This window comes from Micromonospora sp. NPDC005087 (assembly GCF_042872965.1).
Classification (GTDB): Bacteria; Actinomycetota; Actinomycetes; order Mycobacteriales; family Micromonosporaceae; genus Micromonospora.
Map to the genome: position 1 here is coordinate 1 of NZ_JBIALB010000019.1, position 57,233 is coordinate 57,233.

Genomic DNA, 57,233 nt, shown 5'->3' on the forward strand with positions numbered 1-57,233 from the left:
GACGAAGTCGACCTTCATCGCGACGGACGGTCCAGCTCCGCCGCGAAGAAACTCGCCGCGGACTTCAGGATCTGGTTGGCCCGCCGCAGCTCACGATTCTCCCGTTCCAACGCGGCGAGGCGTTCGGCGTCGCTGCTGGTGGTGCCCGGCTGGTCACCGGCGTCGGTCTCGGCCTTCTTCACCCACGTACGCAACGCCTCCGGATGAATCCCGAGCTGACCGGCGATCCGCCGGATCGCTCCGACCGCCGACGCCGGATCCCGGCGGGCCTCGACCGCCAACCGGGTCGCACGCTCACGCAGCTCGTCGGGGTACTTCTTCGGTGCGGGCATCGCTGGTGTTCCTCCCAGGTTTCGATGTCTCCATCAAACCCGGTGCGGGACAGTGGTCCGGCGTCGACCCCACCACCGCTGACGTCGACCGGCTCTGGCAGGCCTTCCTGCGCCGCTTAGACATCGAGCACACATTTCGCCTGTTCAAGCAGACTCTCGGCTGGACCTGCCCGAAAATCCGCACCCCACAGGTAGCCGACCTCTGGACCTGGTTGAGCCTCGCCGCCTACCCCCAACTCCGCTTGGCCCGCGCCGCGGCCGCCGACCTGCGCCGCCCCTGGGAAAAACCAGCACCACCGCAGCGCCTGTCACCCGCCCGCGTCCGCCGAGGGTTTCGACACCTCCGCGCGAAATCCACGAGGCTGTCGCACAGCTCTCGATCTTCGACTGTCAAGAGGTCGTCTGCCTGGCATCGTGGCGGAAGATCTTGTTCAGGTTGTGCACCGCGCCGAGGAGTTTGATCTCGGTGTCGACGGCGGCGGTGCCGCGTTGTTGGTGCACGCGGCGTCCGAACCGCTGGAACAGCTGGGCGAAGCCTGGTTCGACGATGGCGCCGCGGCGGGCGTAGAGCTGCCTGCCTTCGGCGGATGCCAGTCGGGCGGCCATTTCGCGGTGGCCGGCGGGGACGTTGTGCCCGGGTGGCGTCGCGTGGGTCTGCTTGTACTCCTTGGTGATCGACACCAGTAGCGGGAGATCGGCCAGGGCTGCGAAGTTCGCGGTGCTGGCATAGCCGCTGTCGGCCAGCCACGCCGCGACGTCGCCGGTCAGCCCAGCGGCTGCGCAGTTGTGTTGAACACGTCTGATGACCGGGACGAGTGCGGTGGTGTCGGCAGGGTTGTCCTGCAGCTCGATCGCGAGGAGTACCTGGTTGCGTGCGCAGGCGATCTGGACCTTATAGCCCTGCATGTATCCGCCGTGCTTGCCGAGCATGAGCCGCGACGCCGGATCGGTGAGCGAGGCCCTGGCCGCCGCGGACGGGATCGGTCGCGGGTAGCGCGCACGGTGCAACGCGGCCTGCGCCCGGGCGAGGCGGGCCTGCTGAGCAACGACCTTGGTCTTGGCCTCGATACTGGCCGGCGGGCGCCCGATAGCGCGCCGCCGGCCCACGGCCTGATCCTGCAGGGTCCGGTGGGCGTAGTCGGCCAGCCGCTGCTGCTGGCCGGCCGTGACCTCGGCCAGGCGCGCCTGGGCTTTGGTCACCATCCGCTGCGCGGCCTCCACCTTGATCCGGATCTCGCCCGCCGAGGGCAGCGAACGCTCGAACAGCTTGTCCCGGGCCACCCGGGCCCGTGCCACCCGATCGCTGAGCTGCGACAGCCGCCGCAGACAGCTACCTGCGGCCGTGAGCCGACGGCGCTCGTCGGCAACCGCTTCGTCCGTGTCCTCCGCCAGCCGGTCCAGTCGCGCCTCGCCGCCGGCGATGACGGTCTCCAAGGCGTCCAGGCTGCGGTTGGCTGAGCGTGCGGCGGCCGCGTGCATCGGTGAGCCGTCCACCGCCACCGCGGACAGGTCCACCAGCCCGCGCCGGACGCACAGCGCCAGGACCTGCACGAACAGCGCCTTCAGGACCTCGCGGTGACGACGCAGGAACCGCGCGACGGTGGCATGATCAACCTGTTGGTTGCCTGTGATGACCCGGCAGCCCACATCATCGAGGCAAGCGGCCTCGATCTTGCGCGTCGAGCGCACGCCCTTGCAGTAGCAGTACAGCACCAAGCTCAGCAGCACCTGCGGCGGATACGCCGCCGCGCCCTGGCCATCAGCACGATAGCCCCGCACGAACCCGGACAGGTCGAGCTCACCGACGACCTTCAGGACCTGCCAGCACAGATGCTGCGGCGGCAGCCACCCACGCACGTCATGCCTGATCGGCGCGGAGTCGTCCGGGCTGCAGGAGATGAAGTTGTATCCCACAGCACGACATAATCATCCAATATGGACGGCCACCAGCAAGAACTCTTGACAGCTGAAGATCGAAAGCTGTGCGACAGCCTCCCACCTGCCCCGCCAGCGCACCGAAACCCTCCCGGCCAGGACCTGGACGGCCACCCGGCCGCCGCAACACCCAGCCCACCCCACGTCACGACGTCCACATCGCGACCACGAAGAAATCCAACAAACCGGACACCAAGAAGACGAAGACCCCGAATCCCCGTCCACGTCGAACAGGTTAAAGATCAAGTTAGAGCGACCGGCAGTAGGCACCGATTCGACAGACAACTGGCCGGGGGTAGCAAACAGTCACGGGATCCATCGATCATGGAGTTCTCTACGCTCAGTGATCGACAGGAGTCCCGTGCCTGCCCTGCCATCATCGCTGTTGAACCCCGTCTGGGTCGAGTTCGCCGCGCTACTTCCACAGCGGCCGGAGTTTGACCCGGCCCATCCGCTGGGCTGCCACCGCCGCCGTATCCCCGACCGCGTCGTGTTCGAGCACGTCCTCGACGCCCTGGTCCACGGCTCAGGCTACGAACGAATCGCCAACCTCGGATGCTCGGACCGCACCATCCGCCGCCGGGTCAAGGACTGGGCAGCGGCCGGGATCGGCGAGAAGGTCCACGCCCTGGCCCTGGCCGCCTACGACCAGATAATCGGTCTGTCGTTGCAGGACCAGGCCGTGGACGGCGCGATCACCAAGGCGCCCTGCGGCGGCGAACGGGCCGGCCGATCCCCGGTCGACCGAGGCAAAGGCGGCTTCAAGCGCTCCACGCAGGTCGAGGGCGATGGCATACCCCTGGGTGTGGTGTCCGCGCCGGCCAACCGGCACGACAGCCCACTGCTGCGCCCCACCGTCAAAGCCGCAGCCGCGCAGGTCGGGCCCATGCCCGAAGGCGCGACGATGCACCTGCACCGCGCCTACGACAACAACCCGACCCGCGAACTGCTCGACGAGCTGGAACTGCACGGCGAGATCGCCCGCAAGGGCGTGCCCGCCCCGATCCAGGTCGGCAAACGTTGGGTGGTGGAGCGCACGAACTCGTGGATGAACGGCTACGGCAAGATCCGCCGCTGCACCGACCGCGACGCCAAGATCGTGGACTTCTACCTGTACCTGGCCGCCGCCCTCGTCACCGTACGTCAACTCATCCGCCGCGCCCGAACCCTCTACCGGTGGGACACCCGCCCCACCACCCGACGCCTCAAGTAGCACCTACTGCCGGTCGCTCTTAGGGCTCCCGTCGCGCGTGGATCTCCTCGGTCAGCGCCGGGAGCACGGTGTGCAGGTCGCCGACGATGCCGAAGTCGACCAGCTCGAAGATCGGGGCCTCCTCGTCCTTGTTGACGGCCACGATCGTCTTCGAGGTCTGCATGCCGGCGCGGTGCTGGATCGCACCGGAGATGCCGTTGGCGACGTAGAGCTGCGGCGAGACGGTCTTGCCGGTCTGGCCCACCTGGAAGCTGTGCGGCATCCAGCCGGAGTCGACCGCGGCGCGCGAGGCGCCGACCGCCGCGCCGAGGGCGTCGGCGAGGTTCTCGATCGGCTCGAAGTTGCCTCCGGTGCCGCGACCGCCGGACACCACGATCGCGGCCTCGGTGAGCTCGGGGCGACCGGTCGCCTGACGCGGCTGGCTGGCCGCGATCTGTGCCGTCTTCGCGCCGTCGGAGATCGTCGCGCCGAACTCCTCGACGGCACCCGCGCCGGCGGCCTCCTCCAGCGAGGCGGCGTTCGGCTTGACCGTGATGATCGGCGTGCCCTGGGTGACCTTCGAGGTCACCGTATAGTTGCCGGCGAAGACCGACTGGGTGGTCACCGGTGCCCCGCCGTCACCCGCCTGCACGTCGACGGCGTCGGTGATAAGGCCGGACTGGAGCTTGATCGCGAGCCGGCCGGCGATCTCCTTGCCCTCGTAGGAGGAGGAGATCAGCACCGCAGCGGGCGAGGTCTTCTCGGCGAGCTGCTGGAGCACCTCGGCCTTGGGTGCCACGAGGTAGCCCTTGAGCGGGGCGTCGTCGACGGCGTACACCTTCTCGGCGCCGTACTTCTTGACCGCCTCGGTGGCGGCGCCGGCCTGGTCGGCCGGGCCGATGAAGACCGCGGACGGCTCGCCGAGGCGGCGAGCGATGGCGAGCAGCTCGTAGGTCGGCTTGCGGACCGCACCGTCGAGATGGTCGATGAGAACCAGAACTTCGGACATCAGCGTGACTACCCCTCGCTCCTCAGATGAACTTCTTCGACGCAAGGAAGTCGGCCAGCGCCTTGGCGCCCGAGCCGTCCTCGTCCTTGACGATCTCGCCGGCGGTGCGCGGCGGGCGGGCGGCGGTCTCCTCGACCGCGGTCCACGCGGCCGCCAGTCCTACCTGGCCGGCGTCCACGCCGAGGTCGCCGAGCGACCAGGTGTCCAGCGGCTTCTTCTTGGCGGCCATGACGCCCTTGAACGACGGGTAGCGCGCCTCGCCGGACCGGTCGGTGACCGAGAGGACCAGCGGCATCGTGCCACGGATGACCTCGGTCGCGGTGTCGCTGTCCCGCTTGATCTGGACCTGGTCACCCTGCGTCTCGACGACCGAGGCGAAGGTGACCTGCGGCAGCCCGAGCCGCTCGGCCAGCATCGCCGGCACCACGCTCATCGCGCCGTCGGTGGAGGCCATGCCGCACACCACCAGGTCGACCTTCTGCTCCGCGCCGGCCCTCTCCACGGCCTTCGCAAGCACCAGCGAGGTGGCCACCGCGTCCGAACCGGCGATCGCCTCGTCGAGCACGTGGACACCCTGGTCAGCGCCCATCTGCAGGGCCTTGCGGACCGCGTCTACCGCCTTCTCCGGGCCGATCGTCACCGCAGTCACGGTCACGTCCTCGGGGTTCTCGGCCTTCTCCTTGATCTGGAGCGCCTGCTCGACCGCGTACTCGTCGAGCTCCGAGAGGAGCCCGTCGACCCCGACCCGGTCGACGGTGTTGTCCTCCTCGAACCTCCGGTCGGCCGTCGCGTCCGGGACGTACTTAACACAGACAAGAATATTCATGGCGCTCCTCGTTGTAGTGCCCAGCCAGGGTTGTCCGCCTGACGATGGATGCGGCCTTGGCGAGCACTGGGCGGGGCCGGTGGTGGTTGTGCTCGTGGACCACAGGCGAGCTAGATCGCCATCGACCACGGCTCCGGTCAGGTTGCCGGGGACACAGTCAGGGCGAGCAGCCCCGAGACGTCGCCCAGCAGGCCCTTCTTGTCTGGCAGCAGGGCGAGTTCCTCGGCCGCTCCGTCGCGAACTAGGCCACGCACGTTGTCGGCGAACTTCCGCTTGAGCTCGTCGTTCGACAGCGGCCGCGCGGGGCCTCCACGGGTGGTCAGGACCTCCTCGCGAAGAGTCTCGCCCGACTTGGTCGTCACGACGAGGGTGGCCGGGAACTGCATCGGAAAGATGCTGTCGCACAGCGGGTCGCCCACCACGGTGATGCGTGCCATCAGCTCGCGGCGCGCATCGTCCTGGACCAGCTCGTCGCTGAAGTCCTCGAGCGACAGACCGAGACCGTGCCCGCCGAAGAGGGCCGCGGCCACGGTGTATGGGCCGCTGAACTGGCCCTGGTAGCCGGTGAGGGGCTTCCGTTTGACGTCGATGGGCTCCCCGATCGTGCGGGCGCAGTGACTGGCCGTCCCGAGCACGATGGACTCGACGTCCTCCGGCTTCAGGCCAGCCTCGCGGAGGCGGATCGCGGCGTCGACGCCCGCGTGGGTGAAGTGGTTGGCGGGGTAAGGCTTGAAGAAGATGCTCGGGACCTCCCAGTTCTGCCCCAGCCCGACGAGCACCTCGTCGATGTCGAACCGCCCCTTGAGGAACGCCTCGAAGAACCCGAACTTCCCTTCGAAGACCGTCGGGGGGCCGGTCAGCCCGGCGGAGGCGAGCTCGGCCGCGACGACGCCGCCGTGCGCGGCCCAACCGCAATGGGTCCGCTTGACGGTGCCACCGGTCCGATTGCCCTCCAGGATGCCGCTGGCGAAGCTAGCCGAGATGCTCATCGCGTGGCCGATGCCGCTGGCGTCCAGACCCAGCAAGGAGCCAGCGGCCGCGGCGGCGCCGACGCACCCGCAGATCGACGTCGCGTGCTGGCCGTACTCGAAGAAGATCGAGCTCTTGCCCGCCCGGTCGTAGCCGCCCATGCCCAAGCGGACGGCGACCTCGAGGCCCGCCGCCACCGCCGCGACGACCGCCTCGTCCGAGGCTCCGACTGACTCGGCGACCGCGAGCGCCGCGGGAACGACGCTCGCGCTCGGGTGGAGGACCGACGGCAGGTGGGTGTCGTCGTAGTCGAGTGAATGCGCGAGGACGCCGTTGGCGAAGGCGGCCTGCGAGGCCGGCACCTTCTGCGACCGACCGATGACCGTCGCGCCCGCGGCCCCGCCCACCTTCACCGTGTAGTCCAGGACCGCTTTGCTTGTGTCGAGCCGCTGCGCGGCAATGCTGACACCCAGAGTGTCGAGGATCCGCCGACGAACACTCACATCGACTTCCTCCGGCACGCCCTCGTCGCGGGCGTCCGCGACGAACTGGGCCAGCTGTGCGAGCACGGGTGCGCTCTGGGTCGACGTGTCACTCACTTCGGTTCTCCCTCATAGATCGGTTGGCAAGTTCGACGATGCGGGCGGCGTACGCGACGATCGCGGGGTCGACGAAACGGCCCTCGACGACGCCCACTCCCCCTCCGTCCCGGGAGGCCGCCAGGATGGCCTCGGCCTCCTCCAGTTCGGCCGGGGTCGGCTGGAACGCTGTGTGGATGATCGGCAGCTGTGAGGGGTGGATCGCCGACTTGCCCCCGAAGCCGAGCTTCTTGACCTGTTCCGTGTGCTCTCGCAGGCCGGCCAGGTCGTCGAGACGCGTGAACGCCCCGTCGACCGGTCGTCCGATCCCGGCGGCCCTGCTTTCGATCACCAGGGTCGACCGGGCCATCAGGGTCGGCATGAACGAGGTCACCTCGGGCAGACCGATGTCGGCCGCGAAGTCGGCCTCGCCGAAGACGAGCGCCTCTGTCCGCGCGGAGGCGCGAGCGATGGTGCCCGCGTTCACGAGGCCGAAGGCCGACTCGATCGTCGGGTAGAACCGGACCGAGCCCGCGGCGAGGCCGCGGTCCCGCTCGAGCCTCCCCACCAGCTCGGACGCGGCCGCGATGGCGTCGGCCGACTCCGCCTTGGGCAGCCGCAGCGCCTCCAGCCCCGGCCTCACCACAGCGTCGAGGTCAGCGGTGCAGTAGCCGTCGCCCTCCCGGTTGACCCGGACGTGTACGGGCGTCCCCTTGGGCCGGTGCTCTGCGACGACCCGCGAGACGGCGCTGCGGGCCGCGTCCTTCTCGGTGGCCGGCACGGAGTCCTCGAGGTCGAGGACGACGGCGTCGGCACCGGCCGCGAGGGCCTTGATCATGACGCGCTCTCTCGATCCAGGAGCGAACAGGTAGCTCTGGTGAGCGAGCGGACGACGGTCGGTGTCGTGCTCGAGCACGCTCACGCCTGCCTCGCAGTCCCGGCCGCGATTTCCATCAGCTCCCGCATGTCCTCCAGCTCGTCAACGTGCGAGGCAAGCTCGAAGAGCTTGGCCGAGGCGGCGTCGCCGAGTGCGGGCGTCACGCACATGTCGAACTTGTCGCGGCGCTCCGACTCAGTGAGCGGCACGCCCGGCATGCCGCTCAGCTTGTCCACCCGCTCGCTGAGGACGGTCCCGTCGGTGAGCCGCACGTCGACGACGACGTGCAGGTAGAGGAACTCCTTGGAGATCTCCGGCTCGTACTCGATGCGAACGCGGGGCAGCAGGTCGACGACGTCGGCGGCAAAGCGGCGGTCGTTGGTGAACGAGTCGATGCCCACCTGTCCGTCGAGCAGCCCGAGCGTGGTTGTGTACTGGACCGAGAACTTGCCGTCCAGTCCGGTGTCCGGCTGGGGGCGGTCGACGTAGTCGAGCTCAGGGAAGTGCACTACGACCTCCGCGATCTGGCTGATCTGGAAGTCGGGGCGCTGCAGCAGCCGCTCGCGCAGCCTCAGGGCGGCGGTGATCGGCCGATGGGTGAAGTAGTTGCTGGGGAAGCGCTTGAAGCCGACGCCCGGCTCCACCATGCGCAGCGGGTCGGCGAAGCCCTCGACCAGCAGCTCGGGGGTCTGGTCGTTGGGCATCAGCGTGTCGAAGTAGCCCTCGGGCCCGAAGATGTCCCTGGCAGCGGTCCACCCCATCTGCGCCAGCAGCGCGCACTCGACGCCGTTGCGCGCGGCGTGGCCGGAGTGGCTCGACTTGGTCATGGTGCCCGTGTTGACGCTGAAGCTGCCGACCCGTGAACCGGCCGTACCGAAGGCCATCAGAGCCTGGTCGTCGTCGAGCCCGAGGAGCTTGACGCCCGCGGCGACGGCGCCCATGAGCCCGGTCGTGCCGGGCTTGTGGAAACCGTGACCGGTCTTCAGCCCGAGGCTCGCCATACGGAGCCGGCCCTGGACTTCGAAGGCGGCGACGAGCGCCGTCAGGCAGTCCTGGCCGTTGAAGCCGTAATGCTCGGCGAGCGCCAGGATGGCCGGCAGCGTCGGCGACGTGGGGTGGTTCATCGGATACCACGTGTTGTCGAAGTCGAGCGCGTGCATGAGGGTGCCGTTCACGAACGCGGCGTCGGTCATCGAGGTCCTCATGCCGGCGCCGATCACCGTCGCCTGCTCCGCGCCACCGATCTCACGCACGTAGCGCAGCGCGACATCCCCCACGCCGAGCGGCTCTCGCAGTCCGGCGAGAGCGACGCCGATGCCGTCGGCGAAGACCGCGCGTGCCGTCTGCTTCGCCTCCTCCGGGATGGTGTCGTAGGTCAGCGCACGCAGGTGTCCGACCAGCCGCTGGGTCAGGGTGGGAGCTCCGATCCTCTGGTTCATCAGGCACCTACCGCCTGCGTCGCGTCCAGCGCCGCGACGGCGGACGCAGCGGCGCGACGCCCGTATACGGCGCCTCGCATGAGGCCGGCACCGCCCGGATAGTTGTGGTAGAAGAAGCCACCGGTGATCTCGCCTGTGGCGTACAGGCCCGGCATCGGCCGGCCCTCGTTGTCGAGCACGCGCGCTTCGGTGTCCGTCAAGATCCCTCCGTAGGTGAACGTGATGCCGGTCGTGACCGGGTAAGCGACGAATGGCGGGGCGTCCAGGGCGAGCGCCCAATTGCTCTTGGGGGGCGTCACGCCGGTCGTCGTCGCCAGTCCGTCCTCGATGTTGGGATCGAATCTGCTCGCATCGGCCGGCACGCCGGCGTTGAAGTCGTCCACCGTGGCGCACATTGCGACCGGATCGATCCCCAGCTTCGCCGCCAGCTCCTCGACGGTGTCGGCCACGACCGGGACCTGGGTGCTGTACCGGGGCTGCAGGTGTTGCAGGGTCTTCTGGTCGAAGATCTGGACCGCCCACGCCTGGCGTTGGGCGCGGATCGCGGCGCCGGTCTTGGCGTAGGTGTAGAGGTAGTACGCCTCTCCCTCGTCGACGAACCGGCGGCCGTCCTTGTTGATCAAGAGGCCGTACGGGTAGGAGTGGCGTCCGGTCGCATCGGTGATGGCGAGGTCCCCCACGTCGGGCGCGTCGGCGGCCACGGGAGTGGCGTGACATCCGCCCCAGTGGCCCGCCGCCTGCGCGCCGGCGCGAAGTGCGGCCTCGAGCATGGTGCCCTTGTTGAAGCGGGTGCCGCGCACCTTCACCAGGTCCCAGCCGGTACCGAGGTAGCGCAGCCGCATCTCGGGGTTGGCCTCGAAGCCGCCGGAGGCGAGGATCACCTGCCCGTGGAGCTCGACAAACTCGTCGCGACGCCTGACCACCACACCACGCACGCTCGAGCCCTCGGTGATGAGGGCGTGGGCTGGCGCGTCGTACCAGACCTCGAGGCCCCTTGCCTCCACCGTGCGGAACAGGTCGTCGACGAGGCCCTTGCCCTCGTGGACGGTGCGGACCGCCCCACCCGGAGGAAGGACATACGGGTTGCTCTCCGAGACGGTCGACTGCTTGACGAACTTGCGGGTGGCGAGCTCCCAGTGGACGCCTTGGTCACGCATCCACGTCATGGTGTCGTAGGACTCGTCCACCAGAACCTCGATGAGGTCGGGTGAGGCGCGCCCACCCGAGACCTCAAGGAGGTCACCGAGGTAGTCCTTCTTCGTGTACGGCTGGACCGAGGAAATCGGCACAAGTTCCTTCGACGACTCGGCGAGGATCGCGTCGATCTCGTCCATCCCGTTGTGAACAAACCGGAAGGTCGCGCCCGCAAAGCGGCTGTTGCCCCCGCGCTCCTCGTAGTTCGCCGACTCGAGGACGATCACATTGGCTCCGAGGTCGTGGGCTGCGAGTGCCGCGACGAGCGCGGCGTTCCCAGCACCGACGACGATGACCTGATGGGCGTTACTGGACAATGTTGAACCTTTCCGCGGGCCGCAGGACCCGCGTCCGTTCACTTTTGGATGAGCTGCGGGATCCCGCCCAGGACGCCTTCCGGAATGACGATGTCTCCGCTCCATCCCACGAGGTTGAGGGCGACGAACACGCCGGCCGTGTAGAGCGCGACCGTCCGCCAGCGCATGTGGGCGAAGTGACGCCCGAAGACGGGGATCATGACTAGGACGGCGACGAACAGGCCGAGCATCCAGACCAGTGCCACGAAGACGGCCATCCAGATGAAGACCTGAAGGGTCTGGAGGAGGTACGAGTTGCTGTCCGGAGTCGCCCGCTCGGCGGTCGACGGGGCGTCGCCCGTCGGCTGCGGGGCCGCACCCGGTCCGTCCGGAGTGGAGGCGTCCGTCGACGGCTGCGCACGCGGCGCTGCCGGGGCCTGCGGGGCGGTGACAGGGGCCGCGACAGGCGCGGACATCTGCGCGGGGATCACGCGGGGTGCGGGAGCGCCAGGCGCTGGCTGTGCGGGATCTAGTCTGTGATGTGCGGCTCTGCGGTACTCCCTGATGGCGGCAATGAGAATTGGAACTGCACAGACGATGCCGATCGCGCTCACAAGCCGGGGAGCGAGCGCCGCTGCAGGGGTGAAGCCAAAGGACATGATGAACGCCCCTGTGACGACCACAAACGCGAAGATCGCGAACCCAAGGGCCCAGCCCGGGCCCCTGAGCATGTCGCCGGCGTCCGGCGCCTCCTTCATCGCCACTGCGGTGGCCTCGGGAAGATCGTCGCCGCCGCGACCCCGCTGACCGTTCTTCCGCTGCTTGCGGATCCAGCGGACCAAGCCGAGGATGATTGGGTAGGCCAGCACGGCCAGCATGACTAGCACCAGCGGCCGCTGAATCCACTCCGATGTCGAGTAGAGGTTTCTCGTCAGGAAGTAGTAGCGCTCGAGCGGAATGCTGAGGACCAGGCCGATCAGCATGGGGGCGCGGGGGAAGTCCAGCTCCTTCATGACGAAGCCGAGCACGCCGAAGATCAGGACAAGGGCCAGGTGATGCGGATCCAGGGCAGTCTGGAACGCGCCGAGGAAGATCACCACGAGAAGCGCCGGAGCGAGCCGGACGAGCGGAACCGTCGTCAAGCGAGAGAGCGCGCCCGCAAGGGGGAAGCAGAGTAGCGAGGCGATGACGCTGGCGATGGCGAAGGACCAGACGATGACGTACACACTGTCGAGGTGCTCCTCGACCATCGCGGGACCCGGCTGGATCCCATAGAAGAGCAGGGCACCGAGCAGCAGTGCTGACGGGGTACCACCGGGGATGCCGAACAGCAGCGTGGGGATCATGTCACCGGACTCCACGGAGTTCGCCGCGCTCTCGGGAGCGATGACGCCACGAGGGTCGCCCTTGCCGAACTTCGACTTATCCCGCGCTGTCGCACGGGCCTGCCCGTAGGCGAGGAATGAGCCGGCGGTAGCGCCCACGCCGGGGAGAACGCCCGCCCAGATGCCAACCAGGGCACCGCGGAGCACGTGGGACCAGTGGTGGAAGAAGTCCCCGACTCCGGCCCGGCGGCTGCCGGTGAGCCTGTGCGTCTCGGCGATCGGGGCATCCCTTGTGACCAGCGCCGCGATCTCGGCGAGGCCGAAGATGCCGAGCGCGATGACGGACAGGTCGACGCCGTCGATGAGGAAGAGCTGTCCGAACGTGTACCGATAGACCGGCTCGGCCGGCGCAGACCCAATGAACCCGACCAGGAGGCCGAGACAGGCCGCGAGCAGGCCCTTGAGCATGTTGCCCTTGGAGATCAGCGCGGCGAGGCTGACGCCGAGCACGCACAGCATAAAAATCTCGGGGGAGCTGAAGCTCAGGATGAGCGGTCTGGCGATCGGGATGGACAGCGTCAAGCCGAGCGCGCCAAGGAGGCCACCGGCCATAGAGGACAGGAATGCGAGCGTGAGCGCTTGTGACGCTTTACCCCGCTTTGTCATTTCGTGTCCGTCGATCATTAGCACGGCCGACGCCGCCGAGCCCGGGATGCCGAGCAGGATGGATGCGATGGCATCGGAGTGATGCACCGACGCCACGGCGCCGATCAGCAGGGGCAGGCCGTGCTCGGGGGGCAGGTCGAGCACGAAGACGTAAGGGATGAGTAGCGCGACGGCGGCGGTGCCACCTAGGCCGGGTATCAAGCCGACCACCAGTCCGGCCACGACCCCCAACATCAGGTACACGATGGTGGTGATCGTGGCGAAACTGCCGAGCGCTGTGAGGGCTGCGTCCAGCATGAATGTTCTTCCGTTTGTCGCGAGGGCGTGTCTCGGGGCGGAACCAGCTTGTGCCGGGCATGGGACGAAGCCCGGCACAAGCCTTGGGTGTGGATCCGATCAGTCCAGCTGCGTGTCGTACTTCTCTGCGAGCAGATTCGAGACGAACTTGCCGGCCTCATCCGTCACGGTGAAGGATCGTTGGATGACGTCTCGATTCGTGTCGCCGGCGACCAGCGGGTAGTCGCCGGCTTCCTCGTGGAGCTTTTTCATGAACTCCTCGTCGTTCTGAAGCTGCTTCACCGCGTCGGTATAGGCGTCCAGGATGGAGTCCGGAGTGCCCGGTGTCGCCCAGAGAGTCTTTTGATACGTGTAGCCAGCGACGGCGAATACCTTGTACGCGTCCCAGGCAGGGCCGGAGGGTGCCGAACCCTTGATCTGCTCGTACACCTCCGCGACCGTCGGAAGGTCCGGGAAGTTTGGGTCGCGGACGATTTCACCCTTTTCGTCAATGACGCCATAGGTCGCGAGCGGGACGACCTCACCCTTGTCCACGAGTGGCTGCACGGTGGAGATGTATGCGGACGTGGTCTGGCGGTCGACGTCCAGTTCGCCCCGCTGGAATGCAAGGCTAATCGGACCACGGCCCTCAAATCCGAACGTGGCGTCGACGTGGATGCCAAGCATCTCGAACGCGACGAGCGCACCGAGGTCGGCTCCAGTCTGGTTGATCGCGCCGTACTTCGCCGGAGTCGATCGGCCGATCATGTCCTGGATCGACTTGATCCCGCTCGCCTTGCTCGCATAGATCACGCTGCCGGTGCCCATGGCGACCACGGGACGCAACTTGGCGAAGTCGTACTCGACACCCTTTTGGTGAAGGAGATAGGGGTTGTAGGACGAACTCGTGCCCACCAAGATGCGGGAGCCATCGTCCTTAGCTCTGTTGTAGAACTCGTTGTTGGCGGGGATTCCCTTACCGGAGGGCAGGTTCTCCACCCGGATGCTCGGGCTGCCGGGCAGAACCTTCTCGAGCTTCGGCGCAAGGATGCGCGCCCAGGTGTCGGTGCCGCCGCCGGCCTCAAACGGCACAACGAAGGTGATGCGGCTCGGGAACTCCTCGGCCGCCCCGCCGCTCCCCGAGCCGCAGGCAGCGACCGTGAGCAGTGCCGTCGCGACGAGGGCGGCGATGCCTGCCTTCTGGGCCCGCGAGCGGCGTTGTACGCGTGACTGTCGCACGTTATCGACCTCTCTCCTTCGGAACGGTTGCTCGGGTCGTCGGCCCGTCGGTCCTCGTGGCTCCCGACCGGTCCACGCGTCCCCCGTCCGGCGTTCGGTTGGCATGCACCCCCCAATGGCACGGGAGGCTATTGTTTCTTGTAGAGAAACGGCCCTGGTCTCCGGCCGTTCCGCTTAGCGGATCGGTCTGACCTGACCAGCGGCTCCGAAACCGGAGTATGGCACTTCAGAGCGCCACTGCCTAGGGGTTGAGAGACGGTTGCCGCAAAAAACTGTTCCTTCTAGCGAAACGCTTGGCGAGGCGCCCGGCGCCAGGAGCGCTCCTTCCGTTCCTGCAAGCGCACGCGGTACCGAGTCAGCCGATCGAGTCGCCGACGTCCTCCTGTTGTTCGCGCGCTCCGAGAAGCCGGTCGGCGTCTCGCGAGTGGCCCGTGAGCTGTCCCTGAGCAAGGCGGTCGTGCATCGGATCCTCCAGTCGCTGACCTCGCGGTCGCTGCTGCGCGCGCTCCCCGGTGGAACCGCCTACACGCTCGGGCCGGCCGCGATCAGCCTCAGCATCCGCGCCTGGAGCCAGCTCGATGTGCGCACCCTGGCCTCGCCGGTGCTGCATCGGCTCCGCGACGCGACTCGCGAGACCACGACGGTGTCCGTGCTCGTCGGCCACCACCGCATCTACCTCGACCAGCTGGAGAGCCCGCAGGAGGTGAAGATGACCGTCGAGATCGGTCCGCACTACCCGCTCCACAGCGGTGCCTCCAGCCGGGCGATCCTGGCCTTCCTCCCGCAGTCCTACATCGACGAGACGGTGCGTCAGCTGCGGATCGCCAAGCCCGAGGTCGATCCCGACGACTTCGTGGCTCGCCTCGCCGAGGTGCGGGAGCAGGGCTACGCCGTATCCACGAACGAGCGAGGCACCGGGACGTCGTCCATCGCGGCGCCATTCTTCGACGCGCAGCGAAATCCCGTGGGGTCCGTGAGCGCGTCGGGACCGATGTTCCGGTTCACCGAACAGCAGATCGCCGCTCACACGCCGCACGTCCTCGCCGCCGCGCGGGAGCTGACGGGGCTGATGCTGGCGAAGTTCTGAGCCACGGCGGCGCGTGGCGTCCTGCCGTCACAGTGACCACCGCGACAGTTGATATGTGCGGGCTCATACGGCATTCGGGCATGGGCGGCGTCACCTCACAAGGACCAATCGGAGGAGACGCATTGACGACCGCCCTTGCGCGCATCCAGAACGCCATCGCCGCCGCCGAACGGGCCGCTCAGAGCGTGTTTGAGAGGGCGTTGATCAGGTCTAGGTGAAGGTGCGGCGGGCTTGACGGCGGGCCGGATGACCGCGGGTGATCCGGCGGGTCATGCCGGTGATGGCGGCCCAGCGGATGATGGCTTCGGAGACCTCGGGGTGGCGTTCGTAGTCACGGGCCAGGCGTCGGCAGGCGGTGAGCCAGGCCAGGGTTCGTTCCACGACCCAACGGCGGGAGATCACGCTGAACCCGCGCTGGTCGGCGGGCTTGCGGACGATCTCCAGCGTCGTGCGGAGGATGTCGCGGGCCCAGTCGACGAGCCGTCCGGCGAAGCCCTGGTCGGCGAAGACGTGCCGGATCGGGGTGGCCATGTAGGCGCTGAGCAGGGCGGTCTTGGCGCCGTCGCGGTCCTGCCAACTCGCGGCCAACACTGTCACGGTGAGCAGCAGGCCGGCGGTGTCGGTGACGATGAACCGCTTCCGTCCGTTGATCTTCTTCCCGGCGTCGTAGCCGCGGCTGTCCCGGCCGACGGTGTCGGCGCCCTTCACCGACTGCGAGTCGATGATCCCCGCCGACGGTTCGGGGTCACGGCCCTGCTGTACCCGGGCCTTGATCCGCAACGCGGCCAGGAGTTTCTCGGTAACACCGGCATCTTCCCACCGGTTGAAGTACCAGTACACCGTCTGCCACGGCGGCAGATCCGCAGGCAAATACCGCCATGGGCACCCCGACCGGACGACGTACAAGATCGCGTTGACGATCTCCCGCCGAGGGTGCTTCTCCCTCCGGCCGTCCGTGTTCGGCTCTGGGAGCAGAGGCTCGATCAAAGCCCACTGGGCGTCGGTCAGGTCCGAGGGGTAACCACGACGAGCAGACACCGCGCCACCCTGCCCGACCCGAGCGTCGATGTCATGCCGCCACGCCGTCCACATCAGACCATCTCAAACACGCTCTCAGATCGGGCTCGCCGTCGAGGACGGCCAACTGAGCGTGGACCAGGCCAGGTCCTCGCGACCCTGAACACGGTCGACGTCGACGCGGCCGACCTCGCTCCGCGGAAGAACCACGCCGCGGCCCCGGTCGCGCCGACGCCCGTCGGACGTCCGACGGACGGCCTGATCCGGCGTGCCTCACCCGCGCGTTCCTCTGGGCGGATCGATGGTGAAGGTGTACCCCGAGGCGTTGCCTGCGCCCTCCGCCGGTGACTGCCGGCTCATGGTGCGCTTTCGCAGGCCATGTGATTGACGGCACCCGAATTCTCCTGTTAACTCGGTGCCACAACCTGTTCCGCTGAACGGACTATCTGGAGTGGCGAGTGGGCACGAGCGACGTCAGCGACCGCATCGCGCAGTTCATCTGCGGCGCGCCTCCCCGGGAGATCGACCCCGCATCGGTGGAGTCCGCGCAGCGACTGCTCGTCGATGCCGTCGGCGTCGCGCTCGCCGGCATCCGCGACGCAGAGTTCGCAGCCATCGACGCGTTCGTCGCCGAACTCGGGACCGCAGACGTGCCGGCTCCCCTCGGCCACCGGGTCAGCCCGGGCGCTGCGGCGCTCGCCTACGGCGCGGCGATCCACCTGCTCGACTACGACGACATCCTGCCGGAGATGGGTCACTCCGCCTCCGTCCTCGTCTCGGCGGCACTTGCCATGGGCCACCACTGCCAGTCGTCAGGTGCCGAGGTCCTCGACGCCATCGCCGTCGGCGCGGAGGTGGGCGCCCGGCTCGGGCTCGGCATGAACCCGCGGTTCTACAACTCGGGCTGGCACCCGACGGCAGTCCTGGGCGCGGTCGGTGCCGCGGCTACGGCCGCGCGGCTCGCCCGTCTCGACCCGGCGCAGACGGCCAACGCACTCGGCCTCGCCGCGACGAACGCGAGCGGCATGAAAGCGACCATGGGCTCGACCGGCAAGTGCCTGCAGGTGGGGGTCGCGGCACGGACGGGAGTGGACATGGTCCTCCTCGCTTCGGCCGGCGGCACCGGCAACAGGGCGATGTTCGAGCCGCAGTACGGCGGGTTCGTCACGCTGTTCGCGCCCGAGAACACGCTCCCCGAAGCCTTCGGGGACATCGGCGAGCGCTCGGAGTTCGTGCGTCAAGGTGTGCGGCTGAAGTTCCTCCCATGCTGTGGGAGCATCCATTCCCCCGTCTTCGCGACCCTCGACGCGGTGAGGGGCAACGGCATCGACCCACACGACATCGAGGCGATCATCACCGAGGTGGATCCCCAACGCCTGCCGCACACTGACCGCCCCGAGGTCGACGAGCCCCTGCAGGGCAAGTTCAGCATGCAGTACTGCCAGGCGACGGCGGCCGCGACAGGTGCGCTGACACTCGAGGACTTCTCACCGCAGGCCATCCGCGAGCCGCTGCGTCGGGATCTGATGAAGAAGGTCGAGCTCCGCCCGACCGAGATGCCAGCGGGCGCAGGTCCGTCCACGGGATCCCGGGCGGCCCGGGTGACCGTGCGCGTGCGCGGCGGCCGCGAGTTCACGTCGTACGTGGCCGCTCCGATCGGCGCGCCGCAGAACCCTGCTTCCGACGCCGACCTTGACCTCAAGTTCACTCAGTGCGCCTCCCCCTCACTCGGCGCGGAGCGCACCGCCCGACTGTTGACCGACCTCCGCGGCATCGAGCGGTTCCGTTCGGTTCGCGGGGTCGTCGAGGACATGTGGAACCTCGACCCGCAGCTCAGGCCCGCCGGCTGAGCCCCGCTATCGCCGCGGCGGGGTGCGGGCCCCTCTGAGGGCGTACGGGCTGTACTTCGGAGCCCAGACCGCCAGCATCGCGGCCGCGAAGAACCCCACGCCACCCAGCGCGAAGTACGCCGCCGGCAGGGTCAGCGCGAGCGCCAGCAGCGAAAGCGCGGACGGACCGGCCGCCTGGCCGATGTCGCTGATGAGCCTCCAGACGCCGAGGAACTGCGCCCGCCCCTCCCCCGGCGCGGCGTCGGCGCCCAGCGTCATCATCACCCCCGAGCTGATGCCGTTCCCGAGGCCGAGCGTGACCGCGAGGATGGCCAACCCGACCGCTCCTGTCGTGAAGGGCATCAGCAGGATGGAGCCGCCGAGCAGGACCGCCGAGGGCACCGCGACGGCGAGGCGGCCGTAGAGGTCCATGATCTTGCCAGCCGGGTAGAACAAGGCCATGTCGAAGGCGCTCGCGAGGCCCGCGAGGAGGCTGGTCGTGGTGGCGTTCACGCCGAGGTGTGCCGCCCACACAGGGATGACTCCCTGCCGGGCCGCACGGACCGCTCCGACGGCGAGGATCGCGATGCCGAGAGTCAGGTAGAGCCGACCGTGGCGACGCGCGACCGTGACGACCGAGTGGCGGCCGCGGACCTGGACCTTCGTGGTGTGCTCCGCCGGCACGTCGGGGACGAACAGGATGAGCAGCGCGACGGCCACGGCGGCGGCGATACCGGTGAGGTAGGCGCCGTGGAGGTCGCCGCCGGCGACGGCGATGGCACCCGCCCCGACGAACGGCCCGATGAAGCCGCCGGTTCGCTGTGAGCCGGCCGCTGTCGAGATCACCCGGGCGCGGTACTGGATGGGGGTGACCTCGATGATGTACGACGCGCGCGCCAGGTAGATCGTGGCGGTGGACACCCCGACCAGCGTCAGCCCGATTCCCAGCACGAACAGTGACTGGGCGATCAGACAGGTCGTCAGTGCCGCCGCGTAGAGGACCGAGGCCACGAGCATCGCTCGCCGGTCACCGATCCGGTCGGCCAGCGCCGACGCCGGCACGTCGCCGAGCATGCGCCCGATCCCGATGAGCGCGACCATGAAAGCCGACTGGCCCACCGACCCACCGAGATCGACCGCGGTCAGGACGATGACGGGGAGGATCGCACCGTTGCCGATCTCGTACACGAGCGTCGGCACGAAAAGGGTGGGAACCAGTGCCCGCATGCCCGATGAGACCTCACTCATCGTTCACGTCCGCCGGACGGATCGGCTGTGTGCGCGCTCCGCACGCGGCCGGGTCACAACGATGCGACGGCGAGCGGACGGACGGGTGAGCCGGTCGCTCCGTAGATGTTCAGCGGTACAAGCACGAAGGTGAACTCCGACCAGCCGTGGGCGGAGAGACCCTCTAGGTCCAGTGCCTCGATGATGTAGATGCCCGCCTCGACGAGCAGCACCCGGTGCGCGGGGAGCACCGCGTGGCCGACGCCGGGCGCCAGCCGTTCGAACGCGATGGTGTCGGCCCCCGCCGCGCGGATGCTCCGCGAGGCCAGCCACTGCGCACCGGCCTCGCTCACTCCTGGCACGCCGGTGGGCCCGCCGACGTACGGCGTGCCCTCGGCGAACTTCTGCCCCCAGCCACTGCGGATCAGCACCACGTCACCCGGGCCGGGGTCCACCCCTTGAGCGGCGCACGCGCCCTCAAGGTCGGTGACCGTGATCTCGTAGCCCGGTTCGCACCCGGCGACCCCGAGATAACGCGGGATGTCGAGCAGGAGACCGCGGCAGATCATCGGCTCGATCGTGTGAGCGCCCAGCTTGTCGTACTTGCCGTTGACGAGCGCCTCGGTGACCGGCAGGCCACCGTGAAGCTTCCCATCATGGGAGACATGGGCGAGGGCGTCGATGTGCGTGCCCACATGGATCCCGGTGGAGATCATGTCGTTGGCGGCACTGCCCCCGTCCAAACGCACCATGTCGCCGTGCCGGCGGGGATGGCTGTGCCAGAACGCCGGGTGGTTCGGTGACTGCGGCATGCCCACCTGCAGCTGTCGCCCCAGATCGATGACCTTCACGCCCGTCCGGACCGCGTCAAGCAGCCGATCGCTCACTTGATGTCTCCTGCCTCTCTCAATGCGACGATCTCGTCCGGGCTGTAGCCCAGCTCCTCGAGCACGTCGCCGGTGTCCGCGGCGTGCCCACGACCGGTGTGCCGGATCCGGCCCGGCGAGCGGTCCATCCGCCACAGCACGTTGTGCTGGAGCAGGGGTCCCAGCTCGGGATCCGAAACCTCGACGAGCATCTGTGTCTCCCGCACGTGCGGGTCCTCGGTGAGGTCACGGGCGTCGTAGACGGGCGCGACCGCCGCGCCCACCCGCTCGAATTCCTCGAGCACCTCGGTGCGTGTGCGCGCGCCGATCCAGCCTGCAACGATGCCGTCGAGCAGCTCCACGTGCTCGGCACGTCCACGGCCGGTCGCGAACCACGGTTCGTCGATCACCTCCGGATGCCCGCACAGCTGTACGACCCGCTCGGCGATCGACTGCGCACTCGTGGAGACCGCCACCCACTTGCCGTCTGCCGTCCGGTAGGTGTTTCTCGGCGCGTTGTTCGTCGACCGGTTGCCGTGGCGCTCCTCGATCACACCGAGCTGCTGATAGACGGCCGGGCTCGGACCGACGGCCGTCATGATCGGCTCGAGGATGTTGATGTCGATCACCTGACCCTCGCCGGTCGCGTCGCGATGGCGCAGCGCCATCATCACCGCCGAGGACGCGGCGATGCCGCAGATGCTGTCGGCGAGTCCGAAGGCCGGCAGCGTCGGCGGGCCATCCGCCTCGCCGGTCAGGTTGGCGAACCCGCTCATCGCCTCCGCCAGCGTGCCGAAGCCCGCGCGGCGCGCGTAGGGGCCCGCCTGCCCGAACCCGCTCACCCGAACCACGACCAGTCCCGGGTTGACGGCGTGGAGATCGTCCGGGCCAAGGCCCCACTTCTCGAGGGTGCCCGGCCGGAAGTTCTCGACCATCACGTCGGCTTCCGCAACCAGGCGCCGAATCACCCCCGCCCCGCCGGGCGACTTGAGGTCGACGGCGATCGTCCGCTTGTTGCGCGCGACCTCCTTCCACCACAGCGGGGCACCGTCCTTGCTGGGACCGTGGCCGCGCAGCCCGTCCCCCGCCCTCGGGTGCTCGACCTTCACGACGTCGGCACCGAAGTCGCCCAGGATCTGGCAGCAGAGCGGGCCCGCCAGGATGGTGGAGACGTCCAGCACCCGGAGTCCGGCCAGCGGCCCGTCACCCTGCACTACTACCACTCCGTTCCGGTGAGAGAAACACTCAGGACGCGAAAGCAGCCCACAGGATCAGGCCCAGCTGGCGCATCGCAGTCGCAAGTATGCTGGAAGTTGCTGCCGAACGCCAGAACAGGGGCCTGACGAGTCGACGATGCGAGTGTGGTTCAATGTCTCTCGGCGTTCCTTTGACAGGAACGGAACAGGCTTCAGGCGGAGGGCCCGTCAGGTGCTGCTCGACGCCTTCGAGAGCCCCGTTCGTTGTGACAGCCAGCGGGCTCTCCCAGCGTTCGAGCGCCGGTGTGGGAGACACGGGAGACAGAGGTGGGAGACCAGTGAACGCAGTGGGTTCGACCGACACGGTGGCGGGGGCCACGACCGAGGACGAGCAGTACGACGTCGTCGTGGTCGGCGCAGGCAACGCGGCGCTCTGCGCTGCGATCAGCGCGCGCGAGGAGGGGGCGTCGGTGCTTGTCCTGGAGGCGGCAGGCCCCGATTCCCGGGGCGGTAACAGCTTCTTCACCGGCGGTGCCCTGCGCTTCGCGTTCAATGATCTCGATGACATCCGTCAGCTCATCCCGGACCTCACCGACGACGAGGCCGAGCAGTTCGTCATCACGCCGCAGCCGGCCGAGAAGCTCTTCGACGAGCTCGCGGAACTCAGCGAGTACCTTGCCGACCCGGAGCTGACCGACACCGTGGTCGAGAACGGCTACGACACGCTGTTGTGGCTGGCGGGCCACGGGCTCAAGTTCGGTCTGGCCGCCGGCCGGCACGGGCAGCGCCTCAACGGCAAGATCTACATGTCCGACGGCAACCCGGTCGAGCTGTGGGGCGGCGGCCGCGAACTGGTCAACTCGCTCTTCCGTATCTCCGACGCGCTCGGAGCTGTCATCCGGTACGACGCCCGCGCGCTCGGTCTCGACATGACTGACGACGGCGTCGAGGTCGCCTACCTCAAGGGCGGCACCAAGCGGCGCGTGAAGGCCCGCTCTGTCGTCCTCGCCTCTGGGGGCTTCGAGGCGAACCCCGAGATGCGTACGCGCTACCTCGGACCCAATTGGGAACTCGCCCGCGTGCGAGGCACCGAGTTCAACGTCGGCGACGGCCTGCGCATGGCAATCGACCTGGGGGCCGCCTCGACTGGGAACTGGAGCGGCTGCCACGCGGTCGCCTGGGACGTCAACGCCCCGCTCACCGGCGACCGCAAGGTCGGTGACTCGTTCCAGAAGCACTCCTACCCACACGGCATCGTCGTCAACGCGAACGCCGAGCGGTTCCTTGACGAGGGGGCCGACTTCCACACTCACACCTACGCCAAGTACGGCGGCGAGATCCTCAAGCAGCCGGGACGGGTCGCCTACCAGATCTTCGACGACAAGGTGATGGACAGGCTTCGCGAGGAGTACCGCCAGCGCGCCACGAAGTTCACCGCCGACACCATCCCCGATCTGGCCAAGAAGATGGGCGTCGACCCGGACCGGCTCGAGAAGACCGTCACGGAGTTCAACGCCTCCATAAACGACCGAGAGTACAACCCGACGACGAAGGACGGCAAGGCCACTGTCGGCATCACTCCGCCGAAGTCCAACTGGGCGCTGCCGATCAACAAGCCGCCATTCGTGGCGTACGCCGTCACCTGCGGCATCACGTTCAGCTTCGGCGGTTTGCGGATCTCGACGGACGCGGAGATCGTTGATCCGGCGGGCCGGCCGCTGCCCGGGCTGTACGCAGCGGGCGAGATCGTCGGTGGCCTTTACTTCTACAACTACCCCTCGGGTGCGGGACTGGTCTCGGGTGCGGTCTTCGGGCGCGCGGCCGGCCGCAATGCGGCTCAGCGCGCTGCTGCCAAGCAGTGACGTCGGTGTAGGTGGTCGCCTTCGAATTGCCGCCAGCCCAATCCGGCGGTCCCACTGGGACCGGCTACGCGAGAGACGCCGCCGGAACCACGATCGGTGGTCATCCGACCCGCAGGCCGCGAGGAAGGTAGGAGACAGTGACGCACTCAGATCAACGAAATTCGTCGGGTGGCATCATCCGAGTAGAGGACGTGGAGCCACGCAGAAATCTGGAGGGACACCCTGGCTGCGCGGCACATCAGTTGATTCGACCGCAGACAGAACTCTCACAGTGGTTGCACGTCACCTACAACGAGATCGAATTCGGTGGGGGAATCGATCCGCACCACCACACAGGTCTGGACGCAGACCATGCCTACTTCGTGCTGGACGGGACGGTCAGAGCTCGGATCGGTGACAACTACTTCGACGTCGGTCCGCGGAGTCTGATGGTGTTTCCGTGTACCGCGGTACACGGGTTCACCGTCACCAGCGCAGGGGGGGCTCGCGTGCTTCGCCTCGGCGCATCGGCTGACGGGCGGACAAGTGGCAACAGCGTGTTCGTGGAGCTCTTGCCAATCTCAGAGCAGCCGCCCCTGACCAGGGACGTCAGGCACCACTCACCTTGAACGACGAAAACGGCCTCCAAGAGAACTGTCGATCAACCGTCCAACGGCCGAGGAGGCCCCGAACCGCTCTGGACGGTTGAGGACGGGTCGGCCTTCCTTCTGTCTGTTTTCGTCCGTGGCTGCGGATCGTCACCTCGGCGAGTTCGGTGTGGTGTCGAGGCCAAACGTTCGGCACCAGCGGCGCGCGCTCGGACACGGTGACCTCGGCGCCGAGTGCGGCGAGCCGCTCGCGCACCTTCCGCGCGCACTGGTCGTGCCCCGGCGCCCGCCGGGCGGTCTTCTTCTTGCGCCGCTTGCTCATCGCCGCTTTCGCAGGCGGGTTGGTGGGCGCGCCGCGCCCCCAAGGTACGGCCCCTGGACGAGCCGCTCCGCGACGTTGCCTGACCGATCCCCGCCCGCCGAGGAACCACCGGCCAACCCCGTCGGTTGGTTCCGGGGCGGGGCTCGGCAACGGGGCCGCAGGGTGGGGCCGGGGTGGGCTCCTGACGCCGGGGGCGGCCGGCGAACCGCAACGCCGGCGGCGCGTTAACGAGCAGGCGGACCGGCTGAAATCTCGAAGGCGCCGCTGAAACTTCCACTGGAAAGAATCTTGGGACTCTGACTGGGCGTTTTGATCACTCGTAATATGTATTGCTGCTTTCGTGGGCCTGGTCGGCGAGGCGGCTGCACGGTCGAATGGTCACTACTGAGGCCAGGTTCACCTGATTGATGCCGATGCGGGATGCCCTGCTTTGATCCGCAGATCGTGTCTGGTTCTGAAAGTTCGGGAATCGCCGGACCCAACGGCGATCCACCGCCTGGTCCACAGTAGACATACCGTATGGCCGAGCGACCCGCCTACCCCTGCGACCTGTCCGACGCCCGCTGGGCGCTGATCGCACCACGGCTGACCGCCTGGCGCCAGGCCCGCACCGACGCCGGGATCGGCGGACGTACCGCCACCCACGACCTGCGGGAGATCTTCAACGCCATCCTCTACGTCAACCGCACCGGCATCGCCTGGCGCTACCTGCCCCACGACTTCCCGCCCTGGCAGACCGTCTACGGCTACTTCACCGCCTGGACCAGCGACGGCCTCTTCGCCCAGCTCAACTACGACCTCACCGGGCTGGCACGCGCCAAGGCCGGACGCGCCACCCAGCCGTCGGCCGCCGTGATCGACACGCAGAGCGTGAAGACCTCCACCAACGCACCACTGGCCAGCCAGGGCATCGACGCCGGCAAGAAGATCGTCGGACGCAAACGCGGCATCGTCACCGACACTCTCGGCCTGCTGCTCGCGGTCATCGTCACCGCCGCCAGCGCCAGCGACAACACCATCGGCATCAACCTCCTCGACCAGGCCAAAGCCACCCACCCCGCCCTGACCAAGACCTGGGTCGACGCCGGCTTCAAGAACAGGGTGATCGAACACGGCGCCACCCTCGGCATCGATGTCGAGGTCGTCGCCAAAGACCCGCACATCAAAGGGTTCTCGGTGGTCAAACGCCGATGGGTCATCGAACGCACCCTCGGCTGGCTCATGCTGCACCGGCGCCTGGCCCGTGACTACGAAGCCCTACCCGACAACTCCGCCAGCATGATCCGCATCGCCATGATCGACAACCTCACCAAACGCGTCACTAACGAAACCACCCCAACCTGGCGAGACGACTGAAGGCAGCATCACTCGCATAATACGTGAATCAGACGCCCTCTTAGGTCCGGCCTCCACGCTAACGGGGGAACCTCACCTTCGTCTGTGGGTGGTCCGGTGTAGTCACCTTGATCGTCAACCTGTCGGCCTGGGTGAGCAGGGTCTTTGCGTAGTCGATTGAGGCGTATCTGACCTGGGCGTACGCGGTGTCACGGCCTGATTGGAGGGTGACGCGGGACGGGTGCGGCCCCGTCGGTGATCATGGAGTTGGCGCTACGAGTTCACCCCCGACGCCTGGGGTTCGGCTCGTGCCGCCACCAGTCTCGCCGCGCTCTTCACCGGATGGACGAAGGGGATCACCGCGGGTGCGATCGTCTACAACGAGTTCAACCGGTGGCTGCAGGTCGGGGACGGCGTCCAGGATGACGTCGACCTGCTCCAGGAACGAGTTCCCGACGTCGACTTCCTGACCTTTCCAGTGTCCATGCCGGAGGAGCCGCTGATGGGGGCGCGACAGGGCGAATGCGGGGTCGACATGGACTGCATCGAGCGGGGCTTCGACTGCTACGAGGAGTTGTTCGCCACCGTCCAGGCCACTCGGAGGTCCCTCGGCGTCTGATCCGGCGCCAATCCCGGGACCACAAGCACGCAGTCGGCCAGCCACCGCACCGGCCCGCTCGGGCCGGTGCGGTGGCTGGCCGGTCAGCGCTCGCCGGAGATGCTCTGCCGGTACTCCAGGGCCTCAGGCACCTCCTCGTACTGCAGGAGGTTCCCTGCCAGATCGAGCAGGTGCGTCTTCGCCTCCTTGGGGGTGACGCGGAAGAACTCGCGGCGCTGGTTGACGAGGTTCACGCGACGGTCCGCCAGGCGGGTGTGCATCTGGGTCTCGATGCCGACGGCGTCGTCGGAGAAGAACAGGGCGTGCACGTCGAAGTTGAACGGCACCGAGGCGTCGCTGAGCTCCCGCACCCGGTCGAGCGGGTCGAGGCGTCGGGTCATGCCGATCTTCACCATATGCTCGCGGAAGGCCCCGATGTTGGAGATCACGTAGACGTACCCGGCGCGGATGTTCGCGGCCCGATAGTCCACGGCCTCGGCCGCCGCCTCGCCGATGCGCTGGCTGCCCGGCAGGACGCCAGCTAGAGCCGCCCACCTCACGGACGACCGACGCGATCCGTCAGAGGGGGGCGCGGTCCGGGCGGGACGGGAACGGCGTGCCCGGCCGCCCCAGGGTCGGCCGGGCGCGGAGCCCTACCGGGTCCGCAGTCACTTCGCCCGATCGGTCGGCGGGCTCGGCGGTGAGCCGGCCGTTCAGGTACGCCGCTGCGGCCCGGTCCTCGTCCGTGGGGGCCGCAAGCAGCGCGTAGACCAGGCCGACCGCCACGAAGATCACCGCCAGGATGATCGGCACCAGCAGGGTGCTCACGTCCGCACCGGTGACCTCGCCCCCGCCCGGATGCAGGTGCGCAGAGAGGGCACTCATCCCGGTGAAATGCATGCCGTTGACCGCAACGCCCATCACCAGCGCGGAGCCGAAAATCGCCAGGCCTCGGCGGACGGTCACCGCCAGCCAGAGCGCCACCGTGGCGGCGACCACCGCGATGACAATCGAGAGCACCACCCGGGTCCGGTCGTAGCTGAGCCGTCCGTCGAGCCGCATCGCTGCCATGCCGGTGTAGTGCATCGCCGCGACCCCGGCGCCGGTGAAGAGGCCGCCGCCGACGATGCGCAGTACGGACACCCGCCCGGTGCCGGCAATGGCCAGTCCGATGCCGACCGCCACCACGGCGAAGACCGCGCTGGCCGCGGTGATCGGCAGGTCGTACCGGATCCGGGTACCCTCGACGGCGAAGCCGAGCATCGCCATGAAGTGCATGGTCCAGATGGCGGTGCCGCCGATCGCCAGGGCGGCCAACCCGCCCCACCAGACCCGCTGGCCTGCGCTGCTCGCGATGCGGATGCGGGTGGCACAGATCAGGCCCAGGAACGAGCCGAGCACCGATAGCGCGTAGCTCAACGCGGGCGTGATCCACCCGTACTCAAAGTGATTGATCTCCGCCACGGCGGTTTCCCCCGAAGAATGGCCCGTGCGTAACGATGTGCCACGGCCATGATCCGGGGGCGTCTCACGAGGCGCAACGGCACCTTCGGGCATTCAGTGCCGTCGTGGCGACTGTCCAATGCGTCTATTCACCGTCGCCACCTGCCCGAATGATGAATCAGGCGGCCGCGTGGTCGGCCAGCACCCTCCGGTTGAACGCGTCGATCGCCTGCCGGCCGGTGGACCGCAGGTCAGCCGACGCCCCGCCGGAGTCGGCGAGCTGGCCGAGCAGGTCGACCACCCTGTTCAAACCTGATGCCAGTCGAGGCCGCCGTCGCCCCTCATCTGAACGAACATGCTGCCGACGAAACCGTCCAGCCGCGCGGCCAGGGGGTCGAGGGTCTGCAGCGGTCCGGTCATCGGCTTCAGCCACTCGTGGGCGACGTGAACGAGCTGCTCAGCGAACTCGCGCTGAGCACCGCAGGTGAAGACCATCCTGGGACGGCCGCAGGTCACCGTCGACACCGAGCAGGCCGTGCCGCTCCGGCGGGACCTCGCCCCAGCCCCGGCTGGTCCGGCCGGCTCCTTTCCGGTCGTGGTTGCCGGTCGATCAACCACCGCACCGGCCCGCGCCAGGCGGGCCGGACGGAAGCTGGTCGGTCAGCGCTCGCCGGAGATGCTCTGCCGGTACTCCAGGGCCTCAGGCACCTCCTCGTACTGCAGGAGGTTCCCTGCCAGATCGAGGACCGCGCGGCACTCGGCGAATTCCTGGACGCGCTGGTAACCCGGCCGCGGACCCTGGGCGTGGAGGGGATCGTGGTGGCACTCGTCGCGCACGCCCAGCGGCTACCCGCCAGCAGTCGCCGGGAACTCGCCCGGATCGGCGCGGAACTCACCGAGCGCTACGCACGCTGACAGCCCACCTTCGACGCAGTCAGCTAGCCGGACGACGTTGCCTGACGGCAACTTAAGTTTTGCTTATCGGGTTGTCGATCAACGAGGGAAGCTCGGTACCTTGCTCGAATGCGACACATCAAGACCGTAATCGCCGCGCTCATCGTGGGTCCGCTGGCCTGGGTCCTGCTCGCCGCTGGACAAGGCCGGTCCCTGCGGGTGTTCGCGGATGCGCAGGACAGTGGTGATGCGCTCGACCCTAACGCTCTGCTGAAGCCGTTGCTGGTACTGGCGGCTGCTGGCCTTCTCCTCGGGCTCATCGCCACCGTCCGGATCTCCCCGATCGGCTCGGTGCTGACCGGACTTGCGTACACGGTCAGCTACGCAGGCCTGTTGTTCAGCCCGGCACGGTTGCTGGACCTACTCAGTCACAAGCTGAGCGTGGCGGGTTACCAGATTGACGTGCTCACCCCCGTACGGACCGGGACGACGCTGCTGCTGGGCTCGCTGCTCCTGGTCGGGGTCGCCAGTGTCCAGCGGTGGCGGCGCTGGCCGCAGTCGGACGCCGATGAGCCGACGATCGTTGTCCCGGACACGATCATTCCGCCGGTATCGGAACAGGACCGCCCGCTCGGCGCGGACGGGCTCGGCTCGACGAAGCAGGGTGAGGATCCGACGAAGCCGGGTAAGTCCGACGAACCGGCGCCGGCGATGGCCGGCGGTTCACGCTGGACCGATTCGCCGCGCAGCCATTCCACGAACGAGCCCTGGCAGTCAGACGCGACGCGCTGGCAGTCCCCGGCGCGGGGGACGGGCTACCCGAGCTGACCGGGAAGTCCGCGTCAACGGTTCAGGCAAGTCGGCGCAGGGCAACACCGAGCGTGGCGATGCCCTCCCTGCTGACCCTGGTACGTCGCGACCTTCGGACGACGGCCGCGGCGCTCGGCATGCCACGTGCGCGAGCGAGGCCCGATACGCAGACGAGCGGCCGAGAAGGAGGATGGAATGCGAGCGGTGCGATTCCGACGGTACGGCGGTCCGGAGGTGCTGGAGGTCCTGGAAGTGCCGCGGCCGTCGGCGGGACCGAGGCAGGTGGTTGTCGAGGTCGTCACCGCGGCGCTCAACCCTGGGGAGATCGGTATCCGGGAGGGCATCTTCGCCGACATCAGGCCGGCGACCTTCCCGGAGGGGCAGGGTAACGACTTTTCGGGGGTGGTCGCCGAGGTGGGACCGAAGGTCGCCGGTTTCGCCCCCGGACAGGCCGTCATCGGCTTCACGCCACGCGCGGCGCAAGCCGAGTTCGTCGCCGCAGACGTGTCGGTGGTCGCGGCCAAGCCCGACGGCCTGGGCTGGGACGAGGCTGCGACCACCCCCGGGGCCGGGGCCACCGCCTGGGCGTCGGTGGAGGCCGTCACCCCGCGGGCCGGCGACACCGTGGTGGTGTCCGCGGTGTCGGGGTGGTCGCGGCGCAGCTGGCGTTGCTGCGCGGGGCCCGGGTCATCCGCACCGCGGGCGAAGGCAACCACGAGTTCCTCTCCTCGCTCGGCGTAACACCCGTGCGCTATGGCCCGGTCTGCATGAGCGGATTCGGGCCGCCGCGCCCGAGGGCGTGGACGCCTACGTGGACACGTACGGCGCGGGCAATATGGACGTCGCGATCCTCCTGGGCGTGCACCCGTCGCGGATCAACACGATCGCCGACGGCCGCGCGGTGCAGCGGTACCAGGTGCAGCACGAGGCACAGGAGCAGGCCAACAGCCCGGCGATTTGGTCGGAACTGGCACGGCTGGCCGCGGACGGCAAGCTGGTGCTGCCGATCATGCAGGCCTATCCGCTGGAGCGGGTGCGCGAGGCGTACCACGACTTGGCCACACGGCACGTGCGCGGCAAGCGCGTGCTCCAGGTCATGGCGCCGGAGCGTCGGTCCCAGATCACGACAGGGGGCTGACTCCCAGACAGGGCGGGCTCCGGTGCGGCCCGCCCGGCCTGTCCGCCGTATCTCGGTGCCCGGGGGTGAGCCGGCGGGCGCGAGCCGCCGAAGACCTCGGTGGCTTGATCAACGAGTACAAGCGAGCGGCGTAAAAGGCCAGCTCAGCCCTCGCAAGGGGATTTTGGAACCTGTACCGTGCCAAAACTCGCTGCGCGGGGCTGACCTGCGGCTTGGTTGATCCGGTCAGGCCGCTCGGTGATACTCGTTGATCACGCCGACGAGGATCCGTCGTCGCCGTATCGGCGCGTTGATCGGGATGACGACGCTGGGATCGTGGTTCGGTGGCCGTTGGGCGAGGCTCTGGTGTGGACGGTGCCGGTTGAAGTGGGCGGCGTACTCGTCGAGCACTGCGCGGGCGTGGCGTTCGTTGTAGATCAGGATCTGGTCCGTGCACTCGGAACGGACGCTGCGGACGAACCGCTCCGCGTATCAGTTCGCCCGAGGCGTCCGTGGCGGAGTCTTGACCACCTCGACGCCCTTCGGCGGCGAACACCGCGTCGAAGGACGCGGCGAACTTGGTGTCCCGGTCACGGATGAGGAACCGGAATGATGTGATCCGGTCGCCGAGGTCCGTCACCAGATTGCGGGCCTGCTGGGTGGTCCAGGCAGCGGTAGGGTGCGCGGTGACCCCGAGGATGTGCAGCCGGCGGGTGGCGACCTCCACCACGACCAGCGCGTATAGCCGCCGGAGGGTGACGGTGTCGAGGTGGAAGAAGTCGATGGCCAGTAGCCCGGATGCTTGAGCGCGCAGGAAAGTCCGCCAAGAGGTGTCGACCCCGCGTGGCGCCGGACCGATCCTGGTGGCGGCGAGGATCCGGCGGATCGTGCCGGCACCGACCTTGTGGCCGAGTCCCACCAGCTCACCTTGAATTCGGCGGTGTCCCCAGCCCGGATTGTCTCGGGCCAACCGCACGACGAGATCCCGAATTTCGTCGCTGACCGGCGGACGACCTGCCCGGTTCGGATACGTCCAATGCCGCTTGACCAAACGCCGATGCCAGGCCAGCAGCGTGGCCGGGGTGACAATCCGGTGCGCACGCAGCCGACGGGGCAGCACTCTTGTCAGCGCGGATAACACGGCCCGGTCCGGCCAGGACGGCCGAACCCGCCCGACCTGCCGGCGCAACACGGCGACTTCGTGCCGAAGCACCAGCAACTCCGCCGTCTTCTCGGCGTCAGTTCTGGTGAGGAGCGCGATCCAGCCGAACACCCGAACCATGATCAGATACAGCAACCGAACCGTCACGAACCGATCGTGCAGCAGTCAGGCGAAACCCCAGCTCACAGCCCATCCGTCTATTTCTGGCACGGTACAGGCGCGGGTATTTCCCGAAAGGCACTGACCTATCACGACACAGCGTCACCGACCTAAACGCCATCGCCGCCACGCTCAACACCCGGCCCCGTAAGTCACTGGGTTGGCGAACGCCAGCAGAAGCCCTGGAAGAACACCTAAGATCGCCGCAACGAGCTGGTGTTGCAACGACTCCTTGAACCTAAGCTGTCAGGCCCGCCGCTGCACCAACGACCTGATCGCACTCGATGTGCTGCAGGAGCTGACCGGACGCGGGCTGCGGGTGCCGGACGACGTGGCGATCGTCGGCTACGGCGACATCGAGTTCGCCGGGGCAGCCGCTGTCCCGCTGTCGTCGGTCCGCCAACGCGGGAGCAACTGGGCGAACGGCGGCCCAACTGCTGCTCGAAGAGGCCGAGGCCGGTGAGGGACACCGGCACCGGCACGTCGTCTTCCAGCCGGAACTGGTCGTCCGCCGCTCCAGTGAGCAGCCCCGGCGCTGACCAGCCCTACGGCAGACGGCCCCTCTGCGCCACCTTGGCGAACGCGTACGCGCTCGGCTTCGGGACCCGGGCGAAGCCGTCGTCGTGGTCGACGACGACGAGGCCGAACTTTGGGCGGTAGCCCTCGCTCCACTCGAAGTTGTCGAACGCCGACTAGTGCAGGCAGCCGCGGACGTCGACGCCCTCGGTCAGAGCCGCCGCGACGGCGGCGAGGTGGGTCCGCAGGGCGATGGCGTTCTCCGTGATGTACAGCGGCAGCCCGGTCCCGGCGGCGCGGTGCAGCACCTGCCGGAGATGCCCGCCTCGGGCTCGACAGCGAAGCAGTCCGGTTCCCAGTTTGTCCATCCGAGAGGACCTGCGTGCGTCCGCTGTGAGCCCACTGTGAGCCCACTGTGAGCAAAGCGTGAGCGGTCGGCGTCATCTTGACCCTGGTCGGTAGACCGATGAACTCCAACTGAGAGGTCTCGGGCCATGATGCGGTGGATCGTCGGGTCAAGCGTCAAATACCAACGGCTGGTGCTCGCCATCGCCGTCGCCCTGATGGCCGTCGGCTTCGTACAGCTTCGCAACTCGTCGGTCGAGGCCCTGCCAGAGTTCGGGCCGGTACGGGTGGACGTGCAGGTCGAGGCGCTCGGGCTCTCCGCCGAAGAGGTGGAGAATCTGATCACCAACCCGATGGAGAACGAGTTCTTCAACGGGATCCCGTGGCTGATGAAGCTCGAATCCCGCACCCTCCCGGGACTGTCGTCGATGGAGATGACGTTCGAGCCCGGCACGGACCCGATCCGGGCCAGGCAGGTCGTGCAGGAGCGGCTGACCATGGTCGCCATGCTGCCGGCCGCCTCGTCGAGGCCACCGCTGGTGGTGCAGCCCCTCTCGTCGACCGGTCGGCTCATGAACATCGGTCTCTCGTCCCAGAATCAGTCACTGATCGATATGTCGCTGCTGTCGCGCTGGACGATAGTGCCCCGCCTGCTGAGCGTCCCTGGCGTCGCCAATGTGGCCATCTGGGGGTTCCGTGACCGTCAACTGCAGGTGCAGGTCGATCCCGCCAAGCTGGTGCAGCACGGCGTCACGCTGGACCAGGTGCTGCGCACGTCGGCGAACGCGCTGTGGGTCTCGCCACTGACCTTCGTGGAGGCTTCGACCCCCGGACTCGGCGGTTTCATCGACACCGCCAACCAACGGATCGAGATTCAGCACAACCAGCCGATCAAGACCGCGGCGGATCTCGGCAAGGTCACCGTTCAGGGCGCCGAGGACCGCGGAGTGCTGCTGGGCGATGTCACCAAGATCGTCGAGGATCACCAACTCCTCATCGGCGACGCGGTCGTCAAGGACACCCCGAGCCTCATGCTCGTGGTGGAGAGGTTCCCGGGCACCAAGGTCGCGGACGTGACCCGGGACGTGGAGGCCGCGCTCGACGAGCTTCGACCGGCCATGCCGAACGTCGAGATCGACACGACGGTGTACCGGCCGGCCACCTTCGTCGAAAAGATGGTCGACCACCTCACCACGACGCTGATCCTCGGCGCCATCCTCCTGCTGCTGGTGCTTGGCGCCTTCCTGTTCAGCTGGCGCACCGCGCTGGTCAGCCTGCTGACCATCGGGGCCTCCGTGGCGGTGACGGTGCTCGTGCTGTCCTGGTTCGGCGTACCTCTCAACATGATGTCCCTGGCGGGGCTAGTGATGGCCCTCGCCATCGTCGTGGACGACGCGGTGGTCGCCGTCGACAACGTCAGGCAACGGCTGCGGCAGCGCCGCGAGGACGGCTCCGACGAGCCCGTCTCCGACACCATCCGGGGAGCCATCCTCGACGTACGCGGCCCGCTCTTCGTCGCGGCCCTCATCGCCGCGGTCTCGGTGGTGCCCCTCTTCATCCTCGACGGGGTGCGCGGGGCGTTCCTCACCCCGGTCGCCCAGGGCTTCCTGGCCGCCACGGTGGTCTCACTGGTGGTCGCGCTGACGCTGGCCCCCGTGCTGGCCACGCTCCTGCTCACCCGGTCGTCGCTGCAGCACGGCCAGTCGCCGCTCGCCCGAGCTCTGGGACGGGCGTACGGCGCGCTGCTGCCCCGGCTGCTCCACCGGCCCGTCTGGTCCTATGCCCTGGTCGGATTCCTCGTCGTAGCGGGCCTGGCCGCCCTGCCGTTCCTCGGCTCGCGGCCGCTGTCCCCGACGCTTCAGGAGCGCGACCTGATGATCACCTGGGAGGCGCCGCCCGGCACGTCCCGACCGGAGATGAACCGGATCACGGGTGCGCTCAGTGCCGAACTGCGGGCCGTCCAGGGAGTACGCAACGTCGGCGCCCACACCGGGCGGGCACTGGCGTCGGACCAGGTCGTCAACATGAACTCGGGCGAGGTGTGGCTCAGTGTCGACCCGGGGGCCGACTACGGCCGGACCCTGGCCGCCGTGCAGCAGGTGGTGGATGGCTATCCCGGTGTGCAGAGCGATGTGATCACCTACTCGGACAAGCGGATCCGGGAAGTGGTGACCCGTGGGGCGGCGGAAGACCTCATCGTGCGCATCTACGGCAACGACTACGGGGTGCTCAACGAGAAGGCCCAGGAGGTCCTCGGCATCATCTCCGCCATCGACGGCGTCACCGAGCCACGGGTTCGGACCGCGGAGGTCGCGCCGACGGTGGAAATCGAGGTGTCCGTCGCGAAGGCCGCGAAGTACGGCCTCAAGCCGGGCGACGTGCGCCGGGCGGCCGCCACCCTCATCTCGTCCACCGTCGCGGGCAACCTCTTCGACGACCAGAAGGTGTTCGAGGTCGTGGTGTGGGGCGTCCCCGAGGTGCGCCAGAACCTGTCCACCATCCAGAACCTGCTGATCGACGCACCGGTCGGCGGCCCGGGCGGCGGCCCGGCCCAGGTGCGCCTGGCCGACGTCGCCGAGGTCAGAGTCGTGGCGAAGCCGGAGGTCATCACGCACGACCAGGTCTCCCGCAGCATGGACGTCGTCGCGAACGTGCGCGGGCGGGGTCTGGGCGCCGTCACCAGCGAGGCCAAGGACCGCCTCCAGCAGGTGACCTTCCCCCGTGAGCACCACCTCGAGGTGCTCGGAGAGGGACAGGCACAGGCGAGCTCGGATCTCCGGGTGTGGACCTTCGTGGTCGGTGCCGTGATCCTGATCTTCTTCCTGCTGCAGGCCGGCTTCGGTAGCTGGCGGGTGGCGTCGCTGTACTTCCTGCTCCTGCCGACGGCGCTGTCAGGCGGGCTACTGCTGGCGGCCATCGACCGGCCGGCCGTCTCGGTGGTCGCGCTGCTGGGGCTGCTCACCGTGCTGGCCATGGCCGTTCGGGGCGGCACACTGCAGATCAGGCGGTACCAGCGGCTGGCGGACGAAGGCCACGCGCAGGGTGCCGAACTGGTCGAGCTCGGGTCACGGCAGCAGTTCATCCCCGCCGTGACGGGCATCCTGGCGGCGGGGCTGGCTCTGCTTCCCATGGTGATCTACGGCAGCGTCTCCGGCCTCGAGATCGTGAGTCCGCTCGCCCTGATCATCCTTGGTGGTCTGATCACGACCGCGCTGCTGAACCTGCTCGTCCTGCCCGTGCTGTATCTGCGGTTCGCCGTCCGGTCTCCATCGGTGGCCCGGTCGGAGCCTCGGGCCGGATCGATACCTCCGCCCAGGCCAGAACCCGGTGCGGCGGGCAAGGAACCCACATCAAGCCCAGCTCCAGCCTGATCGGAACCAGGAGAGTCCCATGCACAGACAAGGAGGCGACCACATGCGACACAGCGGTCGGTGGACGGCAGCGATCCTGATCACGCTGGGCTTGGCGGCCTGCACGACGCCCGCCTCGAACACCTCGGGTGGCCACAAGGAGAGTCCGGCCATGGTCGAGGCAATCCCGGGAAAAGACGTGAAGAAGGTGACGTTGACCGAGCAGGCGGCGCGCCGGGTGGACATCAGGACGGTCACGATCGGCGCGGCGCAGACCGCACCGCCGGGCGGGCCGACCCCGTCGCCGGGCCCGCCGGCGACCGTGGTGCCGTACTCGGCGGTGCTCTACGACCCGACCGGCCTGGCCTGGGTCTACACGGTTCCCCAGCCCTTGACGTACGTCCGCGAGAAGGTCGTGGTCGCGACCGTGGGCGGGGCAGGCGGGACCGACGCGTTTCTTGCCCAGGCACCGCCGGCGGGGACGGCGATCGTGACGATCGGCGTCATCGAACTTTGGGGCGCCGAGCTCGGGGTCGGTAAGTAGTCCATCCAGTCGGTACGAGGGTAGGGACCCCAGACCATGATGCGTTGGATCATTGGAACCAGTCTGAAGCTCCGGTTCCTGGTGGTTGTCGGGGCCTCGATGATGATGTTCTTCGGCGTCGTGCAGATTCGCCACATGCCCGTCGACGCTTTCCCCGAGTTCGCGCCGCCCCGGGTGGAGATACAGACGATCTGCATCGGGCTGTCCGCGCAGGATGTCGAGGAGCTTGTCTCCGTCCCGCTTGAGCAGGGGCTCACCGGGATCGAGGGCCTGGACGTGATGCGCTCCAAGTCGGTCTCCCAGCTTTCCTCGATCATCCTGATCTTCAAGCCCGGGACCGACCTCATGGCGGCCCGCCTGTTGATCCAGGAGCGCCTCACCGCCATCACACCGAGACTGCCCCGCTGGGCCAACGCGCCCTTCATGATCCAACCGCTCTCGTCAACCAGCCGGGTGATGAAGATCGGAATATCCCAGGCGGACAAGTCGGATGCGGCTCACGTCGAGATGGCGCTGCAGGCCTATTGGACGGTCCGGCCCCGCCTGATGCGCGTACCCGGGGTGGCGAATGTGGCCATCTGGGGCGATCGGTGGCACGTCAAGCAGGCCCTCGTCGATCCCGAGCTCATGAAGCGGCACAACGTCACGCTGGCCCAGGTCATGGAGGCCGCCGGAGACGCGGTGGACGTGGGTCAGCTGAAGTTCAACGGCGGGTTCGAGATCGGCACCGGCGGGTGGGTCGACACCGCCAACCAGCGTCTCCAGGTGCAGCACCAACTGCCCGCCCTGACCGGGCAGCAACTGGCCGAGATTCCCATCGAGGTGCCGAAGGGCGCCAAGCCGGTCTACCTCAAGGACGTCGCCTACATCACCGACGACATCATGCCGCCGTCACTGCTCACGGGGGACGCGGTCATCAACGACGGCCCCGGCCTCATGCTCATCGTCGAGAAGCTGCCGTGGGGCAACACGCTCGAGGTGACGCGCGGGGTCGAGGCGGCGCTGAAGGACTTCGCGCCGGGCATGCAGGGCTTGAACGTGGATACGGAGATCTTCCGGCCGGCGACCTTCATCGAGACCTCAGTCGAGAACCTCGGCCGGGCGCTGGTCATCGGCTTCGGACTCGTGGTCCTGATCCTCGTCTTCTTCCTCTTCGAGTGGCGCGTGGCGCTGATCAGCGCGATCTCGATCCCGCTCTCCCTCGTCGCGGCGGGACTGGTGCTCTACTGGTCCGGCGCCACGATAAACACCATGATCCTGGCGGGGCTCGTGATTGCCCTCGGCGTGCTCGTCGACGACGCCATCATCGATGTCGAGAACATCGTGCGCCGCATCCGCGAGCATCGACGAGCGGGCAGCACGAAGTCCACCGCGGCGATCATCCTCGACGCGTCGGTGGAGGTGCGGGGTCCGATCGTCCAGGCCACGATGATCATCCTGGTCAGCACGGTCCCGATCTTCCTGCTCACCGGGCTCACCGGCTCGTTCTTCCGGCCCATGGCGTTCGCCTACGGGCTGGCGGTCCTGGCATCGCTGCTGGTGGCCTTGACGGTCATCCCGGCGCTCGCCCTGCTGCTGCTGGCCAGGTCGCCGATCGAGCGGCGAGAATCGCCGCTGGTGCGCTGGCTCCAGCGCGGCTACACCGCGATGCTGGCACGCATCATCCCGCGTCCCGCCGTCGCCTACGCGACCGTAGGGCTCGTCCTGGCGGGCGGTGTCATGGTGGTACCGATGCTGGGGCAGAACCTGTTCCCCGCGTTCAAGGAGCGGGATTTCCTGATGCACTGGGTGGCCCAGCCCGGCACCTCGCGTGAGGAGAGCGTCCGCATCACGGAACAGGTCAGCAAGGAGCTGAGGGCGATCCCCGGGGTCCGGAACTTCGGCGCGCACATCGGGCAGGGCACGTTGGCCGACGAGGTCGTCGGCATGAATTTCACCGAGAACTGGATCAGCATCGACCCGAACGTCGACTACGACAAGACTCTCGCCGCCGTGCAGAAGGTGGTCGACGGCTACCCCGGACTGCAGCGCGATGTGCAAACCTACCTGAAGGAACGCACCAAGGAGGTGCTCACGGGATCCAGCGAGGCCATCACCATCCGGATCGTCGGTGACGACCTCGACGTCCTGCGCGACAAGGCCAACGAGGTCGAGGAGCTCATCGCCGGTGTCGACGGCATCATCGACGAACACGTGACGCTGCAGACCAACGTTCCTCAGGTGGATGTCCAGGTCGACCTGGCCAAGGCGGCACGGTACGGGATCAAGCCGGGCGACGTACGCCGGACGGCCGCCACGTTCATCGCCAGCGAGGAGGCGGGCGACATCTGGCGGAACGGAAAGAACACCGAGGTGCACGTGTGGAGCGTGCCGAGTGCGCGGTACAGCATCGAGAGCGTCCGCAACCTGCTGATGGACGCAGCGGACGGGCGCAAGGTCCCCGTTGGTGAACTGGCCGAGGTCACGATGGTGCCCACGCCCAACCAGATTCTGCGGGAAAACGGGTCGAGGTACATCAATGTGGGGGCCAACGTGGCCGCGGGGAAGGCCCTGGGTGACGTCGCGGCCGAGGTCGAGCGCCGCCTGGCGACGGTGGACTTCCCGCCGGGGTACCATCCCCAGCTGCTCGGTGAGTACAAGGAGGCCACGAGCGCCCAGGATCGGCTGCTGCTCTTCGCCGGCGTCGCGGTGATCGGGATTCTCTTCCTGCTGACCACCGCCTTCAACAGTTGGCGGCTGGCGTTCCTCGTCCTCCTCACGCTGCCCATGGCTCTGGTGGGCGGGGTCCTCGCGGCATACCTCGGTGGCGGCATCCTCTCGCTCGGCTCGCTCGTGGGATTCTTCACCGTGCTGGGCATCGCCGCCCGCAACGGCATCCTGATGATCAATCATTTCCAGCACCTGGAAAGGGAGGAATCTGAACAGTTCGGCCGAGGTCTCGTCCTCCGCGGTGCGAAGGAGCGACTTTCGCCGATCCTCATGACCTCATTGGCGACCGGGCTCGCCCTCGTTCCCCTGGTCATCGCCGGCAGCCTTCCCGGTCACGAGATAGAACACCCGATGGCGGTCGTGATTCTGGGTGGCCTGGTCACATCGACGCTGCTGAACCTGTTCGTCCTCCCGTCCCTCTATCTGCGCTTCGGACGACACGAGCATTCGTCCACGCCGCACAGATCTCGGCTCGGAACGCGCGTGTGGCCAGCAGCCCGGCGGCGTGGAGCGGCCCATGCCTGACCGGCGGACCCTCATCCCAGCCAGAACGAGTCGCCGTGGTTGCCGACGGGTCCGCTGGGCCGCTGGGTCACGGCAGGTCAAGCCCAGGATCGCCGCGAAGTATCGCTCTCTCCAGCTGCTGCAGCTGCGGCGCTGGATCGAGTCCGAGTTCGTCGACGAGCCGGCTCCGCGCAAGCCGGTAGGCGACCAGCGCATCGGCGGCACGGCCGGCGCGGTACAGGGCCAACATGAGCTGCGCGAGCAATCGTTGGCGGTACGGATACTGCCCGGCGTACTCGGCGAGGTCATCCAACACGGCCTCGTGCCGGCCGAGCCGCAACTGCGCGTCCAGCCACTCCTCCACAGCGGTCAACCGCGCTTCCTCCAGTCCCCGGCACAGATGTTCGACTCGCCGGGTCGCCACGTCGGCCAGCGCGGGTCCGTGCCACAGATCGAGCGCGCGCCGCAGCATCGCCGCCTTCTTCAGGTCGTCCGTCTCACGGCGAGCCGCGGCGAGGAGGGCGCGGAAGCGGTGGGCGTCCACGCTCATCGGGTCAGCCCGCAGGAGATACGTCGGGCCGCGCGTGGTGATCTCCACGCCTTCACGGTCCGCACCGGCCATGGTCAGGACAAGGCGCAGTTGCGAGACGCGGACGTGGATGGCATGACGTGCGGTCTGTGGCGGCGATTCAGGCCATGTCAGGTCAACGAGGCGGTCGAGCGGCACAATCTGATTCACGTTCAGCGCGAGGATCGCCAGCATAAGCCGCTGTTGGCGTGGCCCGAGATCGACTTGTCGATCCCCCGCCCATGCCTCCACTGCTCCCAAGAGCCGGAACTCCACAACCCCACACCCCCCTGATGCGTCTGCACCTCCTCCGCCTCGCTGCGCAGGGTCACGGAACCGCGCCATGGACGCTCGTGATGATCAGGCTGATCGGCCGATTGTCACTTCCCGTATTCCGCCGGCACGAGCCGCACGTGGTTAGCGGAGTCAACGCGCCTGAACGGGTGTAAACTCGGCTGTAATACGATCTACGCGGGACCGTCAAGTTTAATTCTACTTTGTAATACTATGTTGCAACTCAGCTGATTGGCTGGTCAAGAGGTTCGCTGGATCGCTGGGGATTTCCGCAAATGCCTGAACGCGCTCCGCACGGCCTTTGCAATTTGGTGAGAAATCGTCGGATCTTCCCGAGCGAGGCCCTCGGTCAGCGCGCAGGTAGGCAGATGACGAACCGTGCACCCCGAGGTGCGTCCTCGACGTCTATCGACCCTCCGTGTGCGTCGATGATCTCTCTCGCGATGGCCAGACCGAGACCGGTGCCGCCCGTGCGACGGCTCCGGTCATCGTCGAGGCGCGTAAACCGCTCGAAGACGCGCTTCCGGTCCGCGCACGGAATCCCCGGCCCGTCGTCGTGGACGATCAACGTGACCCGGCGGTCGTCGCTGCCGAGCTCGACGCTGACCGATGACGAGGCATAGTGCTCGGCATTGTCGAACAGGTTGCGTACGGCCCTGGTCAGGTCGTCGCGACGGCCATCGACGGCAGCCGCCGAGACCGCGCCGGTGTCGACCCGCAGGTGGCCGCCACCACGGATCCGGGCCGCCTCGGCCAGGACGATGTCGTCAAGGTCCACCGGACGGGTCGCCGCGCGAGGGGTGCCGGCGTCCGCCCGGGCGAGGAACAGCAGGTCCCGGACCAGGCGCTCCATACGACGGTTCGCCGCGAGCAGGTCGGCTGCCGTGTCGTTCCAATTGGTGCCGTCGGGGTGAGCGAGTGCGACCTCCAGGTCGGTGCGCGCCGCGGCGAGTGGGGTCTGCAACTCGTGCGAGGCGTCCGCCACGAAGCGACGTTGACGCTCGGCGGCGGCATCCAACCGGTCGAGCATCATGTTCATCGTGCCCGCGAGCCGACTGATCTCGTCGTCCGTGGTCGGCACGGACACGCGCCGGTCGAGGGAGCGTTCGGAGATGTCGGCGACCTCGGCCCGGATAGCGTCCACCGGCCGCAGGGTGCGACCCGCGACCGTCCAGGTCGTGACGGCGACGAGTGCCAGCAGCAGTGGAGCACCGGTGGCAAGGGCGCCCTGGAGAACGTCGACGACGTCATCGACCGGGGAAAGACTCGCCGCAACGTAGACGGTCACCGGTCCCTCGGGCGTAGCCGTGGACAGCGCGATGACCCGGTAGCTGCCGGCCTCGCCGAAAGGAAGGCCGTCCACTGAGCGCACCTCGGGCCCCGCCACGGGGGAGCCGAACCGGGCGAGAGACTGATCGCGCCGAAGTCCGGCGGTGGCGGCCACCACCCGGCCGGCGCCGTCCACGACCTGGGCGATGCTTCCGTCGTCACCCTCGACGGCCAGCTCCGTGGGGAGCGTGCCCTGGCGAGCCAGAGTGGCGACGTCGTGCGCACGTACCCTCGCCATGTCGTCGACGCGTTCGACCAGCGAACGACGCAGAAACACCACCAGGCCCACGGCGGTGACCACGAGGGCGACACCAACGACGATCGTGGCGGCCACGGTGGTGCGGGCGCGCACCGTCGTGAGGCGTGCCCGAGGCCGGGGGTTTTCAGCCACCATCGGGGTTCAGTCGGTAGCCGACGAGACGGACGGTCTGGATCGCGGATCGACCGAACGGCTCGTCGATCTTCCTGCGTAGGTGCCGGACGTAGACCTCGACGATGTTGGGGTCGCCGTCGAACGCGAAGTCCCAGACGTGGTCGAGGATGGTGCCCTTGGAAAGCACTTCGCCCGGACGCCGCATGAGGAACTCGAGGAGGGCGAACTGGCGCGGAGTGAGTGAGACCTCCGTTTCCCCACGCCAGACCCCGTGGGCGGCGGGGTCGAGCCGCAGGTCGCCGACATTCAGCGTGGCCGGGCGCTCCCGCGAACCCCGGCGCAGCAGCGCCCGAATTCTGGCGACCAGGACGACATAGGAGAACGGCTTGGACAGGTAGTCATCGGCTCCGGTATCGAGAGCTTCCGCCTCGTCGAGCTCGCCGTCCTTGGCCGTGAGCATGAGAATCGGGGTCCAGTTGCCGGCCTCACGCAACTCGGCGCACACCTGGAAGCCGTTCTTGCCGGGAAGCATGATGTCGAGAACGATGACGTCGAAGTCGCCGTCCGTGGCCCGCCAGAGGCCGTCGATGCCGTCGAGTGCGACCTCAGCAGCGAACCCCTCGGCCTCCAGTCCACGCTTGATTGACCGGGCGAGATGCTTGTCGTCCTCGACCACGAGGATGCGCACTCCCCAAGTGTGCCACTCGCCGGCTTACTGCCCGCTGAAGCCGCCGACGCAGACCTCCGGCTTCGTCCGCGTTCAGCCGGTCTTCAGCCAACCCGCCGTACAGTCGCCATGACGTCCTGGTCGAACGGACCGCGGGTGGCGCGCCGCCACCTCGCACGGCGAGAGGGGGACGCTCATGGCCAGCGTGCAGCTCGAGGCGGTGCGGCTCACCAAGCGGTTCGGGGACCGTACGGCGGTTGACGGCTTGAGCTTCACTGCACGACAAGGCGAGGTCGTGGGACTGCTCGGGCCGAACGGGTCGGGCAAGACGACCACCATCCGATTGCTCACCACGGTGCTCGCGCCGACGAGCGGGGAGTTCTCGGTGGCTGGTGTTCCCTGCACCCGGCCGGGCGAGATTCGACGGCGGATCGGCGTGTTGCCGGAAAGCAGCGGCTATCCCGGACACCAGACGGGCGAGGAGTACCTGCGCTACCACGCGCGGCTGTTCGGCAACGCCCGTCCGGACGCCGCGCGGGTCGCCGAGCGGCTACTGGCGGAGGTAGGCCTGGCCGAGCGTGGCTCGTCGCGGATCTCCACGTACAGCCGCGGCATGCGGCAGCGCCTGGGCATCGCACGGGCGCTGGTCAACGATCCCGCTGTCGTGTTCCTCGACGAGCCGACGCTCGGGCTCGACCCGGCCGGGCAACGTCAGATGCTGGCGATCGTCCGCGAGATCGCGGTGGTCAGAGGAGCGACGGTCATCCTCAGCACCCACACCCTTCCGGACGTCGAGGAGATCTGCACGAGCGTGCTGATCCTTCACAAGGGAAAGGTCCTCGTCTCCGGCACCTTCGGCGAGGTCACCCGCGCTGTCCCCACCCAGCAGTACGCGCAGATGCGCGTACCGATCGAGTTGGTCGGTCGGGCCCGGCAAGCGCTCGCGGGCGTCGCCGGCCTGATGACAGAGCCCGCCGACGAACGTCCCGACATCCTCAGGATCTCCCTGAACGGATCGCCGGGCGCAGACAAGAGCGGCACGGGTACCGGGATGAACGCAGCACTGCGGGCCGTGCTGAGCGCCGACGTGCCGGTCCTGTCCTTCGAGGCCGAACGCGCGCGGCTCAGCGACGCGTTCCTTGCTATGACCGGGGAGGGTGTCCGATGACGACGGGTCTGCGGGGGCGGGTCCGGTTCGGCGAATCCAGCGCGGGCGGGGTTCGCGGCGATGGCCCGGGTTGGCGGGTCGTCGCCGAACAGGAGTGCCGCGATCTGTGGGTGAGCGGGCGCGGCCCGGTGTTGGTCTTCGCGTTCAGCGTCGTCCTGAGCGTCATGACCTACCTTGCCGGTACCGGTCAGGTGCTCAACTTCCTCGAGCAGCGGGAAGCGGTGAACCTCACCCTGCAGGTTGCGGTGGCGGTCGGCGTCCTCGTCACGCTGGTGGTCAGCGCCGACGCGATCAGCGGGGAGCGGGAACGGGGCACGTTGGAGAGCCTGCTGCTCGCACCCGTCTCCCGCCGGGCGATCGTGCTGGGGAAGATGGCAGCTGCCATGTCACTTTGGCTCGCGGCCTTCGTCGTGAGCGTGCCGTATCTGTGGGTACTCGGACGCGGAGTGTCCATCGTCGGGCAGGCGTTGCTGCTGGGCCTGCCCGTCGGCACGCTGCTGGCGGTCGCGCTCGCCGCGCTCGGTCTGCTGATCAGCGCCGTGTCGAGCTCCAACAAAGTCAGCCTCGCGGTGAGCCTGTTCCTGCTGGTGGCGCTCTTCGCACCGACCCAGTTGCCCGGCGGCGCGCCGAAGGGCTGGTTCGGTGATCTTCTCGTCCGGCTCAATCCGGTCGGCGCGGCGCTGCACTACCTGACGGCTGTGCTCGTCAACGGGCACGGCTGGACGCGGGACCTGTCCTACCTGATGTCTCCGCTACTCACCGCGGTACTGGCCGGCGGCGTCCTGGTTGCCGCCGGCACCCGGATCGTCAGGCTGCATGGAGGGGTGAGCGGAGCATGAAGACAGGGCTGGCCCTCGCAGGGCTGTTGGTGGCGCTGACGGCTCCCGTCGGCCTGACCGCTTCGGCGGCAGCCGCTCCGCCGCCACTGCCGGGCGTCGTCGAGGTCGTACTGGAGCAGAGCCGACTCAACACGGTCGTTGGTGAGCGGTTGACGCTTGAGTCCCGCGTGGTCAACTCGGGTTCCGTGCCGACCGACCGGCTGGTGGCCCACCTCAACGTCGCGAGCCTGGACGGCGTCTACGTCGACCTCGAGGACTGGTCGGCGGACGTGACCCGGGAAGTTCCGCCGGTGGCGCCAGGCAGCAGCACGTCACTGTCCTGGCAGAGTCAGGCCGTCAACACCGGCAGTTTCGACGTCTACGTCGTGCTCATGCCCGCAGGCGACTCCACGGCGGGTACGGGCCCGCTGGTGGTGAGCCAGCCGGTACACGTGACAGTGGCCGGAAAGCGGACCCTGACCGCAGCGGGCTCGCTGCCGGTTGCCATCGTCGTTCCGGTCGTGCTCGCTCTGGTGGCCGCAGCTGCCAGATACCGCAATCGGCGTACGAGTTGACAGGAGTAACTCACCCTCGGATTCAGGGTTGCCGAGCCGCGGTTATCCCGGCGCGAAGTCGACGCCGGTGGGGCGTCCGGCCGCATCCAGGACCGGTTTCAGCACCGTCTGATAGACGGCCGCGATCTTCGTTCGTCGGCACCGTGCTGCGCCTTGATCTTCGCAAGGGGTGGCGCTCTTGATCTTTGGGTCGAACCCGGCGGAGAGGGCCGAGAAGCAGGCGCCCGGAAACTTTCCGAGATGAACTCGCCGTCGAAGAACCTCAGAGTGTGCGGCGCGTACATGGCGAGCAGCTTGACCAGGCTGGTTCTCGCCCTCCCGCCCGCCCTGCCCGTTCGCCGTCGGCGGTCGAGCTCTCGATGGCGACCACGGTGAGGGCCACCCGGTCGAATGACGCGCGATCCTGCCCGCACAGGCCGGCAACGAAGGCATCGAGCGCGTCCTGGCGGCCTCTGCAGGGCGAGTCCGACGCAGTGGGGTTTTCGATCCCGGGGGCGATCTGGGCGTCCCTCCGCCCGGTCACGTCTCCCCCACCAGGGTGAGCACGATCGACAGCGACCGGCCGCATGTCGGCGAGCATTACGAGGAAATGGCGGCTCCGTCACTGTGGGCGCGGTCTCGGCTCGTCGACCGCCCACTCGACTTCGCCCTCCCGCGGTGCGAGCTCCCCACGCCGGGTGAGGTAGCGGCAAGTAAAGTCGCTCAATAACCAACCGCCTAACCAAGCGACAGCGGCGACGAAGATGAGGTCAAGAAACGCGATCGACGTAAGGCGACCAGCCCCCCAGGCGAGCGCGGCGATTACACCAGCTGGCCAAGTGATCCATCGGATTGGAACACCTTCGTCTGGCCTCATCAAACACCTCCGAATCGGACGGCCTCGACAGAGGCCAATGAGCGTGGACCAACACGATTAATCGGAATGGGTTATACCGGAGGCCTGTCTCGTGGCATGTCGTTCGTCGACTCATGGACTGAGAGTTTTCCAGGAGGCTACCCCTCGCGCCTGACTTGGTAAACCGTGATCGGACCTTACCTCGGCCTTTCTTTAAGGGCCGTTCAGGTCCTTGACCGAAAGTCAGGAAGGGGTCACCACGATGGGCGGACATCCGGGCCCTGCAATTGCAACCGTTATGCTCCAAATGTTCCGTCGCCCGAGGCGAACGCCGAGCACAAGGAGCTTCTTAACATCTACCAGCGGCGGGACGAACAGGCCGCCGTGCGCCTGACCCTCCAGCACCTGCAGGCCACCCTTGCGGCGATCGAGGAAGCTCACGCGGAACTGAGCCGAACCGCACAGCGCGCCCGGCGGATCCCCGATCAGCCGACTGTAAGCAGGCGCATCTAGAGCCGTCCGCCGGTGAACGCCAGGATCTCGCGGACCCGCTTCTTTGCGAGCTCGCAGTAGTCGACGGCGGCCTGCTTCGCGGCACGTGCGTCACGCCGCTCGAACGCTTCCACCAGGCGCCCTTGAACCTTCACGAACTTCTGTGACGTTTCCGGCGTCGACCCGAATGAGCGGGTCATCACGCTCTTGATGCTGAGACGACCGAACGTCGACGTGAGCAGCGGATTGCAGGCGAGGGACACGAGGTGCTCGTGAAACGCGTAGTTGGCGGCGAGATAGCCGTGAAAGTCCACGAACCGGTCGTCGACGAGCAGCGCGGCCATCGTGTCGAAACGGCGACGCAGCTCGGCCACCTCGTCATCGGTCACCCGATGCATCGATAGCGCGATAACGCCGAGTTCGATCGCGAGCCGGGCGTCGAAGGTCTCGTCGGAGGTGCGCACGTCGAGCGGCGCGACCACGTAGCCGCGGTCCGGGTCACGGCGGACCAGCCCATCCGACGACAGCCGGGTCAGCGCGTAGAACGCAGCTGCCGGGTCGACGTCGAGTTGCGTCGCCAGTTCGTCGAGCGGCAACGCGTGGTCGGCGGGGTACACCCGGCTCAGAACGAGCTCGCGCGCGCGTCCGTAGACCTCATCGTCGCGAGCGAACTCGAACCGGCCGAACCCGCCGCGGAAGTACGTCAGCGGCTGCCCCTGGCCGGCGGTCGCGGACACCACCCGCCCCAGAAAGATCGTGTGGGTACCGCCGACGACCGACTCGACGACCTCGCACTCGATATGCGCGAGGGCGTCGCTGAGCAGCGGCAGCCCGAACGCCCCAATGCGGAGGGCGACACCGCGAAATTTGTCACTGCTCGCGATGGCGAACTGCTTGGCGAGCTCGCCCTGGTCCTCGCCGAGCACGTTGACGACGTACCGCCTGGACATCGACACCGCCTGTGCGGTTGGGACGGCGTTGTTGATGCAAGCGAGCATCATCGGCGGGTCGAGCGACAGCGACGTCACGGAACTCGCGGTCATGCCGTGACGCTTGCCGTCCGCCTCGGTCGTGACGACGGTGACCCCGCTGGCGAGGTGACCGACGACGTGCCGGAAGTTGGCCGCATCCACCGACCGGTCCGTGCTGGTGCTGGCGGGCTTCATTCCACTACCTCCGTCGTCGCTGCCGGGATTGGCTGCGGACAGTGTCACGTCCTTCTTCCCGGTGCTGCTCATTGAACAAAGCGGGGGGAAGGTGGGCACTCACGCAAGCCGTGTGATTGCGGGTGCCGGGGTGCCGGGGACCGTAAGAAGGCTGCTGCTCCGCGTCGTACCCGGCGAGGTATCCGGTGGGACTGACGGATTCCGTCATCGCGGCGGGTGAATTTCACGTCGGGGGACAGTCCGCTTTCCCCGGTCCCGAGGCTTGACTTCTCGGATGATCAACGCAGCCGTCGTGGGCCTCGGATGGTGGGGCCAGAAGATCGTCACCGACCTGGCCAACAGCGAGCACGTTCGAGTCGTACTGGGCGTGGACGTCGCCAAATCCGCCCGTGAGCGCGGAGCCGAGCACGGCATCCGCGTGGCGACCTCGCTGGACGAGGCCCTCGCGGACGAGGCCGTCGAGGCGGTGATCCTTTGCACGCCGCACCGCTTGCACGCGGAACAGATTGTGGCCGCGGCCAGGGCTGGCAAGCACGTGTTCTGCGAGAAGCCGCTGACCACCAACGGCCGCGAGGCCCGTGCCGCCATCGCGGCGGTGCAGGCGGCGGGCGTGCAGCTCGGCATCGGCCACGAGCGCCGCTTCGAGCCGGCCGTCCAGCAACTGCGCGAGATGTGCCGCAGCGGCGAGCTAGGTACCCCGCTGGTGTTCGAGGGCAACTTTAGCCAGGACAAGTTCCTGGACCTGCCGGGCGACAACTGGCGGCTGTCCACCGCGGCCGCGCCGGTCGGCCCGCTGTCGGCCACCGGCATCCACATGGTCGACCTGGCGATCGCGGTGTTCGGTCGACCGGTGGAGGTGTGGGCCCGCCTCGCCACCCACGCGACGACGTTCGAAAACGGTGACACTCTCACAATCACCATGGGCTTCGAGAACGGCCGAACTGCGATGATCACGGCCATCCTCACCACGCCGTTCGTCGGCCGGGTGACGGTGCTCGGGTCCAAGGCGTGGGTGGAGATCCGTGATCGCAACCACCCCGAGCTCCCGCGCGGCTGGGATGTCACCACCGTGCACCGCGGAGCGGAGCCGAAGACGGTGTTCTTGCCGCCGTACCCGAGCGTCCGCGAGAACATCGAAGCGTTCGCCCGTGCCGCCGCCGGCGAAGCGCCGTACCCGGTGTTGTACGAGGAGATGCTGTACAACGTCGACGCGTTCGAGGCGATCACCCGCTCGGCGCACAGCGGGCTCGTTGAACGGGTGGGTGGTTCGTCGTGACGACCCCAGGCGCATCGTGGTTCGACAGCAGCCGGCTTCCCTAGCGGTCCGCGCCTAACCACTCCAGCGAAGAAACGTCTCGCGATCACCACCGAGTCGACACGGTGACCGAATGCACGATTTGCCCAGACACTCCGGCAGCGAGGATCCCGCACCAACTCCTGTCGCGTGGCTGACGCTGGGCATGTTGCCCACCGAGTGGATCCCTCGGTGGGCCGCGTTCTGGCTCGCAGGGGGATAAGACGGGCCAGCCCTCGCTGAGCTCGCCAGGCTTCACGGCGACGACCCGCACGGGTCCGGGCCCTGCTCCCGGCCGCGCTTGCATAATGTGGTGTTGCCGCGCCAGGAACAGATGGCGCCGCCGCGATGGAAGCCTTCACCCACCTGGCTCAGCTCTACGCTGACGGCAAGGCAGGCGAGCGGTGGATCGTCGACAAAGTCGACCAAATCCTCGCCAGTTCCGGATACGCCAACAGCGTTGTCTCCCTCCCCCTCGGCCAGCTCTACGGTCTGGACGACGAGTGGGCATGGGGGTGGGGTAAGCAGTTACGTAGCGGCGGCAGAGCAGCTGCGACTGCAACGAGCGCACGGTGCGAAACCGGCTGCACAAGACGGCGCTGCTCGGCCACTCCCTTCAGCGGCGGCGAACCCTGCCTGAGGTCGCCGTCCGGCTGGTACGGCTGCTCCTACGTCTCCCTCGCCCAGGCCGAACGCGAGGCGACGGCTTATCCGCACCGACGGTCAGGAGAGAAAGCCCGCCACCACGTCCGCAAAAGGCTTCGGGTGCTCGTATGCCGCGGCGTGCCCGCCCGGGAGCCACGCCACCGTCACCGCTGGAAGCGTCGCGGCGAACCATTGGGTCGCTTGCCGGAACGGCAGAGCGTCGTCCTTGCCGCACGCCACGAGCACCGACGCCGCAACCGACCCCACCACGGCGGTGGTGTCCGCGATCGCCAACGCCTCACATGTGCGGGCGTACCCCTCTGGGTCGCTGGCCAGCAGGATCCGGCGCACGCGCTCGACCGCATCGGTCGCGTCCCGGCGGAACGCCTCGGAGAACCACAGCGCCTCCATCGGCTCGACGGCGGCCTCGAGGCCCTCACGCCGCACCGTGGCCGCCCGGTTGCGCCACATCGCTCGCATGGCGTCGGGGTAGACCGCGACGGCGTCGGCGACGACGAGTCGCTTCACAAGGTCGGGCCGTCGAGCGGCGAGCACCTGGGCGACCAGGCCGCCGAGCGACACCCCTACGAGATGGACCTCGCTATGCCTGGCGATGTCAGCCTCGATCGCATCGGCGAAGTCATCAATTGTCGCGCCCTGCGGCGGCAGCGGGGCGGACCCGTGACCCAGCAGGTCGGGCACAACGACGTCGCCCACGTCGTCGGGCAGCGCTTCGACCACTGGGTTCCAGAACCGGTGGTCGACACCCAGCGGGTGCAGTAGGACCAGCGGGGCCTTCATGCACGCTCCCGGGCCGGAAGTCGTGGCGCCCGGGCGGGCGGGGGCGTCCGGGCGGTGTTCATCGTCATTGCCAGAGTGGTGTAGTAGCCGGCTGTGCCGACCACCTCGACGACCCGCGCCTCGCCCAGTGCCTCGACAGCGGAGGCGTACGTCGCGTCGGAGACCTGGCGCGTGATGTGCAGTTCGTCGAGCAGGTCGTACACATAACCGACCTCCGGCCGGCCACCCGCCGGCCGCACGCCCCGCGCGACGGCATCGACGACGTCCTCGGGGAGGCCTGCCTGCAACGCCAGCGGCTGGTGGTAGCCGAACTCGAACTCCTGGTCCCAAGCCCGCGCGACGTAGAGGATCACCAGCTCCACCAGGTCGTCGTCGAGTGCGCTGTCGAACCGCAGGTACTCGCCGACCAGTTGGAGCCGGGTCATCAGTTCGGGGCTGCGCAGCAGTGGCACGAACGGCCCGAAGACCGCGCCGCGCGGACCGGCGGCGATCCGTGCGGCGGCCGAGCGCTGCTCGTGGGTGAGCTCGGCGTCGGAGAGCAGTGGCAGGCGGTCGCTCACGCCGCGGAGCCCAGGGCCGAGTTGACGTCGGGCATGACCTTCTGCGCCATCAACTCCATCGAGCGGCGGGCCAGCCGCGGGTCGACCCAGTCCAGTCCGGCGTACACGAGTTCGCCGAACTCGCCGATCTCCTGGCGGAAGGCGAGGATCTGCTCGGTAACCGACTCCGGCGTGCCGGCGATGACCAGCTTGTCGAGAACGTAGTCGAGCGTGATCTCCTCGTCCGGCTGGTCCCGGTGCGTCTTGAACAGCTCGAGGCGGCCGAGTTTCCGCATCTTCTTCAGCATCTGCGAGTAGTAGAACCGGTACGGGCTGTCCTCGTTGTCGCGGCCGTAGGCCTGCGCCACGCTAGGGTCGTCGGCGATGAACACGGTACGAGCCACGCGCCAGTCGGCCGGGGCTGCCACCTCGCCGGCGGCTTGCTTGCCCTGAACATAGTTGGGCCAATGGGTGGCCACCCACTGCGGGAGCAGGAAGTTGGCCGACAGCGGGTGGAAGTCCCGTTGGCCCATCGCGATGACGCCTTTGGAGAACGGCGCCACGACGGTGCCGACAATCTCGGGCCGGGGCTGCTGGAGCGGCTTCGGCATGATGCCGACGCCGAAGTCGAGGTCGATGGTGGTCTCGGTGGTGACCTTGAACCGGTTGTCGGGCAGATCGATTGAGTACGGCGGGTCCAGCTCCCAGATTTTCGTGATCACGTCGATCGCCTCGGCGAAGATCCGATTGCGGTCCTCGTGCAGGATGCCGAGCGCCTCCGCGTCGGAGGTCAGCGCGCCCGGGCTGATGCCGAGGATGAACCGGCCGTTGCTGAGGTGGTCAAACATCGCTGAGTTCGCCGCTACCAGCGCCGGGTGCTGCTGTGACAGGTTCGTGGTGCCGGTCGCCAGCCGAATGTGCTGCGTGTCGGAGATCAGCGTTGCGAGGAACAGCAGGCTGTTGGTGATGTTCTCGTGCTGGTCGGTGAGGTGTTCTCCGATGAACGCGTCGTGGAAGCCCAGCGAGTCCGCCAGGATGACCGCCTCGCGGTCCTCCTGGAGGGTTTCGGCCCACGTCCGGCCGAGTGGGTGCAGCGGCATCGAGAAGTAACCCAGTCTCACGGCGTGCTCTCGCTTCCTGTGCGTCGCCCCGCGGTCTGTTCCGCGTATCGGCAGTCTCGTTCGTGATCTGTGTCTGGGCAGTGGCGTGGCCTGTGAATCCGCAGGCGGTGAATGACGCAAGTCGTCAGTGACGGTGCCGCCGCGGTAGCCAGCGCTGAACCATCGCTGTCATGCGGCTGGCGATGACGTGCAGGCGGCCGGCTTCGATGATCAGCCCGCGCACCGAGGGAGCCGGCAGGCGTCGTCGGTTCAGCGGCCGCCCGAAACGTCGAGCATGGTGCCGGTGATGTACGACGCTGCTGGTGAGAGCAGCCACACGACGGACTCTGCGACCTCGACGGCCGTGCCCGGCCGTCCCATCGGCTGCGCGGGGCCGAGCCGCGGCACGCGCCCCGGATCCCCACCCCCCGCGTGAATCTCGGTGTCGATGATGCCGGGGCGCACGGCGTTCACCCGCACGCCGTGCCGGGCCACCTCCAGCGCGAGTCCCCGGGTCATCGTGTCGACAGCGGCCTTGCTGGCGGCGTAGTCGACGTACTCCTGAGGCGAGCCGAGCTGCGCGGCGCGCGACGACAGGTTGACGATCGCGCCGCCCTTGCCGCCGGTCTGGGTGGACATGCGGCGGACCGCGGCACGGCAACACGCGGCCGCGCCGAAGACGTTGACGGAGAAGACCCGGCGCCAGCGAGCCATGTCGATTTCGACCATCGACCGTTGCTGTTCGAGGACCCCGGCGTTGTTGACCAGCGCGGCCAGCGGACCCAGCGCGTCGGCGACGGCGAACAGTCGCTCGACATCAGCCTCGTCTGCGACGTCGCAGCGCACGGTGCGCACCTCTACGCCCCGCTCGCCCAGCTGTTCGGCCAGCTCGGCCGCCTCGGCGTCGCGCGACCGGTAGCCCAGCACCAGGTCGTGGCCGCGGTCGGCGAGGAGTTCGGCCGTGGCAGCCCCGATGCCACGCGTGCCGCCCGTGACGACGGCAACTGGGCGGCTCACCGCGCCCCCCGCGGCTGGGATACGGCGTGGGCGAGCGCCGCGATGTCGTCGCCGCCGTGGCCTGCCGCGGAGGCGGTCGCGAGCAGCTCGAGCGTGACGGCGGTGAGGGGCGCGGCGTCGCCGGCCGCGGCGAGGATGAATCGGGCGTCCTTGATCCCGCTGTCGACTGCGAAGGAGAGCGGGTAGTCGCCTGCCGCCATCAGGGTGCCCTTGGCCGCGACGAACGGCGACTCCATCGGGCCGCCGTGGATCGCGTCCAGGAACGCTGTCGGGGCGAGGCCGAGCGCGCCCGCCACCGCCATCGACTCGGCGATGGCCGCCGTCACGTTGAGCACGAACGCGTTGGCCGCGAGCTTGAGCCGCGAGGCCGTGCCGGCCTCGCCGAGCCAGACGGTCCGGGAGCCGATGGCGTCGAGCACTGGAGTGAGCACGGCCCGCGTGTCGGCGGGCCCGGACGCCAGCACGACGAGGGTTCCCTGCTCAGCGGGATGTTTGGTACCGAGGACCGGCGCGTCGACGTACCGCAACCCGAGCTCGGCCGCCACGTCGGCCAGGCGCGCGGCGCCGTCGACGCCGACGGTGCTGGTCTGCAGCAGCACCGCGCCCTGCGCGAACGCTCCGACACCGTCGCGGAGCACCTCCTCGACGGTGTCGGCGTCCCACAGCATCGTCAGGACGACGTCGGCGTCGCGGACAGCGTCGGCGACCGTCGGGGCCACTCGGGCGCCGGCCTTGGCCAGCGGGGCCGCCCGCTCGGGCGTGCGGTTCCAGACGTTGAGCGGCAGCCCGGCCGCGGCGAGGTTGCGCGCCATCCTGGCGCCCATCACCCCGGTGCCGAGCACGGAGACGCGGGGACCGTTGACCTGACCGGGACTCGTGTATACCTTCACGCCATGATGTATACCAAGCGGACGGCACCGTGACCACGGCCCACATCCAGCCGACGGTGGCGCTCCCCTCTGGACCACTGGCGACCGGGCTACGCATCGGCGGCCGGGTCGTCGAGGGGCGGGGCCCTCGGCTCGATGTCGTCAATCCCGCGACGGGCGGCGTGCTCGCGGTCGCCGACAGTGCCGACCAGGCCGACGTCGAGGAGGCCGTCCGGGTCGCCCAGGAGGCCTTCGACTCCGGCGTGTGGAGCCGGATGCCAATCCACGAGCGGTCGCGGATCCTGCACCGGTTCGCCGACGGGATCGCGGCGCGGATGAGCGACCTCTACCAGCTGGAGACCGCCAACAACGGCCGGCCACTGACCGAGACGAAGGCGCAGATCACCCGGCTGCCGGAGTGGTACCGCTACAACGCCTCGCTGCTGCTCGCGGACCGCGACGCGGTGGTCCCGATGCCCGGGCCCTACCACTCGTACACCAGCCGGCTGCCCCTCGGCGTGGTCACGATCCTGGCGTCGTTCAACCACCCGATGATGATCGCGTCGAAGTCCCTCGCGCCCGCGCTGGCGACCGGCAACTCGGTGGTGCTGAAGCCGTCCGAGCAGACCCCCCTGACCGCGATGCTGCTGGCCGACATCGCCCACGAGGCCGGCATTCCCGACGGCGTACTCAACGTCGTCAACGGCCTCGGCCCGGTCGTGGGCGCCGCTCTCACCGAGCACCCGTTGGTAAAGAAGGTGGTGTTCACCGGCGGCACCGAGCCTGGCCGGTCGATCGCGCTCGCGGCCGCGAGGCGCTTCGCCAAGACCACACTAGAGCTCGGCGGTAAGTCGCCGGTCATCATCTTCGGTGACACACCCGTCGACGTGGCCGCGCGCGGCGCCGCGTTCGGCGGCTTCATCGGGGCCGGCCAGACCTGCATCGCGGGTAGCCGGCTGCTGGTGCACCGCAGCATCCACGACGGGTTCCTCGACGCGCTGACCGCGGTCGCCGAGGGAATTCGCATCGGCAACCCCAGCGACGAGTCCACACAGCTCGGCCCGGTGATCTCCGCCCGAGCCAGGGACCGGATCCTCGGCCGCATCGCCGAGGGCGTGCGGTCCGGCGCCCGCGTCGTCACGGGTGGCGCCGCCGCGACCGTGCCCGGGCTGGAGGACGGCTTCTTCGTGCAGCCGACCGTGCTGGCCAATGTCACCAACGACATGACCGTGGCCCGCGAGGAGATCTTCGGGCCCGTCGTCGTGGCGATCCCCTTCGACGAGGAGGACGAGGCCGTCGCGATCGCCAACGACTCGCCGTACGCCCTCGGCTCCGCGATATGGACCCGTGACATCGCCCGCGCCCACCGCGTGGCGTCCCGGCTCGAGGCCGGGATGGTCTGGATCAACGACCACCACCGCCTGGACCCGTCCTCCCCGTGGGGTGGTCTCAAGGAGAGCGGAATTGGCCGCGAGGGCGGCTGGGAGTCGTTCCACGACTTCACGCAGGTGCGTGCGGTCACCGTCCGGACGGCGCCCGACGACGTTGACTGGTACGGCGGCAAAGCGACCGGAAGGCTGAACTGATGAGCGACCTGACCATCCACCCGGTCGAGAACGGCGTGATCCTGGCCGAGCTGTCCCGGCCCCCGGAGAACCTGTTCAGCATCGAGCTGTGCGGACAGCTGGCGGCCGTACTCGACGACCCGCCGGAGGGCGCGCACGTGCTGCGCCTACGGGCAACCGGTGACGTGTTCTGCCTTGGCCGCGACCGTGGCGGCTCGACCCCGGCCGAGGTGCGGGCGGAGGCCGAGGCGCTCGCCGGGCTCACCCGCTCGGCGCAGCGGACGAGGCTGGTGACCGTCGCCGAGGTGCAGGGCGACGCGGCCGGGTTCGGTGTCGGCTTGGTGGCGGCCTTCGACGTGTCGGTGGCGGTGCGGGACGCGGCCTTCCGGTTCCCCGAAGTCGGCATCGGCCTCGCGCCGGCCCTGGTCCTCGCCTGGCTGCCTCGCGTGGTCGGCCGCCGGAAGGCTTTCTGGCTCACCGCGACGGGAGAGCCACTGGCCGCCGAACAGGCGGCGGAGCTCGGCCTGCTCAACGAGGTGGTCGACACGCGTGACGCCCTGACCAAGCGGGTCGACGACATGGTTGCGCAGCTGCGCGCCCGCAGCCCGCGGGTGCACGGCGACATCAAGGACATGCTCAGGGTGTTCGGCGATGTTGGCGACGAGCGCGCTCTCGACGTGAGCATCGACCGGCTCGTGGTCGGGTCGCTACGCCGTGGCGAGCGCTGACGTGGCGGCATGACGGGTTCAACCGACGTACGGCAGACTGCTCGGGTGTCCACCGAGTCGGCCGCCGCGCGAGTGGCGGGTAGCCTGCGCGAGCGTGTGTCCAGCGGACAGCTCCGGCCGGGGACCGCGCTGTCGCAGGCCGGCCTGGCCGAGGAGTACGGCGTTAGCCGCATCCCGGTCCGCGACGCCCTCCAGCAGCTCGCCAGCGAAGGGCTCGTCGAGCTACGCGGCGCCACCGCGGTGGTGACCCCGCTGTCCATCGACGACCTGCAGGAACTCTACGAGCTGCGTGAGGCGGTCGAACCCGTCGCCACCCGGCTCGCCGTCCCGCGGGTGGGCCGGGCCGGCATCACGCGGATGACCCATCTGCTCGCGGTGATGGATGACCCGGCCATCTGGCCGGGCACCTGGGTGGAGACCAACGCGGCTTTCCACGCGGAGGTCTACACGCTGGCCGGACGGCCGCGCATGATCGCGATGGTCGAGCAGCTGCGGCGGCTCACCGACCGCTACATCTATTTCCACCTCGACGTGGTCGGCCAGGCCGGGCACCTGCAGGAGGAGCACCGGCAGATCCTCGACGCGGTGAAGGCGCAGGAAGCGCGGGCTGCCGCCGAGCTCACCCGCGCCCACCTCGCGTCGTCACACGCCGTCGTGCTCGACTACCTGCTCACCCAGGAGCGGGACGGGGCTTAGCGCGCCACCATCCCCGCGGACAGGTCGATGTCGGCCGCGCAGAGGCCGGGCATGTGCAGCAT

The 57,233-nt window shown here is 68.4% G+C and carries 51 protein-coding genes and 3 pseudogenes (1 of these 54 running past the window's edge); 22 read left to right on the forward strand and 32 right to left on the reverse strand.

What is annotated here, in order from left to right; all coding sequences use genetic code 11:
* Positions 1–14: 14 nt before the first annotated feature.
* Positions 15–332 (reverse strand): transposase, encoded by a 318-nt coding sequence (locus ACFYPS_RS30335; protein WP_387328832.1) that lies wholly within the window; start codon positions 330–332, stop codon positions 15–17.
* A gap of 53 nt (positions 333–385) precedes the next feature.
* Between ACFYPS_RS30335 and ACFYPS_RS30340 the strand changes: the two are divergent.
* Positions 386–688 (forward strand): annotated as a pseudogene (locus tag ACFYPS_RS30340) (transposase); the annotation flags it as partial.
* Positions 689–722: 34 nt separating this feature from the next.
* Here the strand turns inward: ACFYPS_RS30340 and ACFYPS_RS30345 are convergent.
* Positions 723–2,246: a transposase gene (locus tag ACFYPS_RS30345; RefSeq protein ID WP_387328835.1), complete on the reverse strand. Its 1,524-nt coding sequence runs from the start codon at positions 2,244–2,246 to the stop codon at positions 723–725.
* Between the two features lie 382 nt (positions 2,247–2,628).
* On the opposite strand from ACFYPS_RS30345, the gene ACFYPS_RS30350 reads away from it, so the two are divergent.
* On the forward strand, positions 2,629–3,480 hold the full coding sequence (locus tag ACFYPS_RS30350) for an IS5 family transposase (RefSeq protein WP_387328838.1): 852 nt from the start codon (positions 2,629–2,631) through the stop codon (positions 3,478–3,480).
* Positions 3,481–3,499: 19 nt separating this feature from the next.
* On the opposite strand, the gene ACFYPS_RS30355 is transcribed toward ACFYPS_RS30350, so the two are convergent.
* From ACFYPS_RS30355 to ACFYPS_RS30390, 8 genes are all read right to left on the reverse strand, one after another.
* Positions 3,500–4,468, reverse strand: coding sequence for an electron transfer flavoprotein subunit alpha/FixB family protein (locus ACFYPS_RS30355; protein WP_387328840.1), 969 nt, complete (start codon positions 4,466–4,468; stop codon positions 3,500–3,502).
* 22 nt (positions 4,469–4,490) lie between these two features.
* Positions 4,491–5,294 carry an electron transfer flavoprotein subunit beta/FixA family protein gene (locus ACFYPS_RS30360; RefSeq protein WP_387328842.1) on the reverse strand — a complete coding sequence of 268 codons (804 nt, stop codon included), beginning with the start codon at positions 5,292–5,294 and terminating at the stop codon, positions 4,491–4,493.
* A 137-nt stretch (positions 5,295–5,431) separates the two neighbouring features.
* Positions 5,432–6,862: an MmgE/PrpD family protein gene (locus tag ACFYPS_RS30365; RefSeq protein WP_387328845.1), complete on the reverse strand. Its 1,431-nt coding sequence runs from the start codon at positions 6,860–6,862 to the stop codon at positions 5,432–5,434.
* Positions 6,855–7,763 (reverse strand): HpcH/HpaI aldolase/citrate lyase family protein, encoded by a 909-nt coding sequence (locus ACFYPS_RS30370; protein WP_387328848.1) that lies wholly within the window; start codon positions 7,761–7,763, stop codon positions 6,855–6,857. The genes ACFYPS_RS30365 and ACFYPS_RS30370 overlap by 8 nt, the downstream gene beginning before the upstream one ends.
* On the reverse strand, positions 7,760–9,157 hold the full coding sequence (locus tag ACFYPS_RS30375) for an MmgE/PrpD family protein (protein ID WP_387328851.1): 1,398 nt from the start codon (positions 9,155–9,157) through the stop codon (positions 7,760–7,762). The genes ACFYPS_RS30370 and ACFYPS_RS30375 overlap by 4 nt, the downstream gene beginning before the upstream one ends.
* Positions 9,157–10,668 carry an FAD-dependent tricarballylate dehydrogenase TcuA gene (gene tcuA / locus ACFYPS_RS30380; RefSeq protein WP_387328853.1) on the reverse strand — a complete coding sequence of 504 codons (1,512 nt, stop codon included), beginning with the start codon at positions 10,666–10,668 and terminating at the stop codon, positions 9,157–9,159. Before tcuA (ACFYPS_RS30380) ends, ACFYPS_RS30375 begins: the two co-directional genes overlap by 1 nt.
* A 38-nt stretch (positions 10,669–10,706) precedes the next feature.
* Entirely contained in the window at positions 10,707–12,935 is a 2,229-nt protein-coding gene (locus tag ACFYPS_RS30385; protein ID WP_387328856.1) for a tripartite tricarboxylate transporter permease, read from the reverse strand.
* Between the two features lie 99 nt (positions 12,936–13,034).
* On the reverse strand, positions 13,035–14,153 hold the full coding sequence (locus ACFYPS_RS30390) for a Bug family tripartite tricarboxylate transporter substrate binding protein (RefSeq protein ID WP_387328858.1): 1,119 nt from the start codon (positions 14,151–14,153) through the stop codon (positions 13,035–13,037).
* Between the two features lie 259 nt (positions 14,154–14,412).
* On the opposite strand from ACFYPS_RS30390, the gene ACFYPS_RS30395 reads away from it, so the two are divergent.
* Positions 14,413–15,240 (forward strand): IclR family transcriptional regulator, encoded by an 828-nt coding sequence (locus ACFYPS_RS30395; protein ID WP_387328861.1) that lies wholly within the window; start codon positions 14,413–14,415, stop codon positions 15,238–15,240.
* Positions 15,241–15,450: 210 nt separating this feature from the next.
* Here the strand turns inward: ACFYPS_RS30395 and ACFYPS_RS30400 are convergent, their stop codons facing one another.
* Complete coding sequence (locus ACFYPS_RS30400) at positions 15,451–16,332, reverse strand: IS5 family transposase (protein WP_387328864.1); 882 nt, start codon at positions 16,330–16,332, stop codon at positions 15,451–15,453.
* 383 nt (positions 16,333–16,715) lie between these two features.
* Here ACFYPS_RS30400 and ACFYPS_RS30405 point away from each other — a divergent pair, with 383 nt between their 5' ends.
* Positions 16,716–18,107, forward strand: a complete 1,392-nt coding sequence (locus ACFYPS_RS30405; protein WP_387328867.1) for an MmgE/PrpD family protein — start codon at positions 16,716–16,718, stop codon at positions 18,105–18,107.
* A gap of 6 nt (positions 18,108–18,113) precedes the next feature.
* Here ACFYPS_RS30405 and ACFYPS_RS30410 read toward each other — a convergent pair whose 3' ends face one another.
* Genes ACFYPS_RS30410 through ACFYPS_RS30420 form a run of 3 tightly spaced genes read right to left on the reverse strand, consistent with a single transcriptional unit; the run spans position 18,114 to position 21,393 of the window.
* A complete protein-coding gene (locus ACFYPS_RS30410) occupies positions 18,114–19,334 on the reverse strand; it encodes an MFS transporter (RefSeq protein WP_387328870.1) in 1,221 nt (406 codons plus the stop codon).
* A 53-nt stretch (positions 19,335–19,387) separates the two neighbouring features.
* Positions 19,388–20,200, reverse strand: coding sequence for a cyclase family protein (locus tag ACFYPS_RS30415; RefSeq protein WP_387328873.1), 813 nt, complete (start codon positions 20,198–20,200; stop codon positions 19,388–19,390).
* Positions 20,197–21,393: a CaiB/BaiF CoA transferase family protein gene (locus ACFYPS_RS30420; RefSeq protein WP_387328876.1), complete on the reverse strand. Its 1,197-nt coding sequence runs from the start codon at positions 21,391–21,393 to the stop codon at positions 20,197–20,199. The genes ACFYPS_RS30415 and ACFYPS_RS30420 overlap by 4 nt, the downstream gene beginning before the upstream one ends.
* A gap of 155 nt (positions 21,394–21,548) precedes the next feature.
* On the opposite strand from ACFYPS_RS30420, the gene tcuA (ACFYPS_RS30425) reads away from it, so the two are divergent.
* On the forward strand, positions 21,549–23,237 hold the full coding sequence (gene tcuA, locus ACFYPS_RS30425; RefSeq protein ID WP_387328879.1) for an FAD-dependent tricarballylate dehydrogenase TcuA: 1,689 nt from the start codon (positions 21,549–21,551) through the stop codon (positions 23,235–23,237).
* Positions 23,238–23,428: 191 nt separating this feature from the next.
* Positions 23,429–23,845, forward strand: a complete 417-nt coding sequence (locus ACFYPS_RS30430) for a cupin domain-containing protein (protein ID WP_387328882.1) — start codon at positions 23,429–23,431, stop codon at positions 23,843–23,845.
* On the opposite strand, the gene ACFYPS_RS30435 is transcribed toward ACFYPS_RS30430, so the two are convergent.
* On the reverse strand, positions 23,826–24,146 hold the full coding sequence (locus tag ACFYPS_RS30435) for a hypothetical protein (RefSeq protein ID WP_387328884.1): 321 nt from the start codon (positions 24,144–24,146) through the stop codon (positions 23,826–23,828). The two genes, ACFYPS_RS30430 and ACFYPS_RS30435, sit on opposite strands and share 20 nt — an antisense overlap.
* Positions 24,147–24,665: 519 nt before the next feature.
* On the opposite strand from ACFYPS_RS30435, the gene ACFYPS_RS30440 reads away from it, so the two are divergent.
* Positions 24,666–25,502 carry an IS5 family transposase gene (locus tag ACFYPS_RS30440; RefSeq protein WP_387328887.1) on the forward strand — a complete coding sequence of 279 codons (837 nt, stop codon included), beginning with the start codon at positions 24,666–24,668 and terminating at the stop codon, positions 25,500–25,502.
* A 681-nt stretch (positions 25,503–26,183) separates the two neighbouring features.
* Here ACFYPS_RS30440 and ACFYPS_RS30445 read toward each other — a convergent pair.
* From ACFYPS_RS30445 to ACFYPS_RS30460, 4 genes are all read right to left on the reverse strand, one after another.
* Complete coding sequence (locus tag ACFYPS_RS30445) at positions 26,184–26,639, reverse strand: GIY-YIG nuclease family protein (protein WP_387328890.1); 456 nt, start codon at positions 26,637–26,639, stop codon at positions 26,184–26,186.
* A gap of 19 nt (positions 26,640–26,658) precedes the next feature.
* On the reverse strand, positions 26,659–27,543 hold the full coding sequence (locus ACFYPS_RS30450; protein WP_387328893.1) for an MHYT domain-containing protein: 885 nt from the start codon (positions 27,541–27,543) through the stop codon (positions 26,659–26,661).
* A 157-nt stretch (positions 27,544–27,700) separates the two neighbouring features.
* A complete protein-coding gene (locus ACFYPS_RS30455) occupies positions 27,701–27,832 on the reverse strand; it encodes a hypothetical protein (RefSeq protein ID WP_354968060.1) in 132 nt (43 codons plus the stop codon).
* Positions 27,829–28,047 (reverse strand): hypothetical protein, encoded by a 219-nt coding sequence (locus ACFYPS_RS30460; RefSeq protein WP_354968059.1) that lies wholly within the window; start codon positions 28,045–28,047, stop codon positions 27,829–27,831. Before ACFYPS_RS30460 ends, ACFYPS_RS30455 begins: the two co-directional genes overlap by 4 nt.
* Positions 28,048–28,581: 534 nt before the next feature.
* On the opposite strand from ACFYPS_RS30460, the gene ACFYPS_RS30465 reads away from it, so the two are divergent.
* From ACFYPS_RS30465 to ACFYPS_RS30475, 3 genes are all read left to right on the forward strand, one after another.
* Positions 28,582–29,244 carry a hypothetical protein gene (locus tag ACFYPS_RS30465; protein ID WP_354968058.1) on the forward strand — a complete coding sequence of 221 codons (663 nt, stop codon included), beginning with the start codon at positions 28,582–28,584 and terminating at the stop codon, positions 29,242–29,244.
* Between the two features lie 177 nt (positions 29,245–29,421).
* The gene (locus ACFYPS_RS30470; protein ID WP_387328897.1) at positions 29,422–29,967 is read left to right on the forward strand and encodes an alcohol dehydrogenase catalytic domain-containing protein; all 546 of its coding nucleotides are present in this window, start codon (positions 29,422–29,424) and stop codon (positions 29,965–29,967) included.
* 34 nt (positions 29,968–30,001) lie between these two features.
* Positions 30,002–30,364, forward strand: coding sequence for a zinc-binding dehydrogenase (locus ACFYPS_RS30475; protein ID WP_387328988.1), 363 nt, complete (start codon positions 30,002–30,004; stop codon positions 30,362–30,364).
* A gap of 225 nt (positions 30,365–30,589) precedes the next feature.
* On the opposite strand, the gene ACFYPS_RS30480 is transcribed toward ACFYPS_RS30475, so the two are convergent.
* Positions 30,590–30,787, reverse strand: a complete 198-nt coding sequence (locus ACFYPS_RS30480) for an integrase core domain-containing protein (RefSeq protein WP_387328991.1) — start codon at positions 30,785–30,787, stop codon at positions 30,590–30,592.
* Between the two features lie 936 nt (positions 30,788–31,723).
* Between ACFYPS_RS30480 and ACFYPS_RS30485 the strand changes: the two are divergent.
* Positions 31,724–31,900, forward strand: a pseudogene (locus tag ACFYPS_RS30485) (IS30 family transposase); the annotation flags it as partial.
* Positions 31,897–32,127: a substrate-binding domain-containing protein gene (locus ACFYPS_RS30490; protein ID WP_354968054.1), complete on the forward strand. Its 231-nt coding sequence runs from the start codon at positions 31,897–31,899 to the stop codon at positions 32,125–32,127. The pseudogene ACFYPS_RS30485 and the gene ACFYPS_RS30490, both read left to right, overlap by 4 nt.
* 82 nt (positions 32,128–32,209) lie before the next feature.
* Here ACFYPS_RS30490 and ACFYPS_RS30495 read toward each other — a convergent pair.
* Together ACFYPS_RS30495 and ACFYPS_RS30500 are read right to left on the reverse strand one after the other, a co-directional pair.
* A pseudogene (locus ACFYPS_RS30495) lies at positions 32,210–32,344 on the reverse strand (family 1 glycosylhydrolase); the annotation flags it as partial.
* Positions 32,345–32,356: 12 nt separating this feature from the next.
* Complete coding sequence (locus tag ACFYPS_RS30500; protein ID WP_387328900.1) at positions 32,357–32,548, reverse strand: hypothetical protein; 192 nt, start codon at positions 32,546–32,548, stop codon at positions 32,357–32,359.
* 126 nt (positions 32,549–32,674) lie between these two features.
* On the opposite strand from ACFYPS_RS30500, the gene ACFYPS_RS30505 reads away from it, so the two are divergent.
* From ACFYPS_RS30505 to ACFYPS_RS30515, 3 genes are read left to right on the forward strand one after another with little or no spacing between them, the layout of a single operon-like run.
* Positions 32,675–35,896: an efflux RND transporter permease subunit gene (locus tag ACFYPS_RS30505; protein ID WP_354968052.1), complete on the forward strand. Its 3,222-nt coding sequence runs from the start codon at positions 32,675–32,677 to the stop codon at positions 35,894–35,896.
* Between the two features lie 43 nt (positions 35,897–35,939).
* On the forward strand, positions 35,940–36,419 hold the full coding sequence (locus ACFYPS_RS30510; protein ID WP_354968051.1) for a hypothetical protein: 480 nt from the start codon (positions 35,940–35,942) through the stop codon (positions 36,417–36,419).
* A 39-nt stretch (positions 36,420–36,458) separates the two neighbouring features.
* Positions 36,459–39,653, forward strand: a complete 3,195-nt coding sequence (locus ACFYPS_RS30515; RefSeq protein ID WP_387328994.1) for an efflux RND transporter permease subunit — start codon at positions 36,459–36,461, stop codon at positions 39,651–39,653.
* Between the two features lie 67 nt (positions 39,654–39,720).
* Here the strand turns inward: ACFYPS_RS30515 and ACFYPS_RS30520 are convergent, their stop codons facing one another.
* The 3 genes from ACFYPS_RS30520 to ACFYPS_RS30530 all read right to left on the reverse strand — a co-directional run bounded on the left by ACFYPS_RS30520 (position 39,721) and on the right by ACFYPS_RS30530 (position 42,884).
* The gene (locus ACFYPS_RS30520; RefSeq protein ID WP_387328904.1) at positions 39,721–40,545 is read right to left on the reverse strand and encodes a BTAD domain-containing putative transcriptional regulator; all 825 of its coding nucleotides are present in this window, start codon (positions 40,543–40,545) and stop codon (positions 39,721–39,723) included.
* Between the two features lie 298 nt (positions 40,546–40,843).
* On the reverse strand, positions 40,844–42,175 hold the full coding sequence (locus tag ACFYPS_RS30525) for a sensor histidine kinase (RefSeq protein ID WP_387328907.1): 1,332 nt from the start codon (positions 42,173–42,175) through the stop codon (positions 40,844–40,846).
* A gap of 31 nt (positions 42,176–42,206) precedes the next feature.
* On the reverse strand, positions 42,207–42,884 hold the full coding sequence (locus ACFYPS_RS30530) for a response regulator transcription factor (protein WP_387328910.1): 678 nt from the start codon (positions 42,882–42,884) through the stop codon (positions 42,207–42,209).
* Positions 42,885–43,059: 175 nt separating this feature from the next.
* On the opposite strand from ACFYPS_RS30530, the gene ACFYPS_RS30535 reads away from it, so the two are divergent.
* From ACFYPS_RS30535 to ACFYPS_RS30545, 3 genes are read left to right on the forward strand one after another with little or no spacing between them, the layout of a single operon-like run.
* The gene (locus ACFYPS_RS30535; RefSeq protein WP_354968046.1) at positions 43,060–44,031 is read left to right on the forward strand and encodes an ABC transporter ATP-binding protein; all 972 of its coding nucleotides are present in this window, start codon (positions 43,060–43,062) and stop codon (positions 44,029–44,031) included.
* Positions 44,028–44,870, forward strand: a complete 843-nt coding sequence (locus ACFYPS_RS30540; protein ID WP_387328913.1) for an ABC transporter permease — start codon at positions 44,028–44,030, stop codon at positions 44,868–44,870. Before ACFYPS_RS30535 ends, ACFYPS_RS30540 begins: the two co-directional genes overlap by 4 nt.
* Positions 44,867–45,424 carry a hypothetical protein gene (locus tag ACFYPS_RS30545; RefSeq protein ID WP_354968044.1) on the forward strand — a complete coding sequence of 186 codons (558 nt, stop codon included), beginning with the start codon at positions 44,867–44,869 and terminating at the stop codon, positions 45,422–45,424. Before ACFYPS_RS30540 ends, ACFYPS_RS30545 begins: the two co-directional genes overlap by 4 nt.
* A gap of 1,344 nt (positions 45,425–46,768) precedes the next feature.
* On the opposite strand, the gene ACFYPS_RS30550 is transcribed toward ACFYPS_RS30545, so the two are convergent.
* Positions 46,769–47,989 carry a flavin reductase gene (locus ACFYPS_RS30550; protein WP_387328916.1) on the reverse strand — a complete coding sequence of 407 codons (1,221 nt, stop codon included), beginning with the start codon at positions 47,987–47,989 and terminating at the stop codon, positions 46,769–46,771.
* A gap of 202 nt (positions 47,990–48,191) precedes the next feature.
* Here ACFYPS_RS30550 and ACFYPS_RS30555 point away from each other — a divergent pair, with 202 nt between their 5' ends.
* Complete coding sequence (locus tag ACFYPS_RS30555; RefSeq protein WP_354968042.1) at positions 48,192–49,193, forward strand: Gfo/Idh/MocA family oxidoreductase; 1,002 nt, start codon at positions 48,192–48,194, stop codon at positions 49,191–49,193.
* Between the two features lie 741 nt (positions 49,194–49,934).
* On the opposite strand, the gene ACFYPS_RS30560 is transcribed toward ACFYPS_RS30555, so the two are convergent.
* From ACFYPS_RS30560 to ACFYPS_RS30580, 5 genes are all read right to left on the reverse strand, one after another.
* Positions 49,935–50,657: an alpha/beta fold hydrolase gene (locus ACFYPS_RS30560; RefSeq protein WP_354968041.1), complete on the reverse strand. Its 723-nt coding sequence runs from the start codon at positions 50,655–50,657 to the stop codon at positions 49,935–49,937.
* A complete protein-coding gene (locus ACFYPS_RS30565) occupies positions 50,654–51,217 on the reverse strand; it encodes a carboxymuconolactone decarboxylase family protein (protein WP_354968040.1) in 564 nt (187 codons plus the stop codon). Before ACFYPS_RS30565 ends, ACFYPS_RS30560 begins: the two co-directional genes overlap by 4 nt.
* Entirely contained in the window at positions 51,214–52,317 is a 1,104-nt protein-coding gene (locus ACFYPS_RS30570; protein ID WP_354968039.1) for an LLM class flavin-dependent oxidoreductase, read from the reverse strand. The genes ACFYPS_RS30565 and ACFYPS_RS30570 overlap by 4 nt, the downstream gene beginning before the upstream one ends.
* A gap of 249 nt (positions 52,318–52,566) precedes the next feature.
* Complete coding sequence (locus tag ACFYPS_RS30575; protein ID WP_354968038.1) at positions 52,567–53,313, reverse strand: SDR family oxidoreductase; 747 nt, start codon at positions 53,311–53,313, stop codon at positions 52,567–52,569.
* Positions 53,310–54,203 carry an NAD(P)-dependent oxidoreductase gene (locus tag ACFYPS_RS30580; protein WP_387328922.1) on the reverse strand — a complete coding sequence of 298 codons (894 nt, stop codon included), beginning with the start codon at positions 54,201–54,203 and terminating at the stop codon, positions 53,310–53,312. Before ACFYPS_RS30580 ends, ACFYPS_RS30575 begins: the two co-directional genes overlap by 4 nt.
* Before the next feature lie 29 nt (positions 54,204–54,232).
* On the opposite strand from ACFYPS_RS30580, the gene ACFYPS_RS30585 reads away from it, so the two are divergent.
* From ACFYPS_RS30585 to ACFYPS_RS30595, 3 genes are read left to right on the forward strand one after another with little or no spacing between them, the layout of a single operon-like run.
* Positions 54,233–55,768 carry an aldehyde dehydrogenase gene (locus ACFYPS_RS30585; RefSeq protein ID WP_354968036.1) on the forward strand — a complete coding sequence of 512 codons (1,536 nt, stop codon included), beginning with the start codon at positions 54,233–54,235 and terminating at the stop codon, positions 55,766–55,768.
* Positions 55,768–56,475: an enoyl-CoA hydratase/isomerase family protein gene (locus ACFYPS_RS30590; RefSeq protein ID WP_354968035.1), complete on the forward strand. Its 708-nt coding sequence runs from the start codon at positions 55,768–55,770 to the stop codon at positions 56,473–56,475. Before ACFYPS_RS30585 ends, ACFYPS_RS30590 begins: the two co-directional genes overlap by 1 nt.
* Positions 56,476–56,520: 45 nt before the next feature.
* The gene (locus ACFYPS_RS30595; RefSeq protein ID WP_354968034.1) at positions 56,521–57,171 is read left to right on the forward strand and encodes a GntR family transcriptional regulator; all 651 of its coding nucleotides are present in this window, start codon (positions 56,521–56,523) and stop codon (positions 57,169–57,171) included.
* Here the strand turns inward: ACFYPS_RS30595 and ACFYPS_RS30600 are convergent.
* Positions 57,168–57,233: the 3' end of an SDR family NAD(P)-dependent oxidoreductase gene (locus tag ACFYPS_RS30600; protein WP_354968033.1), read on the reverse strand. It continues 735 nt past the right edge of the window; only the last 66 of its 801 coding nucleotides appear in the window; its start codon lies off the right edge, out of view — the gene reads right to left on this strand; it ends in the stop codon at positions 57,168–57,170. The genes ACFYPS_RS30595 and ACFYPS_RS30600 overlap by 4 nt on opposite strands.

What these genes read in the sequence shown, in the direction of transcription:
- ACFYPS_RS30335 (WP_387328832.1), bottom strand. Translation starts at nt 332, where the DNA reads ATGCCCGCACCGAAGAAGTACCCCGACGAGCTGCGTGAGCGTGCGACC.
- ACFYPS_RS30435 (WP_387328884.1), bottom strand. Translation starts at nt 24,146, where the DNA reads ATGAGCAAGCGGCGCAAGAAGAAGACCGCCCGGCGGGCGCCGGGGCAC.
- ACFYPS_RS30540 (WP_387328913.1), top strand. Translation starts at nt 44,028, where the DNA reads ATGACGACGGGTCTGCGGGGGCGGGTCCGGTTCGGCGAATCCAGCGCG.
- ACFYPS_RS30355 (WP_387328840.1), bottom strand. Translation starts at nt 4,468, where the DNA reads ATGTCCGAAGTTCTGGTTCTCATCGACCATCTCGACGGTGCGGTCCGC.
- ACFYPS_RS30535 (WP_354968046.1), top strand. Translation starts at nt 43,060, where the DNA reads ATGGCCAGCGTGCAGCTCGAGGCGGTGCGGCTCACCAAGCGGTTCGGG.
- ACFYPS_RS30400 (WP_387328864.1), bottom strand. Translation starts at nt 16,332, where the DNA reads ATGTGGACGGCGTGGCGGCATGACATCGACGCTCGGGTCGGGCAGGGT.
- ACFYPS_RS30440 (WP_387328887.1), top strand. Translation starts at nt 24,666, where the DNA reads ATGGCCGAGCGACCCGCCTACCCCTGCGACCTGTCCGACGCCCGCTGG.
- ACFYPS_RS30360 (WP_387328842.1), bottom strand. Translation starts at nt 5,294, where the DNA reads ATGAATATTCTTGTCTGTGTTAAGTACGTCCCGGACGCGACGGCCGAC.
- ACFYPS_RS30515 (WP_387328994.1), top strand. Translation starts at nt 36,459, where the DNA reads ATGCGTTGGATCATTGGAACCAGTCTGAAGCTCCGGTTCCTGGTGGTT.
- ACFYPS_RS30520 (WP_387328904.1), bottom strand. Translation starts at nt 40,545, where the DNA reads ATGGCGCGGTTCCGTGACCCTGCGCAGCGAGGCGGAGGAGGTGCAGAC.
- ACFYPS_RS30375 (WP_387328851.1), bottom strand. Translation starts at nt 9,157, where the DNA reads ATGAACCAGAGGATCGGAGCTCCCACCCTGACCCAGCGGCTGGTCGGA.
- tcuA (WP_387328879.1), top strand. Translation starts at nt 21,549, where the DNA reads ATGTCTCTCGGCGTTCCTTTGACAGGAACGGAACAGGCTTCAGGCGGA.
- ACFYPS_RS30550 (WP_387328916.1), bottom strand. Translation starts at nt 47,989, where the DNA reads ATGAGCAGCACCGGGAAGAAGGACGTGACACTGTCCGCAGCCAATCCC.
- ACFYPS_RS30505 (WP_354968052.1), top strand. Translation starts at nt 32,675, where the DNA reads ATGATGCGGTGGATCGTCGGGTCAAGCGTCAAATACCAACGGCTGGTG.
- ACFYPS_RS30385 (WP_387328856.1), bottom strand. Translation starts at nt 12,935, where the DNA reads ATGCTGGACGCAGCCCTCACAGCGCTCGGCAGTTTCGCCACGATCACC.
- ACFYPS_RS30470 (WP_387328897.1), top strand. Translation starts at nt 29,422, where the DNA reads ATGCGAGCGGTGCGATTCCGACGGTACGGCGGTCCGGAGGTGCTGGAG.
- ACFYPS_RS30545 (WP_354968044.1), top strand. Translation starts at nt 44,867, where the DNA reads ATGAAGACAGGGCTGGCCCTCGCAGGGCTGTTGGTGGCGCTGACGGCT.
- ACFYPS_RS30590 (WP_354968035.1), top strand. Translation starts at nt 55,768, where the DNA reads ATGAGCGACCTGACCATCCACCCGGTCGAGAACGGCGTGATCCTGGCC.
- ACFYPS_RS30555 (WP_354968042.1), top strand. Translation starts at nt 48,192, where the DNA reads ATGATCAACGCAGCCGTCGTGGGCCTCGGATGGTGGGGCCAGAAGATC.
- ACFYPS_RS30560 (WP_354968041.1), bottom strand. Translation starts at nt 50,657, where the DNA reads ATGAAGGCCCCGCTGGTCCTACTGCACCCGCTGGGTGTCGACCACCGG.
- ACFYPS_RS30510 (WP_354968051.1), top strand. Translation starts at nt 35,940, where the DNA reads ATGCGACACAGCGGTCGGTGGACGGCAGCGATCCTGATCACGCTGGGC.
- ACFYPS_RS30500 (WP_387328900.1), bottom strand. Translation starts at nt 32,548, where the DNA reads ATGGACAAACTGGGAACCGGACTGCTTCGCTGTCGAGCCCGAGGCGGG.
- ACFYPS_RS30410 (WP_387328870.1), bottom strand. Translation starts at nt 19,334, where the DNA reads ATGAGTGAGGTCTCATCGGGCATGCGGGCACTGGTTCCCACCCTTTTC.